At 68.6% G+C, this 54,308-nt stretch carries 56 protein-coding genes, 1 tRNA gene, 1 other RNA gene, 1 pseudogene and 1 riboswitch (1 of these 60 running past the window's edge); of the genes and pseudogenes, 30 read left to right on the plus strand and 29 right to left on the minus strand.

Annotated elements, in window-relative coordinates:
- Both U5798_RS33615 and U5798_RS33620 read left to right on the plus strand, forming a co-directional pair.
- Positions 1 to 139: pseudogene (locus tag U5798_RS33615) on the plus strand (ABC transporter ATP-binding protein); the annotation flags it as partial.
- 269 nt (positions 140 to 408) lie between these two features.
- Positions 409 to 1,086 carry a DUF2278 family protein gene (locus tag U5798_RS33620; RefSeq protein WP_322084521.1) on the plus strand — a complete coding sequence of 226 codons (678 nt, stop codon included), beginning with the start codon at positions 409 to 411 and terminating at the stop codon, positions 1,084 to 1,086.
- Positions 1,087 to 1,107: 21 nt separating this feature from the next.
- Here the strand turns inward: U5798_RS33620 and U5798_RS33625 are convergent, their stop codons facing one another.
- The 3 genes from U5798_RS33625 to U5798_RS33635 all read right to left on the minus strand — a co-directional run bounded on the left by U5798_RS33625 (position 1,108) and on the right by U5798_RS33635 (position 4,085).
- A complete protein-coding gene (locus tag U5798_RS33625; RefSeq protein WP_322084522.1) occupies positions 1,108 to 1,563 on the minus strand; it encodes a GNAT family acetyltransferase in 456 nt (151 codons plus the stop codon).
- A 13-nt stretch (positions 1,564 to 1,576) separates the two neighbouring features.
- On the minus strand, positions 1,577 to 2,761 hold the full coding sequence (locus tag U5798_RS33630) for an acetylornithine transaminase (RefSeq protein ID WP_124456193.1): 1,185 nt from the start codon (positions 2,759 to 2,761) through the stop codon (positions 1,577 to 1,579).
- A 292-nt stretch (positions 2,762 to 3,053) separates the two neighbouring features.
- The gene (locus U5798_RS33635) at positions 3,054 to 4,085 is read right to left on the minus strand and encodes a CDP-6-deoxy-delta-3,4-glucoseen reductase (RefSeq protein ID WP_124456192.1); all 1,032 of its coding nucleotides are present in this window, start codon (positions 4,083 to 4,085) and stop codon (positions 3,054 to 3,056) included.
- Positions 4,086 to 4,192: 107 nt separating this feature from the next.
- Here U5798_RS33635 and U5798_RS33640 point away from each other — a divergent pair, with 107 nt between their 5' ends.
- Positions 4,193 to 5,230, plus strand: a complete 1,038-nt coding sequence (locus U5798_RS33640) for an NAD-dependent epimerase/dehydratase family protein (RefSeq protein WP_322084523.1) — start codon at positions 4,193 to 4,195, stop codon at positions 5,228 to 5,230.
- On the opposite strand, the gene U5798_RS33645 is transcribed toward U5798_RS33640, so the two are convergent.
- A complete protein-coding gene (locus U5798_RS33645) occupies positions 5,213 to 5,401 on the minus strand; it encodes a hypothetical protein (protein ID WP_124456190.1) in 189 nt (62 codons plus the stop codon). The two genes, U5798_RS33640 and U5798_RS33645, sit on opposite strands and share 18 nt — an antisense overlap.
- Positions 5,402 to 5,507: 106 nt before the next feature.
- Complete coding sequence (locus tag U5798_RS33650) at positions 5,508 to 6,224, minus strand: 16S rRNA pseudouridine(516) synthase (protein WP_322084524.1); 717 nt, start codon at positions 6,222 to 6,224, stop codon at positions 5,508 to 5,510.
- 114 nt (positions 6,225 to 6,338) lie between these two features.
- On the opposite strand from U5798_RS33650, the gene copC reads away from it, so the two are divergent.
- The 4 genes from copC (at position 6,339) to U5798_RS33670 (ending at position 9,332) form a co-directional block, all read left to right on the plus strand.
- On the plus strand, positions 6,339 to 6,713 hold the full coding sequence (gene copC, locus U5798_RS33655) for a copper homeostasis periplasmic binding protein CopC (protein ID WP_322084525.1): 375 nt from the start codon (positions 6,339 to 6,341) through the stop codon (positions 6,711 to 6,713).
- Positions 6,714 to 6,778: 65 nt separating this feature from the next.
- Entirely contained in the window at positions 6,779 to 7,279 is a 501-nt protein-coding gene (locus tag U5798_RS33660) for a DinB family protein (protein WP_124456187.1), read from the plus strand.
- A 179-nt stretch (positions 7,280 to 7,458) separates the two neighbouring features.
- Positions 7,459 to 8,232: an SDR family oxidoreductase gene (locus U5798_RS33665; protein ID WP_124456186.1), complete on the plus strand. Its 774-nt coding sequence runs from the start codon at positions 7,459 to 7,461 to the stop codon at positions 8,230 to 8,232.
- A 164-nt stretch (positions 8,233 to 8,396) separates the two neighbouring features.
- Entirely contained in the window at positions 8,397 to 9,332 is a 936-nt protein-coding gene (locus U5798_RS33670; protein WP_322084526.1) for a LysR family transcriptional regulator, read from the plus strand.
- A 23-nt stretch (positions 9,333 to 9,355) separates the two neighbouring features.
- Here the strand turns inward: U5798_RS33670 and U5798_RS33675 are convergent, their stop codons facing one another.
- Positions 9,356 to 10,252 (minus strand): LysR family transcriptional regulator, encoded by an 897-nt coding sequence (locus U5798_RS33675; protein WP_322084527.1) that lies wholly within the window; start codon positions 10,250 to 10,252, stop codon positions 9,356 to 9,358.
- A 106-nt stretch (positions 10,253 to 10,358) separates the two neighbouring features.
- Between U5798_RS33675 and U5798_RS33680 the strand changes: the two genes are divergently transcribed.
- Complete coding sequence (locus tag U5798_RS33680) at positions 10,359 to 11,249, plus strand: alpha/beta hydrolase (protein ID WP_322084528.1); 891 nt, start codon at positions 10,359 to 10,361, stop codon at positions 11,247 to 11,249.
- A gap of 21 nt (positions 11,250 to 11,270) precedes the next feature.
- On the opposite strand, the gene U5798_RS33685 is transcribed toward U5798_RS33680, so the two are convergent.
- The 4 genes from U5798_RS33685 to U5798_RS33700 all read right to left on the minus strand — a co-directional run bounded on the left by U5798_RS33685 (position 11,271) and on the right by U5798_RS33700 (position 13,935).
- Entirely contained in the window at positions 11,271 to 11,438 is a 168-nt protein-coding gene (locus tag U5798_RS33685; RefSeq protein ID WP_185658263.1) for a hypothetical protein, read from the minus strand.
- A gap of 156 nt (positions 11,439 to 11,594) precedes the next feature.
- Positions 11,595 to 11,679: transfer RNA gene (locus U5798_RS33690), tRNA-Leu, on the minus strand.
- A gap of 92 nt (positions 11,680 to 11,771) precedes the next feature.
- Complete coding sequence (locus U5798_RS33695) at positions 11,772 to 12,929, minus strand: ABC transporter substrate-binding protein (protein WP_322084529.1); 1,158 nt, start codon at positions 12,927 to 12,929, stop codon at positions 11,772 to 11,774.
- A 64-nt stretch (positions 12,930 to 12,993) separates the two neighbouring features.
- Entirely contained in the window at positions 12,994 to 13,935 is a 942-nt protein-coding gene (locus tag U5798_RS33700) for a CysB family HTH-type transcriptional regulator (protein WP_034186287.1), read from the minus strand.
- A gap of 214 nt (positions 13,936 to 14,149) precedes the next feature.
- Here U5798_RS33700 and U5798_RS33705 point away from each other — a divergent pair, with 214 nt between their 5' ends.
- The 6 genes from U5798_RS33705 (at position 14,150) to cobA (ending at position 20,341) form a co-directional block, all read left to right on the plus strand.
- Entirely contained in the window at positions 14,150 to 15,829 is a 1,680-nt protein-coding gene (locus U5798_RS33705) for a nitrite/sulfite reductase (protein WP_124456181.1), read from the plus strand.
- A 25-nt stretch (positions 15,830 to 15,854) separates the two neighbouring features.
- Complete coding sequence (locus U5798_RS33710) at positions 15,855 to 16,391, plus strand: DUF934 domain-containing protein (protein ID WP_322084530.1); 537 nt, start codon at positions 15,855 to 15,857, stop codon at positions 16,389 to 16,391.
- Complete coding sequence (locus U5798_RS33715; protein WP_124456179.1) at positions 16,388 to 17,131, plus strand: phosphoadenylyl-sulfate reductase; 744 nt, start codon at positions 16,388 to 16,390, stop codon at positions 17,129 to 17,131. Before U5798_RS33710 ends, U5798_RS33715 begins: the two co-directional genes overlap by 4 nt.
- Before the next feature lie 76 nt (positions 17,132 to 17,207).
- Positions 17,208 to 18,170 carry a sulfate adenylyltransferase subunit CysD gene (gene cysD, locus U5798_RS33720; protein ID WP_124456178.1) on the plus strand — a complete coding sequence of 321 codons (963 nt, stop codon included), beginning with the start codon at positions 17,208 to 17,210 and terminating at the stop codon, positions 18,168 to 18,170.
- A gap of 22 nt (positions 18,171 to 18,192) precedes the next feature.
- Positions 18,193 to 19,509 (plus strand): sulfate adenylyltransferase subunit 1, encoded by a 1,317-nt coding sequence (locus tag U5798_RS33725; RefSeq protein ID WP_322084531.1) that lies wholly within the window; start codon positions 18,193 to 18,195, stop codon positions 19,507 to 19,509.
- A gap of 85 nt (positions 19,510 to 19,594) precedes the next feature.
- Complete coding sequence (gene cobA / locus U5798_RS33730) at positions 19,595 to 20,341, plus strand: uroporphyrinogen-III C-methyltransferase (RefSeq protein WP_124456176.1); 747 nt, start codon at positions 19,595 to 19,597, stop codon at positions 20,339 to 20,341.
- A gap of 81 nt (positions 20,342 to 20,422) precedes the next feature.
- On the opposite strand, the gene U5798_RS33735 is transcribed toward cobA, so the two are convergent.
- From U5798_RS33735 to lptF, 3 genes are read right to left on the minus strand one after another with little or no spacing between them, the layout of a single operon-like run.
- Entirely contained in the window at positions 20,423 to 20,806 is a 384-nt protein-coding gene (locus U5798_RS33735; RefSeq protein ID WP_322084532.1) for a CbiX/SirB N-terminal domain-containing protein, read from the minus strand.
- A 27-nt stretch (positions 20,807 to 20,833) separates the two neighbouring features.
- Positions 20,834 to 21,982 carry an LPS export ABC transporter permease LptG gene (gene lptG / locus U5798_RS33740; protein WP_124456174.1) on the minus strand — a complete coding sequence of 383 codons (1,149 nt, stop codon included), beginning with the start codon at positions 21,980 to 21,982 and terminating at the stop codon, positions 20,834 to 20,836.
- Between the two features lie 3 nt (positions 21,983 to 21,985).
- Positions 21,986 to 23,077, minus strand: a complete 1,092-nt coding sequence (lptF, locus tag U5798_RS33745) for an LPS export ABC transporter permease LptF (protein WP_124456173.1) — start codon at positions 23,075 to 23,077, stop codon at positions 21,986 to 21,988.
- Positions 23,078 to 23,199: 122 nt separating this feature from the next.
- On the opposite strand from lptF, the gene U5798_RS33750 reads away from it, so the two are divergent.
- From U5798_RS33750 to U5798_RS33760, 3 genes are read left to right on the plus strand one after another with little or no spacing between them, the layout of a single operon-like run.
- Positions 23,200 to 24,711 (plus strand): leucyl aminopeptidase, encoded by a 1,512-nt coding sequence (locus U5798_RS33750; protein ID WP_322084533.1) that lies wholly within the window; start codon positions 23,200 to 23,202, stop codon positions 24,709 to 24,711.
- A 34-nt stretch (positions 24,712 to 24,745) separates the two neighbouring features.
- Positions 24,746 to 25,162, plus strand: coding sequence for a DNA polymerase III subunit chi (locus U5798_RS33755; protein ID WP_021160787.1), 417 nt, complete (start codon positions 24,746 to 24,748; stop codon positions 25,160 to 25,162).
- Positions 25,163 to 25,187: 25 nt separating this feature from the next.
- Positions 25,188 to 25,931, plus strand: coding sequence for a DUF2486 family protein (locus tag U5798_RS33760; protein WP_322084534.1), 744 nt, complete (start codon positions 25,188 to 25,190; stop codon positions 25,929 to 25,931).
- A gap of 152 nt (positions 25,932 to 26,083) precedes the next feature.
- On the opposite strand, the gene U5798_RS33765 is transcribed toward U5798_RS33760, so the two are convergent.
- Complete coding sequence (locus U5798_RS33765) at positions 26,084 to 26,410, minus strand: c-type cytochrome (RefSeq protein WP_124456171.1); 327 nt, start codon at positions 26,408 to 26,410, stop codon at positions 26,084 to 26,086.
- Positions 26,411 to 26,538: 128 nt separating this feature from the next.
- Complete coding sequence (gene ilvD, locus U5798_RS33770) at positions 26,539 to 28,212, minus strand: dihydroxy-acid dehydratase (RefSeq protein ID WP_322084535.1); 1,674 nt, start codon at positions 28,210 to 28,212, stop codon at positions 26,539 to 26,541.
- 134 nt (positions 28,213 to 28,346) lie between these two features.
- Between ilvD and U5798_RS33775 the strand changes: the two genes are divergently transcribed.
- The gene (locus U5798_RS33775) at positions 28,347 to 29,261 is read left to right on the plus strand and encodes a LysR substrate-binding domain-containing protein (RefSeq protein ID WP_124456169.1); all 915 of its coding nucleotides are present in this window, start codon (positions 28,347 to 28,349) and stop codon (positions 29,259 to 29,261) included.
- Positions 29,262 to 29,349: 88 nt separating this feature from the next.
- Positions 29,350 to 30,240, plus strand: coding sequence for a prolipoprotein diacylglyceryl transferase (gene lgt / locus U5798_RS33780; protein ID WP_124456168.1), 891 nt, complete (start codon positions 29,350 to 29,352; stop codon positions 30,238 to 30,240).
- A 114-nt stretch (positions 30,241 to 30,354) separates the two neighbouring features.
- On the opposite strand, the gene U5798_RS33785 is transcribed toward lgt, so the two are convergent.
- From U5798_RS33785 to U5798_RS33805, 5 genes are all read right to left on the minus strand, one after another.
- On the minus strand, positions 30,355 to 31,095 hold the full coding sequence (locus U5798_RS33785; protein WP_034186272.1) for an SIMPL domain-containing protein: 741 nt from the start codon (positions 31,093 to 31,095) through the stop codon (positions 30,355 to 30,357).
- Between the two features lie 182 nt (positions 31,096 to 31,277).
- The gene (locus U5798_RS33790) at positions 31,278 to 31,739 is read right to left on the minus strand and encodes an EVE domain-containing protein (RefSeq protein ID WP_322084536.1); all 462 of its coding nucleotides are present in this window, start codon (positions 31,737 to 31,739) and stop codon (positions 31,278 to 31,280) included.
- Positions 31,740 to 31,810: 71 nt separating this feature from the next.
- Positions 31,811 to 31,992: non-coding RNA, 6S RNA (gene ssrS, locus U5798_RS33795), on the minus strand.
- A gap of 81 nt (positions 31,993 to 32,073) precedes the next feature.
- On the minus strand, positions 32,074 to 32,388 hold the full coding sequence (locus tag U5798_RS33800) for a cell division protein ZapA (protein WP_006478091.1): 315 nt from the start codon (positions 32,386 to 32,388) through the stop codon (positions 32,074 to 32,076).
- Positions 32,385 to 32,735 carry an ATPase gene (locus U5798_RS33805; protein WP_124456166.1) on the minus strand — a complete coding sequence of 117 codons (351 nt, stop codon included), beginning with the start codon at positions 32,733 to 32,735 and terminating at the stop codon, positions 32,385 to 32,387. The genes U5798_RS33800 and U5798_RS33805 overlap by 4 nt, the downstream gene beginning before the upstream one ends.
- Positions 32,736 to 32,889: 154 nt before the next feature.
- A riboswitch (cobalamin riboswitch) is annotated at positions 32,890 to 33,142 on the plus strand.
- 158 nt (positions 33,143 to 33,300) lie between these two features.
- Between U5798_RS33805 and U5798_RS33810 the strand changes: the two genes are divergently transcribed.
- The 5 genes from U5798_RS33810 (at position 33,301) to cobC (ending at position 37,557) form a co-directional block, all read left to right on the plus strand.
- Positions 33,301 to 34,299, plus strand: a complete 999-nt coding sequence (locus U5798_RS33810) for a FecCD family ABC transporter permease (protein WP_260434987.1) — start codon at positions 33,301 to 33,303, stop codon at positions 34,297 to 34,299.
- The gene (locus U5798_RS33815) at positions 34,296 to 35,105 is read left to right on the plus strand and encodes an ABC transporter ATP-binding protein (protein WP_322084537.1); all 810 of its coding nucleotides are present in this window, start codon (positions 34,296 to 34,298) and stop codon (positions 35,103 to 35,105) included. Before U5798_RS33810 ends, U5798_RS33815 begins: the two co-directional genes overlap by 4 nt.
- Before the next feature lie 61 nt (positions 35,106 to 35,166).
- A complete protein-coding gene (gene cobT / locus U5798_RS33820; RefSeq protein ID WP_322084538.1) occupies positions 35,167 to 36,222 on the plus strand; it encodes a nicotinate-nucleotide--dimethylbenzimidazole phosphoribosyltransferase in 1,056 nt (351 codons plus the stop codon).
- Positions 36,215 to 36,988, plus strand: a complete 774-nt coding sequence (locus U5798_RS33825; RefSeq protein ID WP_322084539.1) for an adenosylcobinamide-GDP ribazoletransferase — start codon at positions 36,215 to 36,217, stop codon at positions 36,986 to 36,988. Before cobT ends, U5798_RS33825 begins: the two co-directional genes overlap by 8 nt.
- Positions 36,973 to 37,557: an alpha-ribazole phosphatase gene (gene cobC / locus U5798_RS33830; RefSeq protein WP_322084540.1), complete on the plus strand. Its 585-nt coding sequence runs from the start codon at positions 36,973 to 36,975 to the stop codon at positions 37,555 to 37,557. Before U5798_RS33825 ends, cobC begins: the two co-directional genes overlap by 16 nt.
- A 29-nt stretch (positions 37,558 to 37,586) precedes the next feature.
- On the opposite strand, the gene U5798_RS33835 is transcribed toward cobC, so the two are convergent.
- From U5798_RS33835 to cobU, 4 genes are read right to left on the minus strand one after another with little or no spacing between them, the layout of a single operon-like run.
- Positions 37,587 to 38,504: a cobalamin-binding protein gene (locus U5798_RS33835; protein ID WP_322084541.1), complete on the minus strand. Its 918-nt coding sequence runs from the start codon at positions 38,502 to 38,504 to the stop codon at positions 37,587 to 37,589.
- Positions 38,501 to 39,520 carry a threonine-phosphate decarboxylase CobD gene (gene cobD, locus U5798_RS33840; protein WP_322084542.1) on the minus strand — a complete coding sequence of 340 codons (1,020 nt, stop codon included), beginning with the start codon at positions 39,518 to 39,520 and terminating at the stop codon, positions 38,501 to 38,503. Before cobD ends, U5798_RS33835 begins: the two co-directional genes overlap by 4 nt.
- On the minus strand, positions 39,513 to 40,457 hold the full coding sequence (gene cbiB / locus U5798_RS33845) for an adenosylcobinamide-phosphate synthase CbiB (protein ID WP_322084543.1): 945 nt from the start codon (positions 40,455 to 40,457) through the stop codon (positions 39,513 to 39,515). Before cbiB ends, cobD begins: the two co-directional genes overlap by 8 nt.
- On the minus strand, positions 40,451 to 41,005 hold the full coding sequence (gene cobU / locus U5798_RS33850) for a bifunctional adenosylcobinamide kinase/adenosylcobinamide-phosphate guanylyltransferase (protein ID WP_124456157.1): 555 nt from the start codon (positions 41,003 to 41,005) through the stop codon (positions 40,451 to 40,453). Before cobU ends, cbiB begins: the two co-directional genes overlap by 7 nt.
- Before the next feature lie 74 nt (positions 41,006 to 41,079).
- Here cobU and U5798_RS33855 point away from each other — a divergent pair, with 74 nt between their 5' ends.
- The 4 genes from U5798_RS33855 to U5798_RS33870 all read left to right on the plus strand — a co-directional run bounded on the left by U5798_RS33855 (position 41,080) and on the right by U5798_RS33870 (position 44,170).
- Complete coding sequence (locus U5798_RS33855) at positions 41,080 to 42,582, plus strand: cobyric acid synthase (protein ID WP_322084544.1); 1,503 nt, start codon at positions 41,080 to 41,082, stop codon at positions 42,580 to 42,582.
- A gap of 82 nt (positions 42,583 to 42,664) precedes the next feature.
- Positions 42,665 to 42,802, plus strand: a complete 138-nt coding sequence (locus tag U5798_RS33860) for a hypothetical protein (protein WP_322084545.1) — start codon at positions 42,665 to 42,667, stop codon at positions 42,800 to 42,802.
- Positions 42,803 to 42,950: 148 nt separating this feature from the next.
- On the plus strand, positions 42,951 to 43,364 hold the full coding sequence (locus U5798_RS33865; protein ID WP_124456155.1) for a DoxX family protein: 414 nt from the start codon (positions 42,951 to 42,953) through the stop codon (positions 43,362 to 43,364).
- 137 nt (positions 43,365 to 43,501) lie between these two features.
- Positions 43,502 to 44,170, plus strand: coding sequence for a ParA family protein (locus U5798_RS33870; RefSeq protein WP_322084546.1), 669 nt, complete (start codon positions 43,502 to 43,504; stop codon positions 44,168 to 44,170).
- Positions 44,171 to 44,264: 94 nt separating this feature from the next.
- On the opposite strand, the gene panD is transcribed toward U5798_RS33870, so the two are convergent.
- The 4 genes from panD to U5798_RS33890 form a co-directional block, all read right to left on the minus strand.
- Positions 44,265 to 44,651 (minus strand): aspartate 1-decarboxylase, encoded by a 387-nt coding sequence (panD, locus tag U5798_RS33875; RefSeq protein WP_011545962.1) that lies wholly within the window; start codon positions 44,649 to 44,651, stop codon positions 44,265 to 44,267.
- A gap of 44 nt (positions 44,652 to 44,695) precedes the next feature.
- Complete coding sequence (gene panC / locus U5798_RS33880; RefSeq protein WP_322084547.1) at positions 44,696 to 45,535, minus strand: pantoate--beta-alanine ligase; 840 nt, start codon at positions 45,533 to 45,535, stop codon at positions 44,696 to 44,698.
- A 264-nt stretch (positions 45,536 to 45,799) separates the two neighbouring features.
- Positions 45,800 to 46,672, minus strand: coding sequence for a segregation and condensation protein A (locus U5798_RS33885; protein ID WP_034186260.1), 873 nt, complete (start codon positions 46,670 to 46,672; stop codon positions 45,800 to 45,802).
- Between the two features lie 4 nt (positions 46,673 to 46,676).
- Positions 46,677 to 46,865 (minus strand): DUF3460 family protein, encoded by a 189-nt coding sequence (locus U5798_RS33890; RefSeq protein ID WP_006478107.1) that lies wholly within the window; start codon positions 46,863 to 46,865, stop codon positions 46,677 to 46,679.
- Positions 46,866 to 47,113: 248 nt separating this feature from the next.
- On the opposite strand from U5798_RS33890, the gene U5798_RS33895 reads away from it, so the two are divergent.
- Together U5798_RS33895 and U5798_RS33900 are read left to right on the plus strand one after the other, a co-directional pair.
- Positions 47,114 to 48,928 carry an autotransporter assembly complex family protein gene (locus U5798_RS33895; RefSeq protein ID WP_322084548.1) on the plus strand — a complete coding sequence of 605 codons (1,815 nt, stop codon included), beginning with the start codon at positions 47,114 to 47,116 and terminating at the stop codon, positions 48,926 to 48,928.
- Positions 48,929 to 48,956: 28 nt separating this feature from the next.
- Positions 48,957 to 53,039, plus strand: a complete 4,083-nt coding sequence (locus U5798_RS33900; RefSeq protein WP_322084549.1) for a translocation/assembly module TamB domain-containing protein — start codon at positions 48,957 to 48,959, stop codon at positions 53,037 to 53,039.
- Positions 53,040 to 53,103: 64 nt separating this feature from the next.
- Here the strand turns inward: U5798_RS33900 and metG are convergent, their stop codons facing one another.
- Positions 53,104 to 54,308: the 3' portion of a methionine--tRNA ligase gene (metG, locus tag U5798_RS33905; RefSeq protein ID WP_322084550.1), read on the minus strand. Its footprint extends 952 nt past the window's final position; only the last 1,205 of its 2,157 coding nucleotides appear in the window; the start codon falls outside the window, past its right edge; it ends in the stop codon at positions 53,104 to 53,106.

Raw genomic sequence — 54,308 nt, forward strand, 5'->3', positions numbered from 1 at the left:
CGTCGAGCAGAACGCGCGCCTCGCGCTGCAGGCCGCCGACCGCGGTTACGTGATGGATTCGGGCACGGTCACGATGGAAGGCGATGCGAAGCAGATGCTCGACGATCCGAAGGTGCGCGCCGCGTATCTGGGCGAGTAAGCGAGCGAACGAGCGGGCCCGGTGACGCGCGGCGGCGAATGCCGCGTGCGTCGCACCAGGGCTTTCGAAAGGCTGTCACGGGATGCCGCGACAGCCTTTTTTCTTGTCCGGGCGATTCGTGCCGAACTGTGCGCGCGGACGCGACTCCATTCGAGTGTTGTGCTGCGCATGTGGCGCGGGAACAGGGAGCGCAGGCCGCAGCCTGTCGCCCACAAACCGACACACGGGCCGCGTAGCATCGACGACCCATCGGAACATGGAGAGCACGCATGAGTCTGGACTACGGTTTCGTGAAGGCGAAGGTGACATCGGTGGCGAAGCTGAAGGGCTCGCCGCACGGCAGCGAGATCCAGTACCACATCCACCTGACGCTGGCGCTGCCGTCAGGCGACTGGGATGTCGCGATCAACGTCGGCACCAGCGATGCGGACGACCTGCTGAACTACAAGCTCGTCTACGATTTCCACCATCCCGTCACCGGGACGCTCGCGGCCGCGGCCGAAGGCTACACCGACCTCACGGGGCAGGCCGCGCTGCCCGCGCTCGATTACCTGCGCAGCGACATCCTGAACGAGACGGGCGCGTGGCGCGCGAGTGCGGTGATGGACGGCACCGAGAACCCCGAACCGATCCCGTCGCTGCTGCGGCTCGTGAACACCGCGCAGTCGCAGGGCCTCGACGTCGTCGTGTTCGGCCGTACCTATACGGAAGGCAACGGCATCCACGACACGCACATGAACCAGGGCTCGACGGGCCCGAACTACCTGCATCGCGCGGGCGACGACCACAACGACCACAACGACGTGTGGCAGGACGGTGCGCTGATCGTGCGCGTGAGCGACACACAATGGGCCGCGTATTTCGCGGCGTTCGAGCAGCAGGCCGTGCCGACCGACGCGCTCGGCAATCCGCTGCCGGGCGCGGGGCCGATCACGCGCTCGAACTGACCCGGGCCGCTGCCGGCGGCATCACGCGGCCGGCAGCGTCTTGCCGAACGAGATGCGCTCCTCGACGCGATAACCGAGCGCCGCGTAGAAGCGGCACGCGTCGTCGTTGCCGGGCAGGACCTGCAGGTTGATCTTCAGGCAGCCGCGCGCGGCGAGCGCGCGTTCCGCGTGCGCGATCAGCGCGCGGCCGACGCCGAGCCGACGCGCGTCGTTCGCGACGCCGAACGAGTAGAGCCAGCCGCGATGTCCGTCGAACCCCGCCATCAGCGTGCCGACGACCCGCGCGCCGCTGGTCGCGACGAAGAACAGTTCCGGCTGCGTCGCGAGCTTCAGTTCGATCGATCGCAGCGGATCGCGGTGCGGCGGCGCGCCGGCTTCGTCGTACTGCGGGAACGCGTCGTGCCATACCGCGAGCACGGCATCGGTGTCGGCGCGTTCGAACGGGCGGATCGCGACAGCATCGGCGGCGGCATCCATCGCGGCGGTCTCCTTAGAGCGTGTCGAGGATCGACCGCAGCATCGCCATCATCTGGTCGATTTCCTCGGTCGTCACGTTCAGTGCGGGCATGAAGCGCAGCAGGTTCGGTCGCGCGGCGTTCAGCAGCAGGCCGTCCGGCTGCATGTCGCGCGCCTTCTCGACGATCTGCGGGCCGATGTCCTTGCCGAGCAGCAGCGCGCGCAGCAGGCCTTCACCGCGTTCGCCCTCGAAGCCGCGCTCTTCCGACAGTTCGAGCAGCTTGCGCTTCAGGTATTCGCCGCGTGCGCGCACGCCTTCGAGGAAGCCCGGTGCGACGAGCTGCGAGATCACCGAATAGCCGACCGCCGTCATCAGCGGGTTGCCGTTGTAGGTGCCGCCCTGATCGCCGGCCTCGAATACCGCGACGTCGGCCTTCGACAGCAGCGCGCCGAGCGGCGCGCCGCCACCGATGCCCTTCGCGAGCGTCATGACGTCCGGCTCGATACCGGCGAGTTCGTACGCGAACAGCGTACCCGCGCGACCGCAACCGCTTTGCACTTCATCGACGATCAGCAGCAGGTCGTGCTGTTTCGTCAGCGCGCGCAGCGCCTGCATGAATTCGCGCGTCGCCGGAATCACGCCGCCTTCGCCCTGGATCGGTTCGAGCATCACGGCGACGGTCTTGTCGGTGATCAGCTTCTCGACCGAGTTGATGTCGTTCAGCTCGGCCTTCGGGAAACCCGGCACCTGCGGCGCGTAGATCGTGTCCCAGCCCGGCTTGCCGCTGGCCGACATCGTCGCGAGCGTGCGGCCGTGGAAGCTGTGGTCGAACGTGATGATCTCGTACGCGCCGTTCTTGAACTTGCGGCCCCACTTGCGCGCGAGCTTGATCGCGCCTTCGTTCGCTTCGGCGCCGCTGTTCGTGAAGAACACCTTGTCGAACACGCTGTGCTGCGTGAGCAGGCCCGCGAGCTTCGCCATCGGCTCGTTGTAGAACGCCGGCGACGGGTTCAGCAGCTTCTCGGCCTGCGTTTTCAGTGCCTCGACGATACCGTCGTTGCAGTGGCCGAGGCTGTTGACGGCCCAGCCCTGGATGAAGTCCAGATAGCGCTTGCCCGTGTGATCGTAGAGCCACGAACCCTTGCCGTGCGTAAACACGATGTCGGGGCGGTTCGTGATGTACATCAGCGAGTCGATCGGAAAATCGTTCAGGGGCATGGCAGCAGACTCCAGCGGGCGTTGAAAGGGAAACGGGCAATAAAAAAGCCACGGAAGGCCGTGGCTGGTGGGTCGAACAGCTTGTGCGTAACCGGTGAAGCGGTGCGGGTTACGCGCGAGTCCGTGACGAGCCGGCGGCATCCGGGCGGAGCGGCGAGCGGCGACGTCGAAGGGCGGACAGGAAGCAGTTCATGTGCGCAAGCATAAGGCATCCCGCGCCTCACTGTAAACCGCCGCGATGCCACGGATGTGACACGGCGGCGCGCAGCGAGGGCGCGGGCGCGCCCGGTCCTCAGACCGGATGCGCGAGATCGGCGGCGCTCGTGAACGAGTCCGCGTAGAACTCGTCGGCCGGCAGCGCGTGGTGCTGCGTGAAGTCGCGCTGCGCGGATTCGACCATCACCGGCGCACCGCACGCGTACACCTGGTGGCCCGACAGATCGGGCAGGTCCTCGATCACCGCGCGATGGACGAAGCCCGTGCGGCCCGTCCATTGATCGTCGGCGTCCGGCTCGGAGAGCACCGGCACGTACTTGAAGTTCGGGATCTCGCGCGCCCACTGCTCGGCGAGTTCGGCGAGGTAGATGTCCTTCTTGCGGCGGGCGCCCCAGTAGAGCGTCATCGGGCGCGTGATGCCCGAATGCTTCACGTGCTCGATGATCGCCTTGATCGGCGCGAAGCCCGTGCCCGACGCGAGCAGCACGATCGGCTTGTCGGAATCCTCGCGCAGGAAGAACGTGCCGAGCGGGCCCTCGAAGCGCAGGATGTCGCGCTCCTTCATCGCGCCGAACACGTGGTCGGTGAACTTGCCGCCCGGCATGTGGCGGATGTGCAGCTCGATCGGGCCTTCCTCGTGCGGCGCGTTCGCCATCGAGTAGCTGCGGCGCGAGCCGTCCTTCAGGATGAACTCGACGTACTGGCCTGCGAGGTACTGCAGGCGCTCGTTGGCGGGCAGCTGCAGCTTCACGACCATCACGTCGTCGGCCTTGCGCTCGAGCGCGGCGATCCGGCACGGCAGCTTCTTGACCTGCACGCCGTCGACACCGGCGATTTCACGCACGTCGATTTCGAGATCGCACTGGGCCTTCGAGCAGCACAGCAGCGCGAGGCCGCGCGTGCGTTCGTCGTTGGACAGTGCCGACGCGGCGTGCGGGCCCTGTTCGATCTGGCCCGACACGATCTGGCCCTTGCACGAGCCGCATGCGCCGTTCTTGCAGCCGTACGGCAGATGGACGTTCTGGCGCAGCGCGGCGGCCAGCACGGTTTCGTCCGACTCGACCAGGAATTGCCGGCCGCTTTGCTTGAGAGTGACGTTGAATGCCATAGAACCAAACTAGAACAAAATGTGGGGACCGTGCATGTCGCGCACGGCAGCTACAATGCAAGACCGTTGCGCGTCGCGCGACGGCCGCTACTGATTTCGCAACCAACATGATCGCGACACGAATCCTGCGCCGGCCGCGCGCACTGGTCGTCGGCTGCGGCGACGTCGGCATGCGCTGCGTCGCGCAATGGCGTGACGCGCGCCGCAACCTGCGGATCTTCGCGCTGACGAGCCACCCGGCCCGCCGCGACGAACTGCGCGCCGCAGGCGCGACACCGATCGTCGGCGACCTCGACCGCCGGGCGACGCTCGGCCGCCTCGCGGGCCTTGCCCGCACGATCCTGCATCTCGCGCCGCCGCAGTCCGACGGCCGTGACGACCGGCGTACGCGTGCGCTGATCGCCGCAACGTCCATGCCTGCGCGTCGGCCATCGACGCCGGCGGCACCGGCGGTCGGCCGGCTCCGAACGCTGCGCACCGCTGCGCGGCAGGCCGGTGCACCCGTTCGGGGAGCGCGTATTGTACCCGACGGCCTTCGCGCGCCGAGGCTCGTCTACGCGAGCACGACAGGCGTATACGGCGACTGCGGCGGCGCGCGCATCGACGAAACGCATCCGTTGCGCCCCGCGAATCCGCGCGCGTTCCGGCGCGTGTCGGCGGAGCGGCAGCTGCGTGCGGCGACGGTGCGCGGCATGCTGTCCGCGCGCATCGTGCGCATTCCCGGCATCTACGCGGCGAACCGCCTGCCGGTCGCGCGGCTCGAGCGCGGCACGCCGGCGCTCGAGCCGGCCGACGACGTGTACACGAACCACATCCATGCGGACGATCTCGCGTCGATCCTGCGCCGCGCGGCCGAGCGCGGCAGGCCGGCGCGCGCGGTGCACGCGTCGGACGACAGCGAACTGCGGATGGGAGAGTATTTCGACCGGGTCGCGCAGGTGCTCGGCCTGCCAAGGCCGCCGCGCATCAGTCGCGCGGACGCCGAGCGCCAGCTCGAACCGACGCTGCTGTCGTTCATGCGCGAGTCGCGACGCCTGTCCAACGCACGGCTCAAGGCCGAATTGTGCGTGACGTTGCGGTACCCGACCGTAGACGATTTCCTTCAAACGCTCGCGCCGGGCAGTGCGTCAGGTCAGCGCCGGTAACGCCTCGATCAGCAGGAAGCACAGCAGCGCACCGATCAGCGCGCCAATCAGGTTCGGATGATATTTGTGCTTCATGTGCATCGCGGCCAGCAGGCCGCCGATCACGATGACACCGATGACCGCGAACGCGATCATCATGGACGACAGTTCGAAAGAATGGTTGATGTTCACGATATCTCCCCCTGCATCGCTGCTCTTGCAGCTTGTGATTTCAGTATAGCGGGGGAACCCGCGCCCGAGACGCGGTCGGGCATCGAACGGTCGTGCGGATTTTCCCTTACAGGGTTTTGACGGGATTGCGCAGGGCTGAAAGGTCGGCGTCGTCGAGCCACCGCCACGCGCCCGGTTCGAGATCGCCCGGCAGCGTGAAGCCGCCGATGCTTTCGCGGTGCAGCAACTCGACGCGATTGCTCGCCGCCGCCACCATGCGCTTGACCTGATGGTATTTGCCTTCGAGGACGGTCAGCGCAAGCGCGTGCGTGTCGCGCGCGTCGGCGGCGACGGCCGCGATCGGCTTCGGCTCGCCGTGCAGCTGCACGCCGCTGCGCAGCGCATTCAACTGCGCATCGTCGAGCGGGTGGCGCACGGTCGCGACGTAGGTCTTCGGTACCTTGCGCTTCGGCGACGTGTACGCGTGCACGAACTGGCCGTCGTCGGACAGCAGCAGCAGGCCGGTCGTGTCCTGGTCGAGCCGGCCGACGCACTGCACGCCGCGGGCGACGAGCGGCGCGGGCAGCAGGCTGAACACGCTCGCGTGGTGCTGCGGATCGCGCGAGCACTCGTAGCCGGCCGGCTTGTTGAGCGCGAGATACGCGCGCGCGTGAAACGGCCACGCCGTATCGTCGACCGAGAACACGAGGCCGTCGGTATCGAACGCGGCGTCGGGGTCGGTCGCGGCGGTGCCCGCGACGGCGACGCGACCGGCTTCGATCAGGCCGCGGCACTGGCGGCGCGAGCCGAAGCCCTGGGTGTAGAGAATGCTTTCGAGATCCATAGCGCGCGCATTCTATCAAGCGGCGGCCGATGACCGGCATGAACGCGCATGCGCTGGTAAGCTGCCGGAACGCCGCGCGGGGCGCGGCGCCCGTTCATTCTTCACGGAAAGTCCATGCGTTTCGATTCATTCCCGTTCGGCCGCCAGGCGGCCGCCGTCATCGTGGCCGCGACCGTCTCGTCGGCCGCTTTCGCGCACGCGCATCTCGCGAAGAGCGATCCGGCAGCCGGTGCGACGGTGGCCGCCGCACCGGCTGCCGTCACGATCGATTTCACCGAGCCGCTGGAGCCGGCTTTCAGCTCGATCGTCGTCGTCGACGGCGGCGGCAAGACGGTGTCGGACGGCCGCGCGCGCATCGATGCCTCGAACCGCAAGCGGATGACGGTGCCGCTGACGGCAGCCGGCACCGGTGCCTATACGGTGAAATGGGTGGCCGTCGCGACCGACGGGCACCGCACGCAGGGCGCGTACGGCTTCAGCGTGAAGTGACGCAACGGCGGCGGCAGGCCCGTGCCAGGGTTGTCGTCGCCTTCATCCGACAGGGAGTTTCCCGCATGAATCCGACGACGCTCGACGCACTCGCCGACTTCCCCCGTCAGCTCGAAGCGCATTTCGCGGCCGTTCCGGACGGCTACGCGCGCTGGACGCCCGACGACTGGGCCGGGATCCCGAGCGAGCATTTCTCGCCGCTCGGGCAGCTCTGCCACGTGCGCGACATCGAGATCGACGGCTATCACGTGCGGCTGCGCCGGATGCTCGACGAAGACCGGCCGCTGCTCGAGTCGATCGACGGCGACGCGCTCGCGATCGAGCGCCGCTATGACGACGCGTACGCGTCCGACGTGCTCGCGGCGATTCGCGACGCGCGACGCGAAACGCTGGAGCGGCTGTCGCGCCTCACGCCCGAGCAGTTCGAGCGCACCGGCGAGTTCGACGGCTACGGTTCGCTGACCGTGCGCGGGCTCGTCCACTACCTGTGCAGCCACGACCAGCAGCATCTGGCCGGCATGCAGTGGCTGCTCGGCAAGATCGACGCGGCGCTTTATGCGCGCTGAGGCGGGTGACGGCCGTGCGGCCGCAGGCAGAATCCGGCGCCGCCGTCAGTGCGGCCGACCACCGTGCATCGCTCCGATTGGATCGGTTTTCTGGATAATCCATCCAGCTGCGGCCGGCTGACCGGCGCGTCGCGCGTGCCTACACTCCTAGCTTCGTTCAACGAAAAAAGGAGTCAACCGTGGCAACTCACACGCTCGCAGACAAGGTCGTCCTGATCGCAGGCGGCGCGAAGAATCTCGGTGGCCTGATCGCGCGGGACCTGGCGAGCCACGGCGCGAAGGCGGTGGCGATCCACTACAACAGCGCGGCGTCGCAGGCGCAGGCCGAGGAGACGGCCGCCGCGGTACGCGCGGCCGGCGCGGAAGCCGCCACGTTCCAGGCCGACCTGACCACGGCCGCCGCGGTCGAGAAGCTGTTCGACGACGCGAAGCAGCGCTTCGGCAAGATCGACATCGCGATCAACACGGTCGGCAAGGTGCTGAAGAAGCCGTTCACCGAGATCAGCGAGGCCGAGTACGACGAGATGTTCGCGGTCAACAGCAAGTCGGCGTTCTTCTTCATCAAGGAAGCGGGGCGGCACCTCGAGGATCACGGCAAGCTCGTCACGCTGGTGACGTCGCTGCTCGGCGCGTTCACGCCGTTCTATGCGGCATACGAAGGGTCGAAGGCGCCGGTCGAGCACTTCACGCGCGCGGCGTCGAAGGAGTACGGCGCACGCGGGATCTCGGTGACGGCCGTCGGGCCGGGCCCGATGGATACGCCGTTCTTCTATCCGGCCGAAGGCGCCGACGCGGTCGCGTATCACAAGACGGCCGCCGCGCTGTCGCCGTTCAGCAAGACGGGCCTGACCGACATCGAGGACGTCGTGCCGTTCATCCGTCATCTCGTGACCGACGGCTGGTGGATCACGGGCCAGACGATCCTGATCAACGGCGGCTATACGACGAAGTAACCGGGCCGCTCACGCGTCGCGCGGCGCACGCAATGGCGCGTTTGCGTGGACAATGCACGGGCGTGCAGCCGCGAGGCCGCACGCCCGTTTTCCTTGTGCCGCCGACCTTGCCGCGATGTGCGGCGGCGGGCGGCGACGGTCGTCCGAACCCACGTTCCCTGCCGATGGACAAGCTGGATCAGGTCAGAATCTTCCTGCAGGTTGCCGAAATGGGCAGCTTCATCAAGGCCGCGCATGCGCTCGACATGCCGCGCGCGACCGTGTCGGCGGCCGTCCAGCAGCTCGAGACGGGGCTCGGCACGCGCCTCCTGCATCGCACGACGCGCCAGGTGCAGCTCACTGCCGACGGCGCGCTGCTGCTCGACCGCGGCCGGCGCCTGCTTGCGGAAGCCGACGAACTCGACCGCCTGTTTCGCCGCCGCGACCGCGAGGTCGTCGGACGGCTGAACGTCGACGTGCCGAGCCGGATCGCCCGCCGCGTCATCGCGCCCGCGCTGCCGTCGCTGTTTCGTCGCTACCCGAAGCTGCAACTGTCGCTCGGCTCGACCGACCGCTCGATCGACCTCGTGCAGGAAGGCGTCGACTGCGCGATCCGCGTCGGGCGGCTCGCGGACAGCAGCCTCGTCGTGCGGCCGCTCGGGCAGTTCACGCTGATCAACTGCGCAAGCCCCGACTACCTGCGCGAATGCGGCGTGCCCGAGCATCCGGATGCGCTCGCGCACGGGCACTGGGCGATCGGCTATGCGTCGCCGACGACGGGGCGCGAACTCGGGTGGGAATACTGCGCGGACGGCCAGCGGCGTACGCTGACGCTGCCGAGCCGCGTGATCGTCAACAACGCGGAAACCTATATCGCCGGCTGCATTGCCGGCATGGGGCTGATCCAGATTCCGCGGTTCGACGTCGAGCATCTGCTGGAAAGCGGCGTGCTCGTCGACGTGATGCCGGGCCACCGCGCCGAGCCGATGGACGTGTCGGCCGTGTATCCGCACCGCCGGCACCGCTCGCGCCGGCTCAATGCGTTCATCGAGTGGTTCGGCGCGTTGATGGCGGATGCGCTGACGGGGACGGCGGCCGGACCGGGCGCGGACGGCGACTGACCGGAGCGGCGGCCGCGCACGTTTCAATCGTCCGGCGCCGCGAACTGCCTGCCGCGCCCGGCGTCGCGCACCGCGTCGATCAACGCGGCGCCGGGGCCGTCGGGTTTCGCCGAGAACGCGTAGAAGCGCGCGGCCGGCAGCGCGGGCAGGCCGTCCTGCGGCCCGCATTCGCGCAGGCCGTCGCGCAGCTGGCTGCGCGCGAGCGCCGTGACCGCGAAGCCGGCGAGCGCGGCCGACACGCAGCCGGCCATGCTGCTGCTCTCGAACAGCACGCGGAACGGCCGCAGCGCGGCGGCGAGCGCTGCGACGGCCGCTTCCCGATAGACGCACGGCTGCGGAAACAGCGCGAGCGGCACTTCGCCGCCCGCGTCGAGCGCGCGGTCCGACGCGAAGGCCCACACGAGCGGCTCTTCCCACAGCAATTCACCCGGCGTGTCGACCTGCCGGCACTGCTTGCCGAATACGACATCGAGCCGGCCGAGCATCTGTTCGCGCAGCAGCGATGCGGTGATCCCAACCTTCAGCTCGATCGACGTCCGCGGATGGCGGTCGCGGAACGTGCGCAGCACGTGCGGCAGCCACGCGCCGGCGAAGTCCTCCGACGCGCCGACCCGCAGCGGCCCATGCGCCGGCGCGCCGCGCAGCCGCGCGCGCACTTCGCGCTCCATGTCGACGATGTTGCGCGCGTACGCGTACAGCGTGTCGCCGGCCGGCGTGAGCGCGATACGGCGCGTCGTGCGCGCGATCAGCACGGTGCCGGCCGCCTGTTCGAGTCGCTTGATGTGACCGCTGACGGCCGACGGCGTCAGCGCGAGACGGTCGGCGGCCGGCGCGAACCCGCGGTTGTCGACGACTTCGAGAAAGGTGCGCAGCAGCGTGATGTCGAGCGCGGTCGATGCGGGGTCGGTCAGCGGTTCCATCGGTCGATTCAACGCAAAATTCAAGGAATAGATCATGATACTCCGTGAATCGTGATGAAAGGCCGGCCTACCATCGTGCGCTCAGGCTGACTCGACGGAGTGCACGATGACGACTTATGCGCATGCGACGACCGCGTCGCTCGATATTGGCTATCTCGAATGGAACCCGCGCGGCGAGCGCGTGGCCGTGCTGCTGCACGGCTGGCCGGACAGCGCGGTCGGCTGGGAGCCGGTGGCCGCGTCGCTCGCCGCACGCGGCTACCGCGTGCTGGCGCCCGCGCTGCGCGGCTTTGCGCCGACGCGTTTTCGCGATGCAACTGTGCCGCGCAGCGGCCAGCTCGCGGCGCTCGGCCGCGACTTGCTCGAATTCATCGACGTGCTCGGCGTCGAGCGGCCCGTGCTGGTCGGGCACGACTGGGGCGCCCGCGCGGCGGCGAACGCGTGCGGGTTGCGCGACGGTGCCGCGTCGCATCTCGTGATGCTGTCGGTCGGGTACGGTACCAACGATCCCGGCCAGCCGCTGTCGCTGCAGCAGGCGCGCAACTACTGGTATCACTGGTTCATGGCGACGCCGCGCGGCGAGCAGGCGCTGCGCGACGACCGCCGCGCGTTCACGCGCCTGATGTGGGACACGTGGTCGCCGCCCGGCTGGTATCGCGACAGCGATTTCGACGCGGCAGCCGCCGCGTTCGACGGACCCGACTGGATCGACGTCGTGCTGCATTCGTACCGGCATCGCTGGGGCTTCGCGCCGGGCACGCCGGCCTACGCCGACGACGACGCGCGGCTGAACCCGGCGCCCGTGCTGGCGGTGCCGACGCTCGTGCTGCATGGCGGTGCGGACACCTGCAATCATCCGGACAGCTCGGCCGGGCGCGAACGGTTCTTCGCCGGCCGCTACGCGCGGCAGCTCCTCGACTCGGTCGGGCACTTTCCGCAACGCGAGGCGCCGGCGGCCGTCGCGGACGCGATCCTGCGGTTCTGCGAGCGCGACTGAACGCACGGCTGTCCAGGCCGGTCATTCGGTGCGGTGTGGAATGTCGTCCGGGAACGGGTAGGGCGCATGCGGCCCCGGCCAGTCGGGTACGGGCGGCTCGCGGAGCAGGTCGCATCCGCCCAGCAGGATCGACAGCAGCGCGGCGAGCGCACCGACGCGAAGCGGGATTGAAACGACGCGCCTGGACATGGCTTGCCTCCTCCGTGCTGCGTTCCCTGATGATGCTTGGACTGTCGCGGGAGGGCGCGCGTTGCGGCCGGCATCGCGTGCGGCCAAAACAAAAAACCCGCGAAGCGGCGAGCTTGCGCGGGTTTCGACGGTGCAGCGCATGACGCTGCGAAAGACTGGTGCCCAGGGCCGGAATCGAACCGGCACGCCTTGCGGCGGGGGATTTTGAGTCCCCTGCGTCTACCAATTTCACCACCTGGGCTTGTTCCAGACCGCGCAGCCAGTGCGCGGCGAAAGGCGGATTATGGCGGAAATCCGGATGTCGGGCAAGCCGCCCGGTCATTCAGCCGCAAGTCACTGGCTCAGGTAGACGAACCGGCCCTGCTTCACGATCCCCATCACGCTTGCGCGCTGATCCAGCCCCACATGATCCTTGTCGCTCGTGTTGACGACGCCGTTCGGCACGACGAGCTCGTGCGCGCGTTCGAGCTCGTGCCGCAACGCCGCGCGGAACGCGGGCGTGCCGGGCTGCGCGGCCTTCAGCGCGCGGCCGACCGCGTCGGCGAGGCGCGGGTAGACGCCCGCAGCGTCGCCCGCGAACTGCGTGACCGTGCCGGCGCCGTACTTCGCTTCGTACGCGTCGACGAACGCGAGCGCGGCCTTGCGGGCCGGATGGTCGGCCGGCAACGTGCGCGCGACGACCACCGGCTGGGTCGGGAACAGCGTGCCGTCGACGTCCTTGCCGCCGAGCTTGATGAATTCCGGCGTCGCGATGCCGTGCGTCTGGTAGATCGGGCCCTTGTAGCCGCGCTCGATCAGCGTGCGCTGCGGCAGCACGGTCGGCGTGCCGGCACCCGCGATCAGGATCGCGTCGGGCTTCGCCGCGATCAGCTTCAGCGCCTGGCCCGTGACGCTCGCGTCGGTGCGGTTGAAGCGCTCGGTCGCGATGACGCGGATCTTGCGCAGGTCGGCGAAGCGCGTGAATTCGTTCAGCCAGCTGTCGCCGTAGCTGTCCGCGAAGCCGATGAAGCCGACCGTCTTCACGCCGTGGTTCACCATGTAGCGCGTCATCACGTCGGCCATCGCGCGGTCGCTCTGCGCCATCTTGAAGGCCCAGGTCCGCGCGCCTTCCTGCGGCTCGACGATCGAGCCGGAGCCGACCAGCGTGATCATCGGCGTCTGCGCGGCGGCCACCGGATCGAGCGCCGCGAGCGCGGCCGGCGTGATGTTCGGCCCGACCACGACGTCGACGTGATCCTCGTCGACCAGCTTGCGGATGTTGCGCACCGCGGTACCGGGATCGGACGCGTCGTCGAGCACCGTCACCTGCACGGGCTGCCCGGCGATCGTCTTCGGCCACATCAGGATCGCGTTCTTGCTCGTGATGCCGATCGCGGCGGCCGAGCCGGTCGACGACAGGTCGACGCCGACCTTCAGGTCGGCATGCGCGGCCGCGCAGGCCAGCACGAGGGCGGCGCCGGCGGCGCGGCGCAACAGGGCGGGAAGCGTCATGCGGGAATCTCCGTCGGGCAGCAAAAAGGGGCGCGACAGGCGCCCCTGTATATATACAGGCCGGTCAAAGCTCGTACGATTCGGATTCGCCCTTGAGCGCCTGCTCGATCAGCTTGCGGTTCAGCGTCGGCGACAGCAGCTCGACGAGCGTATACACATAGCTGCGCAGGTAGGCGCCCTGCTTGAGCGCGACGCGCGTCACGTTGCTGCCGAACAGGTGGCCGACCGGGATCAGCCGCAGGTTGCGGTCGCGCTCCGGGTTGAACGCGATGTCGGCCATGATGCCGACGCCGAGACCGAGTTCGACGTAGGTCTTGATCACGTCGGCGTCGATCGCCTCCAGCACGATGTCCGGCGACAGCCCGCGCAGCGCGAACGCGTGATTGATCTTCTTGCGGCCCGCGAACGCGTCGTCGTAGGTGATCAGCGGGTACTGCGCGAGATCGTCGAGCGTCGGCGGCTTGCGTTCGAGCAGCGGATGGTCGGCCGGCACGACGGCCGCGTGGTGCCACTGGAAGCAGGGCAGCGACACGAGCTCCTTGTAGTCGGAGATCGCCTCGGTCGCGATTGCGAGATCGGCCTGGTCGTGGATCACCATCTCGGCCACCTGCGTCGGGCTGCCTTGCAGGATCGACAGGTGCACCTTCGGGAAGCGCTTCTTGAATTCGGCGATCGCGGCCGGCAGCGAGTAACGGGCCTGCGTGTGGGTTGCGGCGATGGTCAGGTTGCCCTGATCCTGTGCGGCATAATCCTTTCCGACCCTTTTAAGACTTTCAACCTCCTGCAGGATCCGCTCGACCGACGCGAGGATGATCCTGCCCGGCTCGGTGAGCGAGCGCACGCGCTTGCCGTGCCGCGTGAAGATCTCGACGCCGAGCTCGTCCTCGAGCTCGATGATCGCCTTCGATACCCCCGGTTGGGACGTGTAGAGCGCCTTCGCGGCCTCGGTGAGGTTGAAATTCTGCCGGACGGCCTCGCGCACGAAGCGAAATTGGTGCAGGTTCATTTATAACCCTTCCGCATATCAACAGAATTTTTTAGTCGTTTGAAATATAAGGCGAGTTTATTACGATTCACCGGAGTTTTTCAAATATGGATATCTGTTTTCGTCATTAGCAATCCATCCGCCAGCGGATGGGGGCGGTGACGGCGGAACGGAGATTCGGGCGCGACGTGGCTAGGACGTCGCGCGGTCACCACGAAAACCCTGGGGTCCCCGAATGTATCAGTACGACCAATACGACCAGACGATCGTCGACGAGCGTGTCGCGCAGTACCGCGATCAGGTGCGCCGCCGGCTGTCGGGCGAGTTGAGCGAAGAAGAATTCCGTCCGCTGCGCCTGCAGAACGGCCTGTACATGCAGCGCCACGCGTACATGCACCGCATCGCGATTCCGTACGGCAACCTGCGCAGCGACCAGCTCCGGATGCTGGCGCGCATCGCCCGCGAACACGACCGCGGCTACGGCCACTTCTCGACCCGCTCGAACATCCAGTTCAACTGGATCGAGCTGGAAGACACGCCCGAGATCCTCGCGAAGCTCGCGTCGGTGCAGATGCACGGCATCCAGACGTCGGGCAACTGCATCCGCAACATCACGGCCGACCAGTTCGCCGGCGTCGCGCAGGACGAAGAGATCGATCCGCGCCCGTGGTCCGAGATCCTGCGCCAGTGGTCGACGTTCCATCCCGAATTCGCGTGGCTGCCGCGCAAGTTCAAGATCGCGGTGTCGGGCTCGAAGCATGACCGCGCGGCCGTGCAGATCCACGACCTCGGCGTGTACCTGAAGAAGAACGCGCAGGGCGAGGTGGTCGCGAGCATCCTCGCGGGCGGCGGCCTCGGCCGTACGCCGATCGTCGGCGCGGTGATCAAGGAAGACCTGCCGTGGCAGCACCTGCTCACCTACTGCGAAGCCGTGCTGCGCGTGTACAACCGCTACGGCCGCCGCGACAACCTGTACAAGGCGCGGATCAAGATCCTCGTGAAGGCGCTGTCGCCGGCGAAGTTCGCGCAGCAGGTCGAGGAAGAGTGGCAGCACCTGAAGGACGGCCCGTCGACGCTCACGCAGGCCGAGCTCGACCGTGTGTCGCAGTACTTCACGCCGCCGGTCTACGAGAAGCTGGCCGATACCGACGCATCGTTCGAACAGCATCTGCTCGAGAACAAGGCGTTCGCGCGCTGGGTCGAGCGTAACGTCGCGCCGCACAAGGTGGCCGGCTATGCAGCCGTCACGCTGTCGCTGAAGGATCACCGCGTGGCGCCGGGCGACGCGACCGACGCGCAGATGGACCTGGTGGCCGACTGGGCCGACGCGTACTCGTTCGGCGAGCTGCGCGTGTCGCACGAGCAGAACCTGATTCTCGCGAACGTGAAGAAGCGCGACCTGTTCGAGCTGTGGGAAAAGGCGAAGGCGGCCGGTTTCGCGACGCCGAACATCGGCCTCCTGACCGACATCATCGCGTGCCCGGGCGGCGACTTCTGCTCGCTCGCGAACGCGAAGTCGATCCCGATCGCGCTGGCGATCCAGCAGCGTTTCGACGATCTGGACTATGTGTACGACCTCGGCGACCTGTCGCTGAACATTTCCGGTTGCATGAACTCGTGCGGTCACCACCACGTCGGCAACATCGGCATCCTCGGCGTCGACAAGGACGGCGCCGAGTGGTACCAGGTGTCGCTCGGCGGCGAGCAGGGCACGGGCCGCAACGGCGCGCGCCTCGGCCGCGTGATCGGGCCGTCGTTCTCGGCGGACGAAGTGCCGGACGTGATCGCGAAGCTGATCGACACGTTCGTCGAGGCACGCATCGACGGCGAGCGCTTCGTCGACACGTACGACCGCATCGGCATCGCGCCGTTCAAGGAGCGCGTGTATGCGGCGCGCCAGGCAGTGAACGCGTAACCAACCGGGTACAAGGAATTTGCAGATGGCTTCGATTATCAAGAACCGCGCAGTGATCGACGACGCATGGCAGGTCGTGCGCGCGGCGCAAGACGGTGCGCTGCCCGCGGTCGACGCATTGCCGGCCGGCAAGGTGCTGGTGCCGTTCGCGTTGTGGCAGGCCGAGCGCGCGGCGCTCGTCGCCGCGAAGACGAAGGACGAACTCGGCGTGTGGCTCGCGCCGGACAGCGAGCCGGCCGACCTCGTGGCCGACTTCGGCGCGATTGCGCTGATCGCCGTCGATTTCCCGCGCTTCGCGGACGGCCGCGGCTACAGCATCGCGCGCCTGCTGCGCGAGCGCCACGGCTGGACGGGCGAGCTGCGCGCGATCGGCGACGTGCTGCGCGACCAGCTGCTGTACATGTCGCGTTGCGGCTTCGACGCATTCGCGGTGCGCGCCGACAAGGACATCCACGACGCGCTGAACGCGTTCACGGAATTCACGCAGCGTTACCAGGGCGCGTTCGACGAACCGGTGCCGCTGTTCCGCCGCCGCGCGGCCGACGCGAAGGTGAGCGCATGAGTGCCGCCACCGCGCTGACGCCGGAACTCGCCGCGAAGGTCGAGCGCCTCGACGCGCTGCTCGCCCAGATCGGCGCTCGTCACGACAAGGTGAAGTTCGCGAGCAGCCTCGCGGCGGAAGACATGCTGCTCACGCACGCGATCCTGTCGAAGGGCGTGTCGATCGGCATCTTCTCGCTGAATACGGGCCGCCTGCACGCGGAAACGCTCGGCATGATCGACCGCGTGCGCGAGCGCTACGGCTACGAGATCGAGCAATTCCACCCGCAGCAGGACGCGGTCGACCAGTATGTGGCAGAGCATGGCCTGAACGCGTTCTACGAGAGCGTCGAGCTGCGCAAGTCGTGCTGCCACATCCGCAAGGTCGAGCCGCTGAACCGCGCGCTGGCCGACGTCGGCGCGTGGGTCACCGGCCAGCGCCGCGAGCAGTCGGTCACGCGGGCCGAGCTGCACGAGGAAGAACAGGACGAAGCGCGCGGGATCGCGAAGTACAACCCGCTGGCCGACTGGACGGAAGCCGACGTGTGGGCGTACCTTGATGCGTTTGACGTGCCGGTCAACCCGCTGCATGCTCGCGGCTACCCGAGCATCGGCTGCGAGCCGTGCACGCGGGCGATCCGTCCCGGCGAGGACAGCCGCGCGGGCCGCTGGTGGTGGGAATCGCGCGATACGAAGGAATGCGGCCTGCACATCACGATCACGCCGATTCCTGCGGAAGCCGAAACCGGCGCCGCGCACTGAAAGCCCGACAAGAAACTGAATATTGCGCCGCCTGCGACAGCAGGCGGCACGAACCCAGAAGAGAAGGACTGAAATCATGAGCACGACGCTCGAGCAATCCGCCTTTGCCCCGGCCACCGGTGCGGACAGCCGCATGGGCCACCTCGACTGGCTCGAAGCCGAGTCGATCCACATCCTGCGCGAGCTGGTTGCCGAGTGCAGCAAGCCGGCGCTGCTGTTCTCGGGCGGCAAGGATTCGGTCGTCGTGCTGCATCTGGCCCTGAAAGCGTTCGGCCTCGGCGCGAACCGCAAGACGACGCTGCCGTTCCCGCTCGTGCACATCGACACGGGCCACAACTACGAGGAAGTGATCGACTTCCGCGACCGCCGCGCGCAGGAACTGGGCGCCGAGCTGGTCGTCGGTCACGTCGAGGATTCGATCAAGCGCGGCACGGTCGTGCTGCGCCGCGAAACCGATTCGCGCAACGCCGCACAGGCCGTCACGCTGCTCGAGACGATCGAAGCGCACGGCTACACCGCGCTGATCGGCGGCGCGCGCCGCGACGAAGAGAAGGCGCGGGCGAAGGAACGCATCTTCTCGTTCCGCGACGAATTCGGCCAGTGGGATCCGAAGGCGCAGCGCCCGGAACTGTGGAGCCTGTACAACGCCCGCCTGCACAAGGGCGAGCACCTGCGCGTGTTCCCGATCTCGAACTGGACCGAACTCGACGTGTGGCAGTACATCGCACGCGAAAACCTCGAACTGCCGTCGATCTACTACGCGCACCAGCGCGAGATCGTGCGCCGCAACGGGCTGCTCGTGCCCGTCACGCCGCTCACGCCGATGCGTGACGGCGAGTCGAGCGAGCTCGCGCAGGTGCGTTTCCGCACGGTCGGCGACATCAGCTGCACGTGCCCGGTCGAGAGCGACGCGGACGACGTCGAGAAGATCATCGCCGAGACGGCGGTGACCGAGATCACCGAGCGCGGCGCGACCCGGATGGACGACCAGGCCTCCGAAGCCGCGATGGAACAGCGCAAGAAGCAAGGTTATTTCTGAAGCACACGAGGACATTCACATCATGAGCATCATCGAGAACACCGAAGACCTCGGCGTGTTGCGTTTCATCACCGCAGGCAGCGTCGACGACGGCAAGAGCACGCTGATCGGCCGCCTGCTGTACGACAGCAAGGCCGTGCTGTCCGACCAGCTGTCCGCGCTGTCGCGTGCGAAGAACAAGCGCACGGTCGGCGACGAGCTCGACCTCGCGCTGCTGACCGACGGGCTGGAAGCCGAGCGCGAGCAGGGCATCACGATCGACGTCGCGTACCGCTATTTCGCGACCGCGAAGCGCAAGTTCATCATTGCCGATACGCCGGGCCACGAGCAGTACACGCGCAACATGGTGACCGGCGCGTCGACCGCGCACGCGGCGATCATCCTGATCGACGCGACGCGCGTCACGATCGAGAACGGCGTCGCGGAACTGCTGCCGCAGACCAAGCGGCACAGCGCGATCGTCAAGCTGCTCGGGCTGCAGCACGTGATCGTCGCGATCAACAAGATGGACCTCGTCGATCACAGCGAAGCACGCTTCAACGAGATTCGCGACGCGTACGTCACGCTCGCGAAGCAGCTCGGCCTGACCGGCGTGCGCTTCGTGCCGGTGTCGGCGCTGAAAGGCGACAACATCGTCGGCGCGAGCGAGCGCATGCCGTGGTACGCAGGCGAGCCGCTCCTCGACCTGCTCGAGTCGCTGCCGGTCGAGACGCAGGCGCATGACGCGCTGCGCTTCCCGGTGCAGTGGGTCGCGCGCCAGGACGGCAGTTCGGCCGACGATTTCCGCGGCTACATGGGCCGGATCGAATCGGGCGAAGTGAAGGTCGGCGACGAAATCGTCGTGCTGCCGTCGAACCGCCCGGCGACGGTCGCCGAGATCGTCGCGCCGGTGCCGGGCGGCACCGCGTCGGTCGCGCACGCGTTCGCGGGCCAGACGGTGACGATCCGCCTCGCCGAGGATGTCGACGTGTCGCGCGGCGACATGTTCGTCACGACCGCCGAGCCGGTCGAGCCGGCCAAGAAGCTCGAGGCCGACCTGTGCTGGTTCGACGAGACGCCGCTGTCGCCGCAGCGCAAGTACCTGCTGAAGCAGACCACGAGCACGGTGTTCGCGAAGGTCGGCGCGGTCAAGCAGGTGCTCGACGTGCATACGTTGTCGCACGCCACCGACCGCCACGACCTGAAGATGAACGACATCGGCCGCGTCGCGCTGACGCTGCAGAAGCCGATCGTCTGCGATACCTACGATGCGCATCCGGGCACGGGCGCGTTCGTCCTGATCGACGAAGCGACGCACCACACGGTCGCCGCCGGCATGATCCGGGCGTTCTCGGCGTAATCGTCAATCTGCGCGGCACACCGCGTCGCCGTACGGCGGCGCGGGCCGCAGCAAACGTCCGCACGGACGAAGCGAAGCGACAAACATGGGCAAGGTGTATCTGATCGGAGCAGGACCAGGCGCGGCGGACCTCATCACGGTGCGCGGCGCGCGCCTGCTCGCGCAGGCCGACGTCGTGCTGCACGACGCGCTCGTCGAGCCCGCGATGCTCGACTACGCGCCGAACGCGCACCGGATCGCGGTCGGCAAGCGCTGCGGGCAACGCTCGACCGCTCAGCACTTCATCAACAAGCAGATCGTCGACGCGGCGCGCGAGCACGCGTGCGTCGTGCGGCTGAAGGGCGGCGATCCGATGCTGTTCGGCCGCGCGGAAGAGGAAATGCGCGCGCTCGAGGCGGCCGGCATCGACTACGAGGTCGTGCCGGGCATCACCGCGGCGCTGGCCGGCGCGGCGACGCTCAAGCGTTCGCTGACGTTGCGCGGCGTGTCGCGCAGCGTCGCGTTCGCGACGCACAGCCGCGCGCCGGGCAGCGACGAAATCCGCGAAGCCGCGCGTGCCGATTCGATCGTCTACTACATGGGCCGCGACAGCGCGCCCGGCATCGCGCAGGAGCTGATCGACGCCGGCCGTGCGCCGGCGACGCCCGTCGCGATCGTCGAGGCGTGCAGCACCGCGCGCGAGCGCTCGCTGACGCTGACGCTCGAGCAGATGGCCGCAGGCGACGCGCAGGCGTGGCTCGATCCCGCGGAACCGAGCCTGCTGATGATCGGCGATGCGTTTGCCGAGCGCGCCCGGCAGGTGAAAGGTGATCCGATGCGCAATGCCGCCTGAGGGCGGCTCGACTGCAGTCCGAAACGAAAAAAGCGCTGGCGGATGCCGGCGCTTTTTCTTTATGTGCGGGGACTACGCGGCTTACGCGTTGCTGTCGAGCTGGTCGATGCAGTAGCGGGCGATCGCGTCGAGCACGCCGTCGTCTTCACCGACGGCCGTCGCGCAACGGATCTCGACGGCGGGATGGGCGGCGCGGCACGCATCGACGAGCTGCGGCAGGTCGCGGCGGACATGGCCGCCCTGACCGAAGAACACGGGCACGACGGTGATGCGCGTGCAGCCGGCGGCGACTTGCGCGGCGACGGCGTCGGCGAGCGACGGCGTCATCAGTTCGAGAAACGCGAGCGACACGTGCGGGGCAGGGGAGCCGGCGCCGCGCAGCCGCGCGGCGAGCCGCTCGAACGGCTCGGCCCAGCGCGGATCGCGGGCGCCGTGGCCGAACAGGACGATGCCGTGCGAGCTCATGTCGAAGCCTCCGTCGTCACGCGGCACTCAGTGCCGGTCGACCCACTTGAGCGCGAACAGGCCGAGCGCGAGATAGATCAGGCCCGGGGTCGCCGCGGTGAGCGGCGCGGGCCACGTGTTCAGCGTGCCGATGTGCGAGAACAGCGTATTGAGCAGCTGGAAGCTCATGCCGAGCATGATACCGCCGAACACCTTCACGCCGACCACGCCCGCACGCGTATGCAGGTACGCGAACGGCAGCGACAGCACGAGCATCACGAACACCGCGAACGGATACAGCAGCTTGCGCCACAGCGCGATGTCGTAGCGCTGCGTGTCCTGCTGGTTCTCGCGCAAGTGCTGGATGTAGCGGAACAGGTTGATGATCGACATGCGCTCCGGCGACACGAGCAGCACCGACAGGATCTGCGGCGTCAGGTCCGAACGCAGCCGGTATTCGGGCAGCGACACCTGCTGCGACCGGTACACGGGGTTCAGCGCGTCGGCCGGCTGGCCGCTGATCGGCTTGATCGGCGTGAGTTCCGTCTCGGAGACGCCCTTCAGCAGCCAGTGGCCGGGCGGCTCGTAGCGGCCCGTCTGCGCGATCCGCACGTTCTGCAGCTGGAACTTCGAGTCGAATTCGTAGATGCGCACGTTGCTGATCGTCGAGTCGGGCGACAGGCTGCCGACGTTGACGAAGCGCGTGACTTGCTCGCCGTTTTCGCGTGCCGCGAGCGTGTCCTTCACCCACACGCCCGACTGGAAGTTCGACGACACCGACGCGCCGAGCGCCTGCAGCCGCACGCGTTCGGACAGCTGGTCGGCGTACGGGCCGACGAATTCGCCGATCAGGTAGGTGATGATCACGAGCGGCACGCCGATCTTCAGCAGCGAGCGCAGTGCCTGGTTGGTCGCGAGGCCCGACACGCGGAAGATCGTGAATTCCGAGTTCGCGGCCATCTGCGCGAACACGTAGATCGCGCTGATCAGCGCGGCGACCGGGATGATCTCGTAGAAGCGCGACGGCGTCTGCAGCGCGACGCGCAGCACCGCGTAGCCGAACTTGTAGTTCCCGTGCCCGACCGAATTCAGTTCGCTGATCAGGTCGAAGAAGAAGAACAGGCCCGAGAACGCGAACAGGATGAAGACGAACGTGATGTAGATCTGCCGTGCGAAGTACTTTTCATAGAGCCGCATCGATCATGCTCCCGAGCGGCCGAACAGCGCGCGTGTCAACAACGGACGATTGCGCACGCGCAACCAGAAGATCACGGCGACGATCGCCGCGACGAGCGCATGCAGGCCGACCAGGCCGACGCCGAACGACATCTTGCCCTGCTCGATCTGCGCCTGCACGACGTTCAGCAGGTTCGAGTACGTGAGGTAGATCAGCACGGCCATCACGAGGTTGATCGTGCGACTGCGGCGCGGGTTCTGGTACGACAGCGGAATGCCGAGCACCATCAGGTTGATCGCGATCAGCGGCAGCCCCGCGCGCCACGCGAATTCCGCGAGGTTGTCGCGCGTCGGGTTGCGCAGCAGGTCGAGCGTCGGCGTGCTGTTGGTGGTCGGTACGTTGGTGACCGGGGTGCTCGTGATCTTCACGCCGTAGCGCTCGAACTCCATGATCTTGAAGTTCGGCTGGCCGGGCGTGCCGTCGTAGCGGCGGCCGTCCTCCAGGACGACGAAGCGGCTGCCGTCGTGCGTTTCCGTGTGACCCGTCTGCGACACGACCACGTTGACCTTGCCGTTCTCGGTCGACGTGACGAACACGTTCTGCACCTTGCTCTGGTCGGGCGTCATCTTCTCGATGAAGAACACGCGGTGGTTCGTGGCCGACTCGCGGAACTGGCCCGGCGCGAGCAGCGAGATCTCGTCGCGCTGCTGGAAACGCGCCTTGATCATCTTGCTCTGCTGGTTCGACCACGGCCAGCCGACGAACGCGAAGAACGCGATCAGCAGGACGATCGGCGTGGCGAACACGCCGATCGGCTTGATGAGGCGCGTGAGGCTCACGCCCGACGCGAGCCAGACGACCATTTCGGAGTCCCGGTACCACCGGGTCAGCACGAACAGGATCGACACGAACAGCGTGACGACGAGCATCACGGCGAGGTAGCCGATCACGGTCAGGCCGATCAGCACGAGCACGTCCCGCGGATCGATTTCACCGGACGCGGCATAGCCGACGATGCGGATCATCATCGTCGTGAGCATGATCGTGAGCAGCACCATGAACACGGCGCCAGCCGTATACGCAAGCTCGCGCTGGAGGGAGCGTTCGAAGATCATTCTTGATGAGAAGAGGGCGGGAGGCTGCGCACGCGTGGTGGAGCGCTCGCGCCGCCACGGGAAAAATAGCGGATAATTGCGGCTTTCATCCTTAGCCCAGATTTTATCCGAGGACAAGCGCGATGGACTTTAGCATAAAAGGCTGTGATTGGAGCAAAGGCGAGGCCAAGGGGTTCCTGACCGGGAAGTCCGACTGCATCGTGCTCGGCATCTTCGAGGCGCAGACGCTTTCGGGCGCGGCGCTCGACATCGACACGGCCACCAAGGGGCTCATTTCGCGCGTGGTGAAGGCCGGCGACATGGACGGCAAGCGCGGCAAGACGCTGTTCCTGCACGAAGTGTCGGGCATCGGCGCATCGCGCGTGCTGCTCGTCGGCCTCGGCAAGCAGGATGCTTTCAATCAGAAAGCCTATAACGACGCGGTGACGGCCGCGTGGCGCGCACTGCTCGCGACCAAGGTCGTCCAGGTCACGTTCTCGCTCGCGCAGCTGCCGGTCGACGAGCGCAGCTCCGACTGGGGCGTGCGTGCCGCGATTCTCGCGCTGCGCAACGAGACCTACCGCTTCACGCAGATGAAGAGCAAGCCGGAACCGGCGTCGCACACGCTCAAGCGTGTCGTGTTCAGCGTCGACCCGGCCGACGAGAAGGCTGCAAAGGTCGCCGTCAAGCAGGCTGTCGCGCTCGCGAACGGGATGGATCTGACCCGCGATCTCGGCAACCTGCCCGGCAACGTCTGCACGCCGACCTACCTCGGCAACATCGCGAAGAAGATCGCGAAGGATTGGGGCCTGAAGGCCGAAGTCCTCGGGCTCAAGCAGATCCAGGCGCTGAAGATGGGCTCGTTCCTGTCGGTCGCGCGTGCGTCGGTCGAGCCGCCGCAGTTCATCGTGCTGCACTACCAGGGCGCCGCCGCGAAGGCCGCGCCGGTCGTGCTGGTCGGCAAGGGCATCACGTTCGACACGGGCGGCATCTCGCTGAAGCCGGGCGAAGGCATGGACGAGATGAAGTACGACATGTGCGGCGCGGGTTCCGTGCTCGGCACGATGCGTGCGGTCGCCGAAATGGGCCTGAAGATCAACGTCGTCGCGATCGTGCCGACCTGCGAGAACATGCCGGGCGGCAACGCGACGAAGCCGGGCGACATCGTCACCAGCATGAAGGGCCTGACGATCGAAGTGCTGAACACCGACGCCGAAGGCCGCCTGATCCTGTGCGACGCGCTCACCTATGCCGAGCGCTTCAAGCCGGCGGCGGTGATCGACGTCGCGACGCTGACGGGTGCGTGCGTGATCGCGCTGGGCGGCCACAACAGCGGCCTGTTCTCGACCAACGACGCGCTCGCGGGCGAGCTGCTCGACGCATCGCGCGAAGCGAACGACCCGGCATGGCGCATGCCGCTCGACGACGAGTACCAGGACCAGCTGAAGTCGAACTTCGCGGATCTCGCGAACATCGGCGGGCGTCCGGCCGGCGCCGTGACGGCCGCGTGCTTCCTGTCGCGCTTCACCGAGAGCTATCCGTGGGCCCACCTCGACATCGCCGGTACCGCATGGAAGGGTGGTGCGGCGAAGGGCGCGACGGGCCGTCCGGTGCCGTTGCTCGCGCAGTTCCTGATCGACCGCGCCGGCCAGTGATGGCGGTGCTGACGACGATGCGGGTACGCGGGCAATGACGCGGATCGATTTCCACTCGAACGTCGGCGATTCGCTCGCGTACGCGTGCCGGCTGCTGCGCAAGGCCTACCAGGCCGGGCAGCCGGTCGTCGTGCTCGCCGAGCCCGCGCGCCTGCGCGCGCTCGACGAGCGGCTCTGGACGTTCTCGCCGCTCGATTTCATCCCGCATTGCGGCGTCGACAGCGAGCACGCAGCCGGCACGCCGATCGTGCTGGCCGCCGATCTCGATCGTGCGCCGCATCACCACGTGCTGCTGAACCTCGGCGCCGCCGTGCCCGCGCAGTTCGCCCGCTTCGAGCGCCTGCTCGAAGTGGTCGGCAACGCGCCGGACGAGCTGGCCGCGGGCCGCGACCGCTACCGGTTCTACCGCGACCGCGGATACGCGCTGAACAACTACAAGCAGGGCAGCTAGCCGCAACCGTCGACGGAGTGTTGCCGTGACAGAAGCCGATTCATCCTCGATCCCGACGCTGACCGACGTGCTGGTGCCGGGCAAGCCGGTGCCGGCGCGCGCGTCCACGCCCGCCGCGCCGCAGTCGCACGGCCATGCGGCGATTCCGGTGCTCACCGACGTGGTCGCGCCGGGCGATTCTCTGAAAACCGGGGCCTACCCCGAAACCGACGTCGTTATCGAGCCGGTGCCGACGCTGCATGTGCCGGCGATCGAGTTGCCAGGCGACGTGGCGGCAGCCGAGGCGGCCGCGATGGGCGAGACCGATGCGCCGGCCGAAACCGGCGCCGCGGAGCACGTGGTCGCCGAAGATGCGGCGGTGATGAATGCGCCGTTGCGGTCGTCGCTGGCCGACGATGGCGTGCAGCAGCACGCGTTTGCCGCGATGGCGCAAGGAGCGGCGGCCGGGCAGGTGCCTGAGACGGCGCTGCCGGAGGCCGTCGTACCGGCCGGCGCGCCGCTTCCGGATGCGGGCGCCGCAGCGCTGACGCCGGAGGATGCGCAGCATATCGCCGAGCGCCTGCGCAACCGGTTGACGAACTATCTGACCGGCGCGGGCCGCGATGCGATCGAGGCACGCTGCCGTGACGCGCTGCATGAGCATTCGGCCTGGCTCGTGGGCCAGGTCACGCGCGAGGTGGCGCTTGCACTGGAAACCGAGGTAATGGACTGGGTCCGCGACGCAGTCGATGAAGAGATCGCGCGCCGCCGCGCCGGCCGTTCCGGCTGAATGTGCGGGCCGCACGGGCGATCCGTGGCGGAAAAGAGGGTGCGGTTCCAGTAGGGACAGGCGAGGCGGCCGTCAGGGTGCCGGTCGGTCGGTGCAGGCCCGCCTGCCGGCAACGCCTGGTACAACGGCGATCGTCGTCCGGGGCATCCGGTTCAGCGCACCGACAGCACCCATTGCGCGAGCGTATGGGCTTCGGTGTTCGACAGCTGCGTATTGGCGGGCATCGGCACGTTGCCCCATACGCCGACGCTGCCTTTCACGATCGATTGGGCCAGGTAGTCGACGGCGTCGCCGCGCGCCGAGTACTTGCCGGCGACGTCGTGGAACGACGGGCCCATCAACGGCTTGCTCACCGCGTGGCAGGCCATGCAGTTCCTGCGCTGCGCCAGCGCGAGCCCGTCGGCCTGGTCGGCACGCGCAGCCGCCGCGCTGCCGGTCAGCAGCGTCACGAGCAGCGCGCGCAATATCGTCTGTTTCATGCGGTTCTCCACCGGCGGGGACAGCCGGCTTCATGGTCCGCGCATTATAAAAGCAAAGGGAAAGCGCGTTTTGCGCGTTCCCCCCGGCGGCCATGTTTATTGGGGACGCATGTTGCGGCGGGCTGCCGTCAGCCTGTGACGGCCCCCTTGTTCGCCGGCCGGGCGAGCGCCGCGAATTTCGCGAGCACGCCGCGCGTGTAGCGCGGTGCCGGCTGTTGCCACGCGGCGCGGCGGCGCGCGAGTTCCGCATCGTCGACATTCAGCTGCAGCAGCAGCCGGTGCGCGTCGATCGTGATCGAGTCGCCTTCCTGCACGAGCGCGATCGTGCCGCCGACGAACGCCTCGGGCGCGACGTGGCCGACCACCATGCCCCAGGTGCCGCCCGAGAAACGGCCGTCCGTGATGAAGCCGACGGACTCGCCGAGCCCCTTGCCGATGATCGCGGACGTCGGCGCGAGCATTTCCGGCATGCCGGGGCCGCCCTGCGGGCCGAGATAGCGCAGCACGAGGATGTCGCCCGCGCGGATCCGGTCGCCGAGGATCGCATCCATCGCGCTCTGTTCGTCGTCGAACACGCGGGCCGGGCCCGTGATCACCGGGTTCTTCAGGCCGGTGATCTTCGCGACCGCGCCGTCTTCCGCGAGATTGCCCTTCAGGATCGCCAGGTGGCCTTCCTTGTACAGCGCGCGGTCGATCGGGTAGATCACGTCCTGGTCGGCGCGCGGCACGCTCGGCACGTCCTTCAGCTCGTCGGCGATCGTGCGGCCCGTGATCGTCATGCAGTCGCCGTGCAGCAGCCCCGCTTCGAGCAGGATCTTCAGCACCTGCGGAATCCCGCCGGCCTGGTGCAGGTCGGTCGCGACATACTTCCCGGACGGCTTCAGGTCGCAGATCACGGGCACGCGCTTGCGAATGCGCTCGAAGTCGTCGATCGTCCAGTCGACCTCGGCCGCGTGCGCGATCGCGAGATAGTGCAGCACCGCATTGGTCGAGCCGCCCGTCGCCATGATCACCGACACGGCGTTCTCGATCGCTTCCTTGGTGATGATGTCGCGCGGCTTCAGGTCGCGCTTCACGGCCTCGACGAGCACGCGCGCCGATTCGGCGGCCGAATCGACCTTCTCCTGGTCGGGGTTCGCCATCGTCGACGAATAGAGCAGCGACATCCCGAGCGCCTCGAACGACGAGCTCATCGTGTTCGCGGTGTACATGCCGCCGCACGAGCCCGATGTCGGGCATGCGTTCTTCTCGACCCCCTCGAAATCCTCCTGCGACATCCGGCCCGCGGTGAATTCGCCGACGGCCTCGAACGACGACACGATCGTCAGGTCCTTGCCTTTCCAGTGGCCGGGGCGGATCGTGCCGCCGTACACGTAGATGCCCGGCACGTTCAGGCGCGCGAGCGCGATCATCCCGCCCGGCATGTTCTTGTCGCAGCCGCCGACCACCACCACGCCGTCCATCCATTGGCCCTGCACGCAGGTCTCGATGCAGTCGGCGATCACCTCGCGCGACACGAGCGAGTACTTCATCCCCTCGGTGCCCATCGACATGCCGTCCGAAATCGTCGGCGTGCCGAAGATCTGCGGGTTCGCGCCGGACGCCTTCACGGCGTCGACGGCTGCGTCCGACAGGCGCTGCAGGCCGGAATTGCAGGGCGTGATCGTCGAATGGCCGTTCGCGATGCCGACCATCGGCTTGTCGAAATCGTCCTTCTGGTAGCCGAGTGCGTAATACATCGAGCGGTTCGGCGAACGGGCCACGCCTTGCGTGATGTGCTTCGAGCGACGGTTGTACGACATGGGGGACTCCATCGTTGTGTGGGCGTCGCTCGTGAGAGCGCGCCGGTTCGAATCAATCAAGAATGGAGTGTCCGGATTGGGATGTCCAATATATTATTTGTCGCTTATTAAGTCGTTTTTCGAATGAGACGAGCATGGCCGATCCGACACCCGACCTGCGCCAGTGGCGCTATTTCATGGCCGTCGCCGACGAGCGCCATTTCGGCCGCGCGGCCGAACGCCTGTCGATGACGCAGCCGCCGCTGTCGCAGGCGATCCGCGCGCTCGAGGACACGCTCGGCGTCGCACTGTTCGTCCGCACCAAGCGCTCGGTGGCGCTGACGGCTGTCGGTGCAGCGCTGTTGCCCGACGTGCGCCGGCTGCTGGCGTCGGCCGATGCGCTGCCGCCGCTCGCGCGGCGGCTCGCGCGCGGCGAGGCCGGCTCGCTGTCGCTCGCGTTCGTATCGACCGCCGACTACGGGCTGCTGCCGTCGCTGCTGCGCGCGTTCGGCGCACGCTACCCGCAAGTGCGCCTGCAGCTCGCGGAGGCGACGAGCGACGTGCAGATCGACGAGCTCGTCGCCGGCCGCATCGACGCGGGGCTCGTCATTCCGCCGGTGCCGCCGCGCCATGCGGCCGGGTTGTCGTACCTGCCCGTGGTGCGCGAGCCGCTGGTGGTCGCGATGCCCGCTGCGGCGTCCGATGCGCCCGAAGACGCACCCGTGCATCTCGCCGAAGTGGCCGCGTTGCCGCTCGTGATCTTTCCGCGCCGTTTGGCGCCCGGCTTTTATGACATCATTACGGGCTGCTACGGCGCGGCGGGGGAGACCCCGCGCATCGGCCAGGAGGCGATCCAGATGCAGACGATCGTCAGCCTCGTGTCGGCCGGCATGGGCGTCGCACTGGTGCCGCAATCGCTGCGTAACCTGCGGCGCACCGGCGTGGTCTACCGGCCGCTCGCCGGTCCCGCGCCGGTCGTCGAGACCGGCCTCGTGTGGCGCACGGGCGACGTGAGCCCCGTGCTGGCCGGCTTCATCGACGTCGTGCGCGCGCAGGGCCTGGCCGCGTGACGTGAACGATGGTGCACCGGTGCCGTCCAATGCGCGGTGCTGCGCAGTGCGACAGCCGTACCGCATTCGAAAACTTCTTCGCTAATCCATGATCATTCACCCGAATTTCGACCCCGTTGCGATCCATCTCGGGCCGCTGGCCGTGCGCTGGTACGGCCTCATGTATCTCGTCGGCTTCATCGCGGCGATCGTCGTCGGCCGGATCCGCCTGAAGCTGCCGCACGTCGCGGCGCAGGGCTGGACCGCGAAGGACATCGACGACATGATGTTCTACGGCGTGCTCGGCACGGTGCTGGGCGGCCGGCTCGGCTACGTGCTGTTCTACAAGGCCGATTTCTATTTCTCGCATCCGCTCGACGTGTTCAAGGTGTGGGAAGGCGGCATGTCGTTTCATGGCGGCTTCCTCGGCGTCACGCTCGCGATGATGCTGTTCGCGTGGCAGCGCAAGCGCCACTGGCTGCAGGTCACCGATTTCGTCGCGCCGATGGTGCCGACGGGGCTCGCGGCCGGGCGGCTCGGCAACTTCATCAACGGCGAACTGTGGGGGCGCGTGACCGATCCGGCGGCACCGTGGGCGATGCTGTTCCCGGGCGCGATGCGCGACGATGCGGCGTGGCTGCCGAAGCATCCCGAGCTTGTCGAGAAGTGGCATCTCGCCGACGTGTTCATGCAATACCAGATGCTGCCGCGCCATCCTTCGCAGCTCTATGAAATCGCGCTCGAAGGCATCGCGCTGTTCTTCGCGCTGTTCTTCTTCTCGCGCAAGTCGCGGCCGATGGGCGCCGTGTCCGCGCTGTTCCTGATCGGCTATGGCCTCGCACGCTTCACGGTCGAGTTCGCGCGCGAGCCCGACGACTTCCTCGGCCTGCTGGCGCTCGGCCTGTCGATGGGGCAGTGGCTGTCGCTGCCGATGATCCTTGCAGGTGTCGCGCTGATGGTCTGGGCATATCGCCGCCGTACGGCAAACGCCGCCGCGTGACGCGAAATCGATGCGCGCGCAATCGATGCGCGCATCGACAACGCGCACGTCCATGAAAAACGCCGGCCCTCGGGCCGGCGTTTTTCGTTTCAGACAGAAGCCGCGCGTGGCGCGTTACTTCATCTGCACCGAGCCGTTGACGGTGACCGACACGGTCGCCTTGCCGCCTTCGACCGCGATCGGTGCGCTCATCTTCGCGCTGTCCATCGGCGCCGCGGCCATCGCCATCATGCGCGGGTACGGCTGTACGTTGCGGCCGCTGCCGACGTTCACGTCGCGGATCGTGTAGCTGCTGTAGCCGAACGCCTTCGCGGCTTCGTCGGCGCGTGCGCGGAACGACTTGATCGCCTCGGTCGTGAGCTTCTGCTCGGCCGTGCGCTGCGCTTCGGGCGACAGCGAGAACTCGACGTTCGCGACCTGCATCAGGTTCGACAACTGGCCCGCGAGCTTCGACGCCGCGGCGAAATCGCGCGATTCGAGCGCCACCTCGGTACGCCCGCGCCACGCGGAAATCTTGCCGTCGCGATCGGTGCTCGGATACACGGAGAACGCACCCGTATGCGCGGTGACGCCCGACACGCCCTTCGCCTGCGACAGCGCCGCGTCGGCGCGCTGGTTCAGCTGCGCCGTGAGGCTGCCCGGGTCCTTGGCCTGCTGCTCGTAGAACAGCGTGATGTGGATGATGTCCTGCGGCACGTCGGCGCTGGCCTGCGACGACAGCGACAGCACGCCGGCCGGCTCGGGGAAATGCGGGTTCGCGGTTTGCGCGTGCGCGGCGGGCGACGCGAGCGTCAGCGCGACGGGAACGGCGGCGGCGAGGGCGAGCGACAGCGCGAGTGCGGATTTCTTGGTCATTGTTGGACTCCTTGTGCGAGGGCGCGCACGCGGATCACGCGTGCACGACGCGGGCGTACCGCGCGACGAAATAAACGGCGGCCGGCCTGATCGGTCGACAGCGGTTGCTTAGGCTGCGCAAAAGACCCGCGAGTTCCGTGTCGCCACGCGTGTGCTGACCAGATTTGACCTTTGGCGTGCGCCTACTTCATCAGCTTCTCGGTGATGAAGCGCCATTCGGCGCGCGTAACCGGTGTGATCGACAGCCGGTTGCCGCGGGCCAGCACGCGCATGTCGGCGAGTTCGTCGTGTTCGCGCAGTGCGGCGAGCGGCACGAGCGGCGACTTTTTCACGTAGCGCACGTCGACGAGCAACCAGCGCGGTGCTTCCTGCGTCGATTTCGGGTCGTAATAGGGGCTTGCAGGATCGAACTGCGTGGGATCGGGGTAGGGTGTCGACGACACTTCCGCGAGGCCTGCGATGCCCGGCTCGGGGCAGCTCGAGTGATAGAACAGCACGCCGTCGCCGATCTTCATCGTGTCGCGCATGAAATTGCGCGCCTGATAGTTGCGCACGCCGGTCCACGGCAGCGAGCGCTGCGGGGCGTTGGCGAGATCGTCGATGCTTGCTTCGTCCGGTTCGGACTTCATCAGCCAGTATTGCATGGATCGTGATCGACGCAGAAAGAGGCTGCTACAAAAGAAAACGGCACCGGGACGTGCCCGATGCCGTTGGATAGGCCCCCGCCTTGGCCGCTAGGCCGGCATCCTGAACCTGGGGTTCAGAATTGGTCGCAGTTAGCAGCACTTCGGGTACATCAGACAGAGTGACGCGCGCGCCCGTGCTACAAATTTCCGCAACCGTGCACATGGCATTGGTTCAAGGAATATATGACCTTGGCGAACCAGGCAGGGAAGCTGACTGAACTGTGATTCGATGCGCCAATTTGACCACCGTTGACCGCCGAGATCAAGGGGAATCGACGCATCGATTAAAACGTTACTGCGTCTCGTGCTGTGCGAGCACCGCGCCGAGCTGTTCGTTCATCTGGTGCATTGTACGACGGATTTCCTCCGCCGGAAATGCTTCACCGTGCCGCACGCTCGTTTGCAGCCGCAGCAATTCCGATGCGAGCGACAGCGCAGCCATCACCGCAATGCGATCGGTGCCGCGTACCGAGCTGTTCGAGCGGATTTTCGACATTTCGGCGTCGACGCGCGCGACTGCCTCGAGCAGCGCCGCTTCGGTCTCGGCCGAACAGGCGAGCCGATAGGGCTGACCGAGAATCGAGACTTCGATCTGCTTGGTGCTCATGCATGTTCTCCGTGGCTGGCCGCGTCATCGCCATCCGGACGCGCCTGCGCATCCAGCAGGTCGAGCTGGTTGTCGGCTTGCTCCGCGCTTTTCGTGCGCGGCAGCTTTTCGAGAATCGCGTTCAGTTTCACCTGGGCGTCGTCGATCTTTGCCGACAGCGTGTCACGCTCGGCCGCGAGCGCATTGCGTTCGTCGCGCAGTTCCGCGAGTTCCGCGCGGACCGTGTCCGCTTCCGTGCGCAATTGCGCGACCTGCTCTTCGAGCGCGAGCCGTTCCGCGTGATAGCGCTTGTTCAGCGAAATCAGACGGCCAATATTTTGAGATAAGGTTTCGAGTTCGTTGAGCATTTGCTGCGTCCTCTAAAGACCCAGCATTTTAGCGCGGAATAACGCGCAATCCGACATCTGTAACGTTTCCAGTCGTAACACCCCTGCTTCTCGCCGTGAATCGGTGCTTCCCGCACGTGTCCGGATGCTTCCTTGACGCTCGCGCAACCCGCTCCTAAACTGGCGCCGCCTCGGTGCTCGCGCGTGGCACGCGCGGTTAAACGGGAAGCAGGGCGCGCGCTCAGGGAGCGTGCCAACCTGCGCTGCCCCCGCAACGGTAAGCGGCCGCGTCCCTTGACGCAGGCCGGCTCGGGCGCGTCTTGCATGCAGGTGTCGCATGCGGGCGCGGGCCACTGCGCGTGACACGCGCGGGAAGGCGAGCCGGACCGCCGCCAGCCCGGATACCGGCCGAGACGGGAAGCCCGCACGGGCTTCATGACGCGTGGCCTGCGGGGAGGCGGGGCGCGCAATGCTTCACGGAATGTTCTTCGATGCTGACCCCAATCGTCCGCTCGGCGTCCCAGTCACGCCCGGCCGGCAACCTCGAGCGGACGCGCCGCGCGTCATGCGCGCGGCCGTGCACGGCATGAGCGCCGCGCGCGCTGCCGCGATCTGGGCCGCGCTGGCCGCCGTGGTCGCGCTGCTGTTCGTCGCGTCGCTGTCGATCGGCAGCGTGCCGATGTCACCGTGGCAGGCGCTTGCATCGCTCGTGCCGCATGGCGGCGACGCGCTGTTCGCCGATATCGTCCGCACACTGCGCCTGCCGCGTGCGCTGGCAGGCTTCGCGTGCGGCGCGCTGCTCGCGCTGGCCGGCGCACTGCTGCAGGTGCTGCTGCGCAATCCGCTCGCGGAACCCTACGTGCTCGGCGTGTCCGGCGGCGCGGCCGGTTTCGCGCTCGTCGCGATGATCGCCGGTGGCGCGTGGTGGCTCGTCGACGTGTCGGCATTTGCCGGCTCGCTCGTCTCGGTCGCGCTCGTGCTTGGCCTCGCGCGCCGCGAGCTGTGGCGCGGCGATGCGCGCGACGCGTCGCCGCGCCTGCTGCTCACGGGCGTCGTGATCGCGGCAGGGTGGGGCGCGCTCGTCACGCTGTTGCTGTCGCTCGCACCCGATGCGCGGCTGCGCGGCATCATCTTCTGGCTCACGGGCGACCTGAACGGCGTGACGGCGCCGTGGTTCGCATGGGGTGCGCTGTTGCTGGCCGCCTGCGTCGCGCTGCCGGCTGCGCCGCAACTGAACGTGCTGCTGCGCGGCGACGCGACCGCGCACGCGCTCGGCGTGCCCGTCGCGCGCGTGCGCGTGCGGATCTATCTCGTCGCGTCGCTGGCCGCCGCGGCCGCGGTGACGACGGCCGGCACGATCGGCTTCGTCGGCCTCGTCGTGCCGCATGCGCTGCGGCTCGCGTTCGGCAACGACCAGCGGATGTTGCTGCCGGCCGCGATGCTCGCGGGCGGCGGCGGCGTGATGGCGGCCGACCTGCTCGCGCGCACCGCGATCGCGCCCGCGCAGTTGCCGGTCGGCGTGATGACCGCGTTGATCGGCGTGCCGGTGTTCCTGTGGATGTTGTTGAGGAGGCCGATGCGATGACGGATGCCGCACTGCACGCCGTCGACCTGAGCTATGCGGCCGTCGACCTGACGCTGAAGGCCGGCGCGCGCACGTTGCTCGCCGCGTTCACGCAGGCCTTCCGCCCCGGCGAGATCTGGTGTGTCGCGGGGCCGAACGGCGCGGGCAAGACGACGCTGCTCGCGACGCTCGCGGGGCTGCAGCCGCCCGCCGGCGGACAGGTCGAGATCGACGGCCGGCCGCTTGCCGCATGGCGCCCCGAGCAACTCGCGCAGCGCCGCGCGCTGATGCCGCAGCAACTGCACGACGCGTTCAGCGCGACGGTGTTCGACACGGTGCTGCTCAACCGCTTTCCGTATCTCGGCGGCTGGGGCTGGGAGCGCGACGGCGATCGCGCGGCCGCGCACGATGCACTCGCGACGTTCGACCTGACCGCACTCGCGTCGCGCGACGTGCTGTCGCTGTCGGGCGGCGAGCGGCAGCGGGTCGCGCTGGCCGCGACGCTGTGCCAGTATGCGCCGCTGATGCTGCTCGACGAACCGCTCGCGCATCTCGACCTGCATCACCAGATCGACTGCCTGACCGCGCTGACTGCATGGCTCGGCACGGGCCCGCGCACGGTGCTGTTCTCGTGTCACGACCTGAATCTCGCGCGTCGTTTCGCCACGCATGCACTGCTGCTCGACGGTCGCGGCCGCGCATGGGCCGGCGCCGTGCACGACGTGCTGACGCCCGAGCGCGCGAGCGACGCATTCGGCTATCCGCTCGTGCTGATCCGCGAGAACGGCCGCGATGCGCTGCTGCCGGCGTGGCCTGCGCGACAATGACCTATCCTGTTCCGATTCCTTCGATGCGCGGCGCGTGCCGCGCCCACGACACGACTCCCCGATGACGACTCCGACCCACTTCCCGCCCGCGATCGCGCCGCTCGACGACGCGCTGCGCACACGCCTGCAGCATGTGATCGACCACAAGACCAAGCCGCCCGGCAGCCTCGGCCAGCTCGAGGCGGTCGCGCTGCAGATCGGCCTGATCCAGCACACCGAGCGGCCGGTCGTGCAGCGCCCGGTGACGATCGTGTTCGCCGGCGACCACGGAATCGCGGCCGAGGGCGTGAGCCCCTATCCGCAGGCGGTGACCGCGCAGATGGTCGCGAATTTCCTGGCCGGCGGCGCGGCAATCAACGCGTTCTCGGGCGTCGCGCAGAGCACGCTCGAGATCGTCGATGCGGGCGTCGCGTCGCCGTTGCCGCTGTCCGACCGGCTGGTGTCGCTGCCGGTCGCGCGCGGCACGCGCAACTTCGCGGCGGAGCCGGCGATGTCGCGCGACGAGGCGATGACGGCGCTGGCCGCCGGTGCGGCGCGTGTGCGTCTGCATGCATCGCTCGGCACGAACGTGATCGGGTTCGGCGAGATGGGGATCGCGAACACGTCGTCGGCCGCGTGCCTGATGAGCCGCCTGCTCGACGTGCCGATCGACGCGTGCGTCGGGCGCGGCACGGGTCTCGACGACCAGGGCCTCGCGCACAAGCGCGCGGTGCTCGGCCGTGCGCTCGTCAAGCACTCGCACGCGATCGCGCCGCTCGACGTGCTCGCGACGTTCGGCGGCTTCGAGATCGCGATTATGACGGGCGCGTATCTCGCGGCCGCGAGCGAGCGGATGACGATCCTCGTCGACGGCTTCATCGCGACGGCCGCGCTGCTCGTCGCCGAGCGCATCGCGCCCGGCGTGCGCGACTACTGCGTGTTCTCGCATACGTCGCACGAGGCCGGCCACCGGCGCATGCTCGAGCATTTCGGCGCGAAGCCGCTGCTCGCGCTCGACCTGCGGCTCGGCGAAGGCACCGGTGCGGCGCTCGCGCTGCCGCTGGTGCGCGCGGCCGCGGCGTTCCTCAGCGAGATGGCGAGCTTCGAATCCGCCGGCGTCGACGATCGTGATGCCTGACCGCGCGCGCGGCGCGGGCGCCGAACTGCGCTACTTCTTCGTCGCGCTCGGCTATTTCACGCGCGTGCCGGTGCCGCGTTCGATCGGCTACGCGGCCGGCGATCTCGACCAGGCTGCGCGGTATTTCCCGCTCGTCGGCGCGTGCGTCGGCGCGTGGGGCGCGCTCGTCTATCTCGTCGCGCTGCGCGTGTTGCCTCCTTCGATCGCGGTCGGGCTGTCGATGGCCGCGACGCTGCTCGCGACCGGCGCGTTCCACGAGGACGGCCTCGCCGACAGTTGCGATGCGTTCGGCGGCGGCTATACGCGCGACGACGTGCTGCGCATCATGCACGACTCGCGGATCGGCACGTTCGGCGCGGTCGCGCTCGTGATCACGCTCGGCCTGAAATGGCAGGCGCTTGCGTCGATGCTGCCGCTGCGCGCTGCATGGACGATGATCGCCGCGCATGCGGCGAGCCGCGCGGCCGCCGTGAGCCTGCTGATGACGCTCGACTACGTGCGGCCCGAAGGCAAGGCGAAGCCGGTCGCGCAGCGGATGGGCGGTCGCGCGGCGGGCGTCGCGGCCGCATTCGGATTGCCCTGGCTGTTCTGGCCCGACTGGCGCATGGGCATCGCTACGTGCGTGGCGCTCGTGCTCGTGCGCGTGTGGGCCGCCCGCTATTTCGTGAAGCGGATCGGCGGTTATACGGGCGACTGTCTCGGCTTCGCGCAGCAACTGTGCGAACTGGCGATCTATCTCGTGGTGCTCGGATGGACGTCGTCCTGATCCGTCATCCGGCCGTCGGTGTCGAGCCGGGCATCTGCTACGGTCGCAGCGACGTGCCGCTCGCCGCGCCGGCCGATGCCGGCGTGCAGGCCGTGCGTGCGCATCTGTCGGCACTCGGCGTGCCGTTGCCCGTACAGGTCCTGACGAGCCCGTCGACGCGCTGCCTGTCGGTTGCCGAACGGCTCGCGCAGGCATTCGATGTGCCGTTGCGGTGCGATGCCGACTGGCAGGAAATGGACTTCGGCGCGTGGGAAATGCAGCGCTGGGACGACATCGACCGCGCGGCACTCGATGCGTGGGCCGCCGACCTGATGCATGCGTGCGCACATGGCGGCGAAAGCGTTGCACAGTTCGTCGAGCGGGTCGCACGGCAGGCCGATGCGATTGCGCAGTTCGACGAATCGCAATGGGTCGTCACGCATGGGGGCGTGATTCGCGCGTTCGCGTCGCAAGTATTGCGTGTCCCGCTCGAAACGCTGCTGTCACGGCCGGTGCCGACGAGCGGCGTGGTCTGGCTGCGCGCGGACCACGACGCGCGAGCATGGGAAGTCATGCACTGGGACGCGTAGGCGCGCGCCATGCGCCAGCGGCGCGTGAATCAGCGCGCCGGCCGCCGCGCACGCGCGGCATCGAGATCCTCGCACAGCGCCGCCGCGCCCTGTGCGATCCGCGGCGACGGCCGCGTCAGCAGGTCGCCGTCGATCGCGAACAGGTTGTTGCGCGTCACGGCCGTCAGCGCGGGCCACGCGTGCCAGCGCGCCAGGCTCGGCAGCGGTTCGTTCGAACGCGTCGCACCGGCGCCGGTCGTCACGATTGCTTCCGGATTTGCCGCGAGCACGGCCTCGTCGGTGACGGTGGGTGCGAGCGGCTTGAGCGACGCAAACACGTTGCGGCCGCCGCACAGCTCGATCACTTCGTTGATCAGGTGCGTGCCGTTGAGCGTCGTCAGCGGCCGGTCCCAAACCTGGAAGAACATCGTGACGGGCGCGCGCGCCGCGTAGCGTGCGCGCAGCGCCGCGATATCGCGCGCATAGGCGGCCGCGGCCGCATCGGCCGCCGGCTGCGTGCCGAGCAGCGTGCCGAGCCGGCGCAGCGACGACGACACGTCGTCGAGATGCTTCGGTGCACTGAAGAACAGCGGGATGTGCAGCGCACGCAGCGCGTCGGTCTGCCGCTCCGCGTTGCCGTGGCGCCAGACGACGATCAGGTCGGGTTTCAGCGCAGCGATACGTTCGAGGTCGAGCGCCTTGTTGTCACCGACGCGCGGCACCGCTTGCGCGGCGGGCGGATAGTCGCTGTAGGTCACGGTGCCGACGAGCTTCGCGCCGCCGCCGGCCGCGTAGACGAGTTCGGTCGCGTGTGGCGCGAGGCTGATCACGCGTTGCGCGGGTGCAGGCAGCGTGACGGCATTGCCGGCGTCGTCGCGCGCCGACACGTCGGCGCGCACGAGCGGCGCGTGAGCGAGCACGGCCACCATCGCGGCCGGCGCGAGCCGGCGAAACGTGCGCGGCTTCATGCGGAGGCCGGTTGCAGCCGCGGCACGCAGTGCGCGAGCGCGTCGCCGAGGCGCTGCCATTCGGCTTCGCTGCCCGGCAGGCCGACGCGCACGCTCGACGGCGTCGGGAAGTGCCGCGTCCAGATTCCGTGCGTCGCGAGTGCCGCATGCAGCGCCGCGGCGCGCGGATCGTCGGTCCAGCTGAAGAGCGGCGTCGCGCGAACCGCGAAGCCGTGCGCGCGCAGCAATGCCGCCAGACGTTCGCCGTCGGCCGCGAGCCGTTCGCGGGCGACGGCCTGCCACGCGCGATCGGCGAACGCCGCGGTCACCGCGTGACGTGCGGGACCGCCGACCGTCCACGCGCCAAGTAAGTCGCGCAACGCGGCGATCCGGTCGGGGCTCGCGAGCACGAAGCCCGCGCGGATGCCGGCGAGCCCGTAGAACTTGCCGACCGAGCGCAGCACGACGAGCCCCGGGCGATCGACCTGCGGCGCGAGCGACTGCGATGCGCCCGTATCGGCGAACGCCTCGTCGACGATCAGCGTGCCGCCGCGTGCCGCGAGCTGCGCATGCCAGCCGAGCAGGCGCCCGGCCGGCACGAACTCGGCGGTCGGGTTGTTCGGATTCCCGACGATGACGTGACGCAGCGTCGCCGGCAGCGTATCGGCACCGATGTCGAGCGGCACGACGCGATGGCCGTGGCGCGCGAAGGCGGGCGCGTATTCACCGTACGCGAGCGTCGCGACGCCGGCGTCGCCGGCCGGCAGCAGCGCGGGCAATGCGCGGATCGCGGCCTGGCTGCCGGCAACCGGCAACACGTGGGCGGGATCGGGCGCGTGGTAGTACTGCGCGGCGCAGGCCGCGAGGCCGTCGCCGTCGTCGGGCAGCCGGCGCCACGCGTCGGCCGGGACGGGCGGCACCGGATAGCCGACCGGATTGATTCCGGTCGACAGGTCGAGCCACGCGTCGTACGGAATGCCGTGGCGGCGGGCGGCTTCATGCAGGTTGCCGCCGTGCGCGATGCGTGTATCAGACATGATGGGTGGCCATGGCGAGTGCGCCGCTCGCGACCAGCAGCGCGAGCCACAGGGCAAGCGTGCGCGTGACGAGCGACAGCGCGGCGACGATGTGGAGGGCGGTGGCAGACGCGCCGGTACCGAGCGCCGGACGATCCTCGATCTCGCCGTGATAGACGGCCGGGCCGCCGAGCTGCACGTTCAGGCTGCCGGCGCCTGCTGCCATCACGGGCCCCGCGTTCGGGCTGTCCCAGTGACGAGCCTGCGTGCGCCAGCAGCGCCACGCGGAGGCGGTATCGCCGAGCAGTGCGTAGCTTGCGGCCGTGAGGCGCGCGGGCAGCCAGTTCAACGCATCGTCGAGACGCGCGGCGGCCCAGCCGAAGGTCAGGAAGCGCGGCGTGCGGTAACCCCACATCGCGTCGAGCGTGTTCGCAAGCCGGAACAGCAGCGCGCCGGGACCGCCCGCGACGACGAACCAGAACAGCGCGCCGAAGATCGCATCGTTGCCGTTTTCGAGCGCGGATTCGACGGCCGCGCGCGACAGCGCGCCTTCGTCGGCGTCGCTCGTATCGCGGGACACGATGCGCGCGGTCAGCGTGCGCGCAGCCGCGAGGTCGTGCCGCAGCAGCGCGGCGGCGATCGGCGCGACATGGTCGGCGAGGCTCTTCGCGCCGAGCGCGAACCACAGCAGCGCGACGTGCAGTGCCGCCGCGAGCGGCCACGGCAGCACGGTGACGAGCCACGCCGCGACGGCCACCGGCGGCACGACGGCCGCGAGCCACGCGGCGACGCCGACCATGCGGCCGCGCCGGCCCGTGTTCAGCGCGGCTTCGATGCGTGCGGCGAGGCGGCCGAACGCGACGAGCGGATGCCAGCCGGCCGGCTCGCCGATCGCGCGGTCGACGATCGCGGCCGCGACCGCGAGCATCGCGACGACGGGCAGCGACAGCATCAGCATGACGGCGCTCCGGCCTTGAGGTCGAGCGGCAGCCCCGCGACGAGCAGCGTCACGCGCGTCGCGAGCGCGGCGACGCGCTGGTTCAGGCGTCCGAGCTCGTCGACGTAGCGGCGCGTGACCGACCCGAGCGGCACGACGCCGAGGCCGATCTCGTTGCTGACGACGATCACTTTCGCGCGTGCGCCGCGCAATGCGTGCTCGAGACGGTCGACCTGGGCCGCGTACTGCGCATCGTCGAGCGGTTCGCCGTCGGCCGGGCACAGCAGGTTCGTGAGCCACAGCGTCAGGCAGTCGACGAGCAGGCATGCGTGCGGATCGTCGAGCCGCGCGAGCGTGCCGGCGAGGTCGACGGGGGCGTCGGCGAAGCCCCAGTCGGCCGGCCGCCGCGCGCGATGATGCGCGATGCGCTGCGCGAATTCGGCATCGGCGGCGGTCGCGGTCGCGATGTAGGTGACGGGGCGGCCGCTGGCGGCGGCGAGCCGCTCGGCATGGGCGCTCTTGCCCGAGCGCGCGCCGCCGAGGACGAAGGTGAGGTCGTGCGGAATCATCGCGTGATTGTAACGGCGCGGGCGGCCTGTCGCGGGCGATAATGCGGCCTTCGCTTCGCAACGACCTTCACACGATGAATGCACCCGAGCCGCGGCCGCGCGGCACGCTGATGATCCAGGGCACGACGTCCGACGCGGGCAAGAGCACGCTCGTCGCGGGCCTGTGCCGCCTCGCGCGTCGTGCCGGCGCGCGCGTGGCACCGTTCAAGCCGCAAAACATGGCGCTCAACAGCGCGGTGACGGCCGACGGCGGCGAGATCGGCCGCGCACAGGCGCTGCAGGCGCTGGCTGCGGGCGTCGCGCCGCATACGGATTTCAACCCCGTGCTGCTGAAGCCGACGAGCGATCGCGGCGCGCAGGTGATCATTCACGGCAAGGCGCGCATGAACCTCGATGCGCGCGCGTATCACGACTACAAGCCGGTCGCGTTCGATGCGGTGCTCGAGTCGTACGCACGCCTGCGCGCCGGCTACGACACGGTGATCGTCGAAGGCGCCGGCAGCCCGGCCGAGATCAACCTGCGCGAAGGCGACATCGCCAACATGGGCTTCGCCGAGCGCGTCGACTGTCCGGTCGTGCTCGTCGCCGACATCGACCGCGGCGGCGTGTTCGCGCACCTGGTCGGCACGCTCGCGTGCCTGTCGGACAGCGAACGCGCACGCGTGCGCGGTTTCGTGATCAATCGCTTCCGCGGCGACATCAAGCTGCTCGAACCGGGGCTCGACTGGCTGCGCGCGCAGACGGGCAAGCCCGTGTTCGGCGTGCTGCCGTACCTGCACGGGCTGCTGCTCGATGCCGAGGACATGTTGCCCGCGCAGGCGCGCAGCGCCGCCGCGCGCGCCGACGCCGGCGTGTTGCGCGTCGTCGTGCCCGCGCTGCCGCGCATCAGCAACCACACGGATTTCGATCCGCTGCGCGCGCATCCGCAGGTCGAATTCACGTACTGGAAGAGCGGCCCCGTGCCGGACGCCGACCTGCTGATCCTGCCCGGTTCGAAGAGCGTGCAGCGCGACCTCGCGTGGCTGCGCGACGCGGGCTGGGATGCGGTGATCCGTCGCCACCTGCGCTACGGCGGCAAGGTGATCGGCATCTGCGGCGGCATGCAGATGCTCGGCCGCACGCTCGACGATCCGCTCGGCCTCGAAGGCGTGCCCGGCAGCGTGCCGGGGCTCGCGCTGCTCGATTTCGACACGACGCTGCAGCCTGACAAGACGCTGAAGAACGTGACGGGGCAACTCGCGCTGCCGGGCGCCGCCGCCGTGCGCGGCTACGAGATCCACATGGGCGACACGCGCGGGCCCGCGCTCGCGGCACCCGCGCTGATGCTGGCGGCCGATGGTGCGCAGGGCGGCACGCGTGCCGATGGTGCGGTGTCCGCCGACGGCCAGATCCTCGCGACCTACGTGCACGGGCTGTTCGACGCGCCCGACGCATGCGCGGCGCTGCTCGCGTGGGCCGGGCTCGACGGCGCGGAACGCATCGACTATCCGGCGCTGCGCGAGGCGTCGCTCGAGCGGCTGGCCGACACGTTCGCCGCCCATCTCGACCTCGACACGCTGTACGCCGAATTTCGCTGACGTGCGCGCGGGCGGCCCTCGCATTTTTCGCCCGATCGCGTACAACAGAGGAGGGCGGTGGTCCGCCCGGAGGAGGGTGACGATGAAGGCTCGATGGTGGTTGGGCGCGCTGCTCGCGGCGCTGCTGGGCGTGTCGGCGGTGGCGCACGCGTGCGATTCGTCCGCGCCGAGCGGCCAGTCCGGCTCCGGCGACGCCACACAAGGCAAGAGCGGCTACTGACGTATCGCAAGGGCATGATCGGTCATGCCCTTTTTTTGATTCTATTCATTCCTTGTGGGAATCAGTTAAAGCGGATTGGCGTGTTTATCGGCGAAATCGATTTGAATAGAGTGTGAGCCATTCTCATCCACTCACGAAGGAATCCGCCATGAACGCCAATCGCCTGAATGATTTCGCCGCGACGCTGCTGCGTGTCGCGCTCGGCGTGCTGTACCTCGCGCACGTTGCGCAGAAGGTGTTTGTCTTCACGCTGCCCGGCACCGCGCAATTTTTCGTGTCGATCGGCCTGCCGGGCTGGCTCGCGTACCTGACGACGTTCGTCGAACTGGCGGGCGGTCTCGCGCTGCTCGCGGGCTTCCGCGTGCGCGTCGCCGCGCTCGTGCTGCTGCCGTTCATGCTCGGCGCGACCGCCGCGCATCTGCCGCATGGCTGGAGCTTCGCGTCGCCGAACGGCGGCTGGGAATATCCGGCGTTCTGGGCCGTCACGCTCGCCGTGCAGGCGCTGCTGGGCGGCGGTGCATTCGCGATCGGCGCGCGGGCGGCCGCGGTCCAGCGCGTGTAAGACGGACGAAAGCGGCGGGCGGATCGGCGCAACCCGTTCCGGTGACACCCCGTTTGCCGATATCATCGCTCCCTGTATCCGCAATCGAGCGGCGCCGGCCATGCGGCCGGCGCTGCGCGGCTTTTTCGGGGGAATTCATGACGGTGATCGTGGTGGCGAATCCGAAGGGCGGCGTGGGGAAGAGCACGCTGTCCACCAATCTTGCCGGCTATTTCTCGGCGCAGGGCGCGTGGGTCGCGCTCGCCGATCTGGACCGGCAGCAGTCCGCGCATGCGTGGCTCGACCTGCGGCCGGCAGGGCTGCCGCCGATCGAGGCGTGGGACCTCGACCCGGACGCGCCGTCGAAGCCGCCGCGCGGCCTCGAATACGCGGTGATCGATACGCCGGCCGGCTTGCACGGCACGCGGCTCAACGTCGCGCTGCAGCTGGCCGACAAGGTGATCGTGCCGCTCCAGCCGTCGATGTTCGATATCCTCGCGACCCAGCAGTTTCTGGAGCGCCTGGCCGGCGAGAAGGCCGTGCGCAAGGGCAGCGTCGAGGTCGGGATCGTCGGGATGCGCGTCGATGCGCGCACGCGCTCGTCCGACCAGCTGCACCGGTTCGTCGAGGGGCTCGGCCTGCCGGTGCTCGGCTACGTGCGCGACACGCAAAACTACGTGCAGATCGCCGCGCACGGCCTGACGCTGTGGGACGTCGCGAAGAGCCGCGTCGAGAAGGATCTCGAACAGTGGCGGCCGATCGTCGAATGGGCCGAGCGCCGTGCGCCGAAGGCGGAAAAGGCCGAGAAGGTCGCCAGGTCGTCCTGAGCGCGCGGCCGCCGCGCGTGCGCGTGACGAAATGAGAAGGGCCGGATCCCGTGCAGCACGGGATCCGGCCCTTTGTCCGTAGGCAACTGCCGGATCAGGTCCAGTTCTGCGTCGGTACGTGATCGCGGTGGCCCTTGATCTTGTTGCCGTCGTCGATGAACACGAGCTTCGGCTTCCAGCCGGCCTGCAGTTCGGCTTCGTCGACCATCGCGAACGCCGCGATGATCACGAGGTCGCCGAGCTGCGCGCGGCGCGCGGCCGAGCCGTTCAGCGAGATCATCCCGCTGCCGCGCTCGCCCTTGATCGCGTACGTCGAGAAGCGCTCGCCGTTGTTGATGTTCCAGATGTCGATCCGTTCGTTTTCGATGAGGCCGGCCGCTTCGAGCAGGTCTTCGTCGATCGCGCACGAACCTTCGTAGTGCAGTTCGCAGTGCGTGACCGCCGCACGGTGGATCTTCGATTTGAGCATGTGGCGCTGCATGGTGTCTCCGTGATGCGTCGTGAGAGGCGCGGGCGGGCCGCCCGTCAGATTTCCAGGTTGTCGATGAGGCGCGTCGCGCCGAGCTTCGCGGCCGCGAGCACGACGAGCGGCTCGCCGGCCTCGAGTTCGGCGGCGCTCGGTGCGATCAGGTTCGCGCGGCGGCGGATCGCGATGTAGTCGGGCACCCAGCCGCGTTCGGCCAGGTGCGTATGCGCGTGCTGCTCGAGCTTGCCGAGGTCGTGCTCGCCGCCGAGCACGCTGTCGCGCACGCGCTGCAGCGTTTTCGCCAGTTCGGGCGCTTCCTTGCGCTCGTCGGTCGTCAAGTAGCGGTTGCGCGACGACAGCGCGAGGCCGTCCTCGTCGCGCACGGTCTCGGCCGCGATGATCTCGACCGGCAGCGCGAGCTGCTGGCACATCCGGCGCACGATCATCAGCTGCTGGTAATCCTTCTTGCCGAACACGGCGACGCGCGGCTGCACGCAGGACATCAGCTTCGTGACGACCGTGCACACGCCGGCGAAGAAGCCGGGACGGAACTCGCCCTCGAGAATCCCGCCGAGGTCGTCCGGCGGCAGTACGCGGTATTCCTGCGGTTCCGGGTACATGTCGCGCTCGGTCGGCGCGAACAGCACGTAGACGTTTTCCTTCTGCAGCTTCTCGATATCGTCCTGCAGCGTGCGCGGGTACTTGTCGAAATCCTCGTTCGGGCCGAACTGCAGCCGGTTGACGAAGATGCTCGCCACGACCGGATCGCCGTGCTGGCGCGCGAGGCGCATCAGCGACAGGTGCCCTTCGTGCAGGTTGCCCATCGTCGGCACGAACGCCGTGCGGTTCTGTCCGCGCAGCTGGTCGCGCAGTTCATGGATCGAGCTGATGACTTTCATGATCGGGTAGCGGGTTCCTCGCGCATGCGCGCGTTGGCGCCGCAGCAGCGGCGTCGGGGTCGAAGCGGACAACGCCGGCGCGCGGGCGGCGCATCGGGCGTCGGCGGATTGTAGAGGATTTGGCCGCCGGACGCATTGATAAAAGAACGATCGTTCACTTTTTATCGGGGCGTGCCGGAAACCCGCCGGACGGCCAGCCGCCGCCTCGAAGCGGCGAGCGTCGGGACGAACCGGGGAGCGGGATGCGGCGAGCGGGGGCCGGTGTTACGCGGGCAGGTACGCGAGGCGCACGTAGATCGGCGCGAACGGTTCGGGCTGCGTGATCTCGACGAGCGATTCGCGCGCGAGCTCGAGCATCGCGATGAAGTTCACGACCACGACCGGCACGCCGCGCGACGTGTCGAACAGGTCGGCGAACTCCATGAAGCGCGCGTTTTGCAGCCGGCGCAGGATCAGGCTCATGTGTTCGCGCACCGACAGCTCCTCGCGGGAGATCTTGTGGTGCTGGACGAGCTTCGCACGCTTGAGCACGTCGGCCCACGCGGCGCGCAGGTCGTCCGAGTTCACGTCGGGGAAGCGCGGCGTGATGCTCTGCTCGATGTAGACCTCGGCGCGCAGGAAGTCGCGGCCGAGCTGCGGCAGCTGGTCGAGCCGCTGCGCGGCGAGCTTCATCTGCTCGTATTCGAGCAGGCGGCGCACGAGTTCGGCACGGGGATCTTCCGCTTCCTCGCCGGTGTCGGCCTTCTTGACCGGCAGCAGCATCCGCGACTTGATCTCGATCAGCATCGCGGCCATCAGCAGGTATTCGGCCGCCAGCTCGAGGTTCGACGTGCGGATCTGGTCGACGTAGCCCAGATATTGCGCGGTGACCTGCGCCATCGGGATGTCGAGCACGTTGAAGTTCTGCTTGCGGATCAGGTACAGCAGCAGGTCGAGCGGGCCTTCGAACGTCTCGAGGAAGATCTCGAGCGCATCGGGCGGGATGTACAGATCCTGCGGCAGCTTGAAGAGCGGCTCGCCGTACAGGCGAGCGAACGCCGCGACACCGTCGACCGTGTCGGGCGTCGAATCGGCGCCCGCGGGCGCGGCGATCGCGTCGTCCTGCCGGGCGGCGCTGGCCTCGTCGGCGGCGCTCACGTCGTCAGAAGTTCTGGTAGTAGACGTACGACGTTTGCTTCACGCGCGATTCCTGCTGCTCGGCGCGCTCTTCGAGATCGATCGGCTGCTTGTCCCACAGCAGGGAACGGCCCTTGCGCTGCTCTTCCTCGAGCGTCGGCTTCTGCTGCTTGAGCTGGTTCAGGAACTGCGTGACGTCGGACTGGTACGGCATGGCTGGATCTTCCGTTTCGGGCGGCGCACGATGCGCCGGATTCGCGATGGCGGGATTTTACCGCATCGCGGGGAACAGCCGGCGCCAATCGCGCGTCGAATCCGCGGGTCGGCGCCCGCATGCCGCGTGCGGCGGTCGCGGCGGGGCTTCGCACTCTTTCACAATCGTTTGGCTTTGGCGCCCGCACCCTGTGGTCAAATACAGGGTTTTCCACGAAACCGTAACAATCCAGCACGGCGAGGTCATATTTGGCGGGGCAGTCGAATCAGCAAGCACCTACTGCGCAGGACGCGGGCCCGCGCGCGGCACGCAGTCGCGCCGGCGCCGCGGCCGGCATCGCACGGGCGACCCTCGCCGGGTGCCTCGCCGCGTGCTTCGCGCTGCCGGCGCACGCGAAGTACGACGTCGATATCGACGCGCCGCGCTCGATCCGCAAGCTCCTCAAGACGCATCTCGACATCGCGCGCTTCGCGAAGCGCGACGACATCAGCGACGACCAGTTCGACTTCCTCGTCACGGCCACCCCGCAGCAGGTGCGCGACCTGACCGCGACGGCCGGCTATTTCTCGCCGGTCGTGCGTACCGACGTGCGCACGCGCGACGGCAAGCGCGACGTGCGCATCTCGGTCGATCCCGGCAAGCAGACCGTCGTGTCGACGGTCGACCTGACGTTCAAGGGGCCCGTCGAGACCGAGGATCCGAAGCAGGAGGCCGCGACGCGTTTCGCGTTCTCGCTGAAGCCCGGCGACCCGTTCACGCAGTCCGACTGGGACGGCGCGAAGGGCGCGGCGCTCCGGCAACTGCAGGCGCGCCGCTATCTCGGCGCGAAGATCGCGTCGTCCGAGGCGCGCATCGATCCGCGCACGCAGCGCGCGACGCTCGCCGTCACGTTCGACAGCGGCCCGACGTTCACGATCGGCAAGGTCGACGTCGACGGCGTGCGCCGCTATCCGGAGAAGATCGTCACGAACGTCAATCCGCTGTCGGAAGGCGAGATCTACGACGTGCAGCGGATCACCGAACTGCAGCGGCAGTTGCAGAACACGCCTTACTACGCGAGCGTCGCGATCGACGTCGGCGACGATACGGCGAAGCCCGAGCGCACGCCCGTGCACGTGAAGGTCAGCGAGTTCCCGTACAACAACATCCGCGGCGGCGTCGGCTTCGCGACCGATACGGGCCCGCACGTGCAGGGCTCCTACACGTATCTCGACACGTTCGGCGCCGCGTGGCCGCTGACGGTGTCGGGCCGGCTCGACCAGATCCAGCAGTACGGGCAGGTCCAGCTGTCGATGCCGCCGGGCGAGAAGGGCTGGACCAACAGCGTGCTTGCGTCGTACACGAACACCAACGTGTCGGACACGCGCATCTACAGCGCGCGGGTCGGCGCGCAGCGCACGCGCACCGGCCAGTTCATCGACTATTCGTATTCGCTGATGTTCTACCAGGACCGGCTCGACCAGAACGGCGCGGGGCCGACCACGAGCCGCGCGCTGGTGCCGCAATGGGCATGGACGCGCCGCAACGTCGACGATCCGCTGTTTCCGCGTTCGGGCAACCTGATCCACGCGGAGGCCGGCTTCGCGGTCAAGGGCGTGCTGACCGACCAGACCTTCATCCGCGGCTACGCGCGCGGCCAGCAGTACCTGCCGGTCGGCAAGCGCGACCTGTTCGTGTTCCGTGCGGAGCTCGGCGGCGTGTTCACGGGCGGCAGCTCGACCGGCGTGCCGGCGTCGCTGCTGTTCCGCGCGGGCGGCTCGAACTCGGTGCGCGGCTACGGCTACCAGAGCATCGGCAACAGCGTCGACGGTTCCGTGCTGCCGACCAAGTACCTGGTGACGGGCACCGCCGAATACCAGCACTGGTTCAACCGCGACTGGGGCGCCGCGACGTTCTTCGACATCGGCACCGCGACCGATGCGTGGGGCGAGAAGGTGTTCTACCCGGGTGTCGGCGTCGGCGCGCGCTGGCGCAGCCCCGTCGGCCCGATCAACGTCGACGTCGCGTACGGGTTGCGCAACCATAGCGTGCGCCCGTACCTGACGCTCGGCATCGCTTTCTGACCGTACCGCTTCATCGACGACGAACCGCATGACGAAGGACCCGAACGACACGCCGCCGCCTCATGATCCGGACTCGCCCGACGGCGCGCCCGACACGCCGCCGCGCGCGCCGCGCGCGCCGCGCCGCGGCCGGGCGGTGCGCGTCGTCGCATGGACGCTCGCGACGGTCGTGCTGCTCGTCGTGCTGGCGGCCGCGCTCGTGGCGGGCGCGGTGACGACCGAGCGCGGCACGCGGCTCGCGTGGCAACTGGCCGGTCGCGTGCTCGGCACGCGACTCGCGGGCACGCTCGAAGGCGGCTCGCTCGCGACCGGCGTGCGGCTGCGCGGCTTCGCGTGGACGAGCCCCGACGGTTCGGGCACCGAGGTTCGCATCGACCGGCTCGACGGCCGCTGGGCGTTGACGCGTGCGCCGTGGCGGCTGTCGATCGCCTATCTGCGCGCCGGCACGATCGACGTGCGGATCGCGCCGGGGCCGTCGACGCCGAGCACCACGCCGCAGGACCTGAGCCTGCCGCTGCAGTTGCGGATCGACGACCTGCGCGTCGATCGTCTCGCGATCCACGAAGGCGGCTCGACGACGCAGCTCGACCACCTCGCGCTGAACGGCCGCAGCGACGGCCGTCACCATGAACTCGTGCTCGACGGCGTCGACACGCCGTACGGCGCGCTGACCGCGCGCGCGAAGCTCGACGGCGTGAAGCCGTTCGCGCTGACGGGCGAAGCCACCTACGCGGGCAAGCTGTCGGACGAGCCGGTCGACGCGCGGGCCCGTGTGTCGGGTTCGCTCGAGGCGCTCGTCGCCGACGTCGACGCGAGCGGGATGAAGCTGAACGGGCGCGCGCACGTCGAGGCCGCGCCGTTCGGCGCGGTGCCGCTCACGCGCGCGTCGCTCGCGTTCGACCACGTGAACCCACAGGCGCTTTCGCCCGGCGCACCGGCGGCCGATCTCGCGGTGCGCGCGGAACTCGCGCCGGTGAGCGCGCCGGCCGGCTCGGCGCCCGCGAAGGGGTTCGCGGTGACGGGCCCCGTGTCGATCGTCAACGCGAAACCGGGCACGCTCGGCGACCATCTGCTGCCGGTGATCGACGCGCATGCGACCGTGCATCTCGACGCGCACGCGCAGCGGATCGACGATCTCGCGCTGAAACTGATCCGCGACGGCAGCGTGACGGGCGGCGGCACGCTCACGGGCGGCAAGGGCCGCTTCGACCTGAAGGTCGCTAACCTCGACCTGAACGCGTTCGTCGCCGAGCTGCGGCCGATGCGCCTCGGCGGCCCGCTCGGCGTGACGCTCGCGGGCGACGTGACGACCGTCGATTTCAACCTGAACGATCCGAAGCTCGCACTCGGCGCGCGCGCCAAGGTCGCGCTGACGCCGCAGCAGACCGTGCTGACCGATACGCGCGTGACGGCGGGCAAGGGCCGCATCGATTTGACGGGCGTGTTCCGCCGCGACGCGCATTCGAGCTACGACGCGAAGGCGACGCTGACGGCGTTCGATCCGCTGCTGCTCGCCGCGATGAGCGCGCCGAAGGCGGCTGGCGGCAAGACACCCGCGAAGGCCGCCAAGGCGCCGGCCAAGCGCGGCGAGACGCGCGTGTCGGGCACGCTGACGGCGTCGGGCGCGTTCGCGCCGCAGGTCTCGACGAAGGCGACCTTCAAGCTCGGCGACAGCCTGTACGACGGTGTGCCGCTGACGGGTGCAGGCGTCGTGCAGCTCGCCGGTTCGCGCATCCTGCCGAGCAACGCGACGCTGTCGATCGCGGGCAACCACGTCGACCTGCGTGGCAGCTTCGGCGCGCCCGGCGACCGGCTGCGCTTCGTCGTCGACGCACCGCAGCTCGACCGGCTCGGCTTCGGCGTCGAAGGGCTCGTGCAGGCGCAGGGCGATTTGACGGGCAGCTTCGCGCATCCGAACGTGACGGCCACCTACAAGGCCGAGCACGTCGTCGTCGGCTCGAACCGGATCGGCACCGCACAAGGCCGCGCGGACATCCGCGACGGCGCCCACGGCGCGCTCGTGTTCACGGCCGACGCGGCCGACATCGCGCTCGGCTCGTTCAAGCTGAAGTCGTTGCGCGCGAACCTCGACGGCACGCGCGCGAAGCACACGCTCGACGCTTCGGCGCTCGGGATGGCCGGCGGCCGCGTGATCGACCTGACGCTCGCGGCGAACGGCGGCGTGGTCGAGAACCGCGACGGGATGCGCTGGGACGGCACCGTCACGCGTCTGGCCAATCGCGGCACGCCGGCTGTCGCGCTGCAGGCGCCGCTGACGGTGTCGGCCGGCACCGGCCGCGTGACGCTCGGCGCGACGCGGCTCACGCTCGAAGGCGCGGCGATCGACCTGAAGTCGTTCGTATTCGATCACGGCCAGATGCGCTCGGCTGGTTCGGTGAGCGGCGCGTCGGTCGCGCGTTTCCTCGAGGTGCGCCAGGAACTGACGGGCCAGCGGCCGCCGGTGCGTACCGACGTCGTGCTCGACGCCGACTGGGACTTCTCGCTCGGCGCGAATGCGACGGGCTACGTGCAGGTGAAGCGCCGCGGCGGCGACGTGACGATCGAGAGCGGGCGCGGCATCGCGTCGCTCGGGCTGACCGACCTGTCCGCGCGCGCGAGCTTCACGCCCGGCAACCGGCTCAACGTGACGGCGCTCGCGAAGGCGAGCCGGATCGGCACGCTCGACGCGAACGTCACGGTGCCGTTCGCGCTGCACGACGGCGTGTTCGGCGTCGTCGACGATGGTCCGCTGTCGGGCCGCATCGACGCCGACATCCCCGCATTGAAGACGACCGGCAACCTGTTCGGGCCGAGCTATCTGCTGGGCGGCCGTGCGGCGCTGAAGCTGACCGTCGCCGGCACGCCGGTGAAGCCGAACCTGTCGGGGATGCTGACGGGCGACGATCTGTCCGCGACGCTCATCGACCAGGGCGTGCAGTTGAAGGACGGCATCGTGCGCGTGAAGCTGTCGGACAACCTCGTCGAATTCCAGCAGGTCGAGTTCCACGGCGGCGACGGCACGCTGCGCGCGCTCGGCCGCGTGCGGCTCGACGGCGAGGCGCCCGACCTGACCGCGAGCATCGTCGCGGACAAGCTCGAACTGTTCGCGGCGCCGGACCGCAAGCTGTCGCTGTCGGGCAAGGCGACCGTCGCGAACGACGGGCCGCGCGGCGCGCTGTCGATCGACGGCAAGTTCGTGGTCGACCGCGCGCTGTTCGACCTGCCCGAGGAATCGGCGCCGCACCTGTCGGACGACGTCGTGATCGTGCAGCCGGACGGCACGGTGCGCGGCGAGACGCCGACGGGCACCGCGGTCGCGAAGCCGAAGCCGGTCGAGGACAAGCCGGCGCCGTCGCTCGCGCCGCGCGCGAACATCGACATCGGCCTCGGCAACAACTTCCGTTTCAAGGGGCACGGCGCGGATCTCGGGCTGCGCGGCACGATCACCGTGATGAGCGCGCCGGGCGTGCCGCTGCGCGCGGTCGGCAACGTGCGCGTGACGGAAGGGTCGACGTACACGGCGTTCGGCCGCAAGCTCGCGATCGAGAACGGCTTCTTCACGTTCAACGGCCCGGTGTCGAACCCGGGCGTCAACATCCTCGCGATGCGGCGCAACCAGGAGGTCGAGGCCGGCGTGCAGGTGACGGGCATGATCCAGTCGCCGACGGTCAAGCTCGTGTCGGAGCCGAACGTCACGGACAACGAAAAGCTGTCGTGGCTGCTGTTCGGGCACGGCACCGACCAGGGCAACAACGTCGGCCAGCAGGGCGCGATGACGGCGGCGCTCGGGCTGCTCGGCAGCGTGACCGGCAAGCGCGTCGCGCAGACCTTCGGTCTCGACGAGGTGTCGGTCGGCCGCAGCGAAGTCGGCCTGACCGATCCGCAGGTCGTGCTGGTGTCGAAGGCGATCAACGAGCGGTTCGTGCTCGGCTTCGAGCAGGGGCTGCAGTCGGCCGCCAACGCGTTCAAGGCGACGATCAACCTGACGCGCTTCTGGTCGGTGTCCGCGTACGGCGGCACGTTCCAGGGCGTCGACCTGAACTACACGCGGCGTTTCGATCGCTGGTTCGGCAGTGACGCCGCTCGCACACGGCGTACCGAGCAGCCATGAAAAAAGCCCCGAACGCCAAGCGGCCTTCGGGGCTTTTTTTCGCGCAACCGGCAGCGCGTCTGGCTTACTTCACGCGCATGCCGGGCTTCGCGCCGCTGTGCGGCTCGAGGATGTAGAGACCCGGTTCCGCCTTCTCGTCGGTGGCCGACGCGGCGAGCACCATCCCTTCGGACAGGCCGAACTTCATCTTGCGCGGCGCGAGGTTCGCGACCATCACAGTCAGCTTGCCGACGAGTTGCTCCGGCTGGTACGCGGACTTGATGCCCGAGAACACGTTGCGGGTCTTTTCCTCGCCGACGTCGAGCGTGAGCTGCAGCAGCTTGTCCGAGCCTTCGACGGCCTGGCACGCGACGATCTTCGCGATGCGCAGGTCGATCTTCGCGAAATCGTCGATCGAGATCGGTGCGTCGTCGGCGCCGTTCACGACCGCCTGCTTCGCGTTCGCCTTCGCGTTGCTCTTCGCGTCCTTCGCGGCGTTGGCGCTCGCGGCGGCGGCTCCGGTTGCCTCGGCCTGCAGCGAATCGCGGTTCGCGGCGAGCAGCGCCTCGATCTGCTTCGGATCGACGCGCGTCATCAGGTGCTGGTACGCCTTGATCGGCTGCTCCGACGACAGCGGCTTCGCGGCATCGGCCCACGCGAGCGGCGCGATCCCGAAGAACGCCTCGACGGCTTCGGCGACACGCGGCATCACCGGCTTCAGCGCGAGCGACAGCAGGCGGAACGACTCGAGGCTCACGCTGCAGGTTTCATGCAGCGCGACCGCGTTGGCCGGATCCTTCGCGAGATCCCACGGCTTCGCGCCGTCGACGTACGCGTTCACTTCGTCCGCGAGCTCCATCGTGTGGCGCAGCGCGCGGCCGTATTCGCGTGCTTCGTAGTGCGCGGCGATCTGCGGAATCGCATCGCGCAGCTTCGCGACGAGCGGGTGGTTCATCGCGCTGTCCTGCACGCGGCCGTCGAAACGCTTGATCAGGAAGCCGGCCGCGCGGCTCGCGATGTTCACGTACTTGCCGACGAGGTCGCTGTTCACGCGCGCCTGGAAGTCGTCGAGGTTCAGGTCGATGTCTTCCATCGTCGCATTCAGCTTCGCGGCGAAGTAGTAGCGCAGCCACTCGGGGTTCAGGCCCGTGTCGATGTAGCTCTGCGCGGTGATGAACGTGCCGCGCGACTTCGACATCTTCGCGCCGTCGACCGTCAGGAAGCCGTGCGCGAACACGTTGGTCGGCGTGCGGTGGCCCGAGAACTCGAGCATCGCGGGCCAGAACAGCG

Source organism: Burkholderia sp. BCC1972 (assembly GCF_905339605.1).
In the GTDB taxonomy this organism is placed as follows: domain Bacteria; phylum Pseudomonadota; class Gammaproteobacteria; order Burkholderiales; family Burkholderiaceae; genus Burkholderia.

Excerpts from the sequence above, each read along its gene's own strand:
- U5798_RS33620 (WP_322084521.1), top strand. The coding sequence starts at position 409 with ATGAGTCTGGACTACGGTTTCGTGAAGGCGAAGGTGACATCGGTGGCG.
- U5798_RS33625 (WP_322084522.1), bottom strand. The coding sequence starts at position 1,563 with ATGGATGCCGCCGCCGATGCTGTCGCGATCCGCCCGTTCGAACGCGCC.
- U5798_RS33630 (WP_124456193.1), bottom strand. The coding sequence starts at position 2,761 with ATGCCCCTGAACGATTTTCCGATCGACTCGCTGATGTACATCACGAAC.
- U5798_RS33635 (WP_124456192.1), bottom strand. The coding sequence starts at position 4,085 with ATGGCATTCAACGTCACTCTCAAGCAAAGCGGCCGGCAATTCCTGGTC.
- U5798_RS33640 (WP_322084523.1), top strand. The coding sequence starts at position 4,193 with ATGATCGCGACACGAATCCTGCGCCGGCCGCGCGCACTGGTCGTCGGC.
- U5798_RS33650 (WP_322084524.1), bottom strand. The coding sequence starts at position 6,224 with ATGGATCTCGAAAGCATTCTCTACACCCAGGGCTTCGGCTCGCGCCGC.
- copC (WP_322084525.1), top strand. The coding sequence starts at position 6,339 with ATGCGTTTCGATTCATTCCCGTTCGGCCGCCAGGCGGCCGCCGTCATC.
- U5798_RS33660 (WP_124456187.1), top strand. The coding sequence starts at position 6,779 with ATGAATCCGACGACGCTCGACGCACTCGCCGACTTCCCCCGTCAGCTC.
- U5798_RS33670 (WP_322084526.1), top strand. The coding sequence starts at position 8,397 with ATGGACAAGCTGGATCAGGTCAGAATCTTCCTGCAGGTTGCCGAAATG.
- U5798_RS33675 (WP_322084527.1), bottom strand. The coding sequence starts at position 10,252 with ATGGAACCGCTGACCGACCCCGCATCGACCGCGCTCGACATCACGCTG.
- U5798_RS33680 (WP_322084528.1), top strand. The coding sequence starts at position 10,359 with ATGACGACTTATGCGCATGCGACGACCGCGTCGCTCGATATTGGCTAT.
- U5798_RS33685 (WP_185658263.1), bottom strand. The coding sequence starts at position 11,438 with ATGTCCAGGCGCGTCGTTTCAATCCCGCTTCGCGTCGGTGCGCTCGCC.
- U5798_RS33695 (WP_322084529.1), bottom strand. The coding sequence starts at position 12,929 with ATGACGCTTCCCGCCCTGTTGCGCCGCGCCGCCGGCGCCGCCCTCGTG.
- U5798_RS33700 (WP_034186287.1), bottom strand. The coding sequence starts at position 13,935 with ATGAACCTGCACCAATTTCGCTTCGTGCGCGAGGCCGTCCGGCAGAAT.
- U5798_RS33705 (WP_124456181.1), top strand. The coding sequence starts at position 14,150 with ATGTATCAGTACGACCAATACGACCAGACGATCGTCGACGAGCGTGTC.
- U5798_RS33710 (WP_322084530.1), top strand. The coding sequence starts at position 15,855 with ATGGCTTCGATTATCAAGAACCGCGCAGTGATCGACGACGCATGGCAG.
- U5798_RS33715 (WP_124456179.1), top strand. The coding sequence starts at position 16,388 with ATGAGTGCCGCCACCGCGCTGACGCCGGAACTCGCCGCGAAGGTCGAG.
- cysD (WP_124456178.1), top strand. The coding sequence starts at position 17,208 with ATGAGCACGACGCTCGAGCAATCCGCCTTTGCCCCGGCCACCGGTGCG.
- U5798_RS33725 (WP_322084531.1), top strand. The coding sequence starts at position 18,193 with ATGAGCATCATCGAGAACACCGAAGACCTCGGCGTGTTGCGTTTCATC.
- cobA (WP_124456176.1), top strand. The coding sequence starts at position 19,595 with ATGGGCAAGGTGTATCTGATCGGAGCAGGACCAGGCGCGGCGGACCTC.
- U5798_RS33735 (WP_322084532.1), bottom strand. The coding sequence starts at position 20,806 with ATGAGCTCGCACGGCATCGTCCTGTTCGGCCACGGCGCCCGCGATCCG.
- lptG (WP_124456174.1), bottom strand. The coding sequence starts at position 21,982 with ATGCGGCTCTATGAAAAGTACTTCGCACGGCAGATCTACATCACGTTC.
- lptF (WP_124456173.1), bottom strand. The coding sequence starts at position 23,077 with ATGATCTTCGAACGCTCCCTCCAGCGCGAGCTTGCGTATACGGCTGGC.
- U5798_RS33750 (WP_322084533.1), top strand. The coding sequence starts at position 23,200 with ATGGACTTTAGCATAAAAGGCTGTGATTGGAGCAAAGGCGAGGCCAAG.
- U5798_RS33755 (WP_021160787.1), top strand. The coding sequence starts at position 24,746 with ATGACGCGGATCGATTTCCACTCGAACGTCGGCGATTCGCTCGCGTAC.
- U5798_RS33765 (WP_124456171.1), bottom strand. The coding sequence starts at position 26,410 with ATGAAACAGACGATATTGCGCGCGCTGCTCGTGACGCTGCTGACCGGC.
- ilvD (WP_322084535.1), bottom strand. The coding sequence starts at position 28,212 with ATGTCGTACAACCGTCGCTCGAAGCACATCACGCAAGGCGTGGCCCGT.
- U5798_RS33775 (WP_124456169.1), top strand. The coding sequence starts at position 28,347 with ATGGCCGATCCGACACCCGACCTGCGCCAGTGGCGCTATTTCATGGCC.
- lgt (WP_124456168.1), top strand. The coding sequence starts at position 29,350 with ATGATCATTCACCCGAATTTCGACCCCGTTGCGATCCATCTCGGGCCG.
- U5798_RS33785 (WP_034186272.1), bottom strand. The coding sequence starts at position 31,095 with ATGACCAAGAAATCCGCACTCGCGCTGTCGCTCGCCCTCGCCGCCGCC.
- U5798_RS33790 (WP_322084536.1), bottom strand. The coding sequence starts at position 31,739 with ATGCAATACTGGCTGATGAAGTCCGAACCGGACGAAGCAAGCATCGAC.
- U5798_RS33800 (WP_006478091.1), bottom strand. The coding sequence starts at position 32,388 with ATGAGCACCAAGCAGATCGAAGTCTCGATTCTCGGTCAGCCCTATCGG.
- U5798_RS33805 (WP_124456166.1), bottom strand. The coding sequence starts at position 32,735 with ATGCTCAACGAACTCGAAACCTTATCTCAAAATATTGGCCGTCTGATT.
- U5798_RS33810 (WP_260434987.1), top strand. The coding sequence starts at position 33,301 with ATGAGCGCCGCGCGCGCTGCCGCGATCTGGGCCGCGCTGGCCGCCGTG.
- U5798_RS33815 (WP_322084537.1), top strand. The coding sequence starts at position 34,296 with ATGACGGATGCCGCACTGCACGCCGTCGACCTGAGCTATGCGGCCGTC.
- cobT (WP_322084538.1), top strand. The coding sequence starts at position 35,167 with ATGACGACTCCGACCCACTTCCCGCCCGCGATCGCGCCGCTCGACGAC.
- U5798_RS33825 (WP_322084539.1), top strand. The coding sequence starts at position 36,215 with ATGCCTGACCGCGCGCGCGGCGCGGGCGCCGAACTGCGCTACTTCTTC.
- cobC (WP_322084540.1), top strand. The coding sequence starts at position 36,973 with ATGGACGTCGTCCTGATCCGTCATCCGGCCGTCGGTGTCGAGCCGGGC.
- U5798_RS33835 (WP_322084541.1), bottom strand. The coding sequence starts at position 38,504 with ATGAAGCCGCGCACGTTTCGCCGGCTCGCGCCGGCCGCGATGGTGGCC.
- cobD (WP_322084542.1), bottom strand. The coding sequence starts at position 39,520 with ATGTCTGATACACGCATCGCGCACGGCGGCAACCTGCATGAAGCCGCC.
- cbiB (WP_322084543.1), bottom strand. The coding sequence starts at position 40,457 with ATGCTGATGCTGTCGCTGCCCGTCGTCGCGATGCTCGCGGTCGCGGCC.
- cobU (WP_124456157.1), bottom strand. The coding sequence starts at position 41,005 with ATGATTCCGCACGACCTCACCTTCGTCCTCGGCGGCGCGCGCTCGGGC.
- U5798_RS33855 (WP_322084544.1), top strand. The coding sequence starts at position 41,080 with ATGAATGCACCCGAGCCGCGGCCGCGCGGCACGCTGATGATCCAGGGC.
- U5798_RS33860 (WP_322084545.1), top strand. The coding sequence starts at position 42,665 with ATGAAGGCTCGATGGTGGTTGGGCGCGCTGCTCGCGGCGCTGCTGGGC.
- U5798_RS33865 (WP_124456155.1), top strand. The coding sequence starts at position 42,951 with ATGAACGCCAATCGCCTGAATGATTTCGCCGCGACGCTGCTGCGTGTC.
- U5798_RS33870 (WP_322084546.1), top strand. The coding sequence starts at position 43,502 with ATGACGGTGATCGTGGTGGCGAATCCGAAGGGCGGCGTGGGGAAGAGC.
- panD (WP_011545962.1), bottom strand. The coding sequence starts at position 44,651 with ATGCAGCGCCACATGCTCAAATCGAAGATCCACCGTGCGGCGGTCACG.
- panC (WP_322084547.1), bottom strand. The coding sequence starts at position 45,535 with ATGAAAGTCATCAGCTCGATCCATGAACTGCGCGACCAGCTGCGCGGA.
- U5798_RS33890 (WP_006478107.1), bottom strand. The coding sequence starts at position 46,865 with ATGCCGTACCAGTCCGACGTCACGCAGTTCCTGAACCAGCTCAAGCAG.
- U5798_RS33900 (WP_322084549.1), top strand. The coding sequence starts at position 48,957 with ATGACGAAGGACCCGAACGACACGCCGCCGCCTCATGATCCGGACTCG.